The sequence below is a fragment of the Streptomyces sp. NPDC054866 genome (assembly GCF_053610745.1).
The window spans coordinates 111,858-167,438 of record NZ_JBSGZA010000010.1 but is presented as its reverse complement, the minus strand read 5'-3'; the positions used below and the strand labels follow the sequence as shown (position 1 = coordinate 167,438).

The 55,581-nt window shown below is 70.8% G+C and carries 51 protein-coding genes, 7 tRNA genes and 2 pseudogenes (1 of these 60 cut by a window edge); 17 read left to right on the top strand and 43 right to left on the bottom strand.

Features of this window, described 5'->3' with window-relative positions:
* Window positions 1–395, top strand: the 3' portion of a protein-coding gene (locus ACWGI2_RS37130; RefSeq protein WP_160503789.1) for a DUF349 domain-containing protein. It extends 838 nt beyond the left edge of the window; 395 of the gene's 1,233 nt are visible here — the last part of the coding sequence; its start codon lies beyond the left edge, outside the window; its stop codon occupies window positions 393–395.
* 73 nt (window positions 396–468) lie between these two features.
* Here ACWGI2_RS37130 and ACWGI2_RS37125 read toward each other — a convergent pair whose 3' ends face one another.
* From ACWGI2_RS37125 to pgsA, 15 genes and pseudogenes are all read right to left on the bottom strand, one after another.
* Entirely contained in the window at window positions 469–3,042 is a 2,574-nt protein-coding gene (locus ACWGI2_RS37125) for a RelA/SpoT family protein (RefSeq protein WP_453399513.1), read from the bottom strand.
* A 182-nt stretch (window positions 3,043–3,224) separates the two neighbouring features.
* Complete coding sequence (locus tag ACWGI2_RS37120) at window positions 3,225–3,773, bottom strand: adenine phosphoribosyltransferase (protein WP_160503791.1); 549 nt, start codon at window positions 3,771–3,773, stop codon at window positions 3,225–3,227.
* On the bottom strand, window positions 3,770–4,906 hold the full coding sequence (gene secF, locus ACWGI2_RS37115) for a protein translocase subunit SecF (RefSeq protein WP_453399512.1): 1,137 nt from the start codon (window positions 4,904–4,906) through the stop codon (window positions 3,770–3,772). Before secF ends, ACWGI2_RS37120 begins: the two co-directional genes overlap by 4 nt.
* A 1-nt stretch (window position 4,907) precedes the next feature.
* The gene (gene secD / locus ACWGI2_RS37110) at window positions 4,908–6,683 is read right to left on the bottom strand and encodes a protein translocase subunit SecD (RefSeq protein WP_453700242.1); all 1,776 of its coding nucleotides are present in this window, start codon (window positions 6,681–6,683) and stop codon (window positions 4,908–4,910) included.
* A gap of 170 nt (window positions 6,684–6,853) precedes the next feature.
* Window positions 6,854–7,321: a preprotein translocase subunit YajC gene (gene yajC / locus ACWGI2_RS37105; protein WP_453399510.1), complete on the bottom strand. Its 468-nt coding sequence runs from the start codon at window positions 7,319–7,321 to the stop codon at window positions 6,854–6,856.
* Window positions 7,322–7,485: 164 nt separating this feature from the next.
* The gene (gene ruvB, locus ACWGI2_RS37100) at window positions 7,486–8,568 is read right to left on the bottom strand and encodes a Holliday junction branch migration DNA helicase RuvB (RefSeq protein ID WP_453700241.1); all 1,083 of its coding nucleotides are present in this window, start codon (window positions 8,566–8,568) and stop codon (window positions 7,486–7,488) included.
* 47 nt (window positions 8,569–8,615) lie between these two features.
* A complete protein-coding gene (gene ruvA, locus ACWGI2_RS37095) occupies window positions 8,616–9,224 on the bottom strand; it encodes a Holliday junction branch migration protein RuvA (protein WP_453700239.1) in 609 nt (202 codons plus the stop codon).
* Window positions 9,221–9,814: a crossover junction endodeoxyribonuclease RuvC gene (ruvC, locus tag ACWGI2_RS37090; protein ID WP_453700238.1), complete on the bottom strand. Its 594-nt coding sequence runs from the start codon at window positions 9,812–9,814 to the stop codon at window positions 9,221–9,223. The genes ruvA and ruvC overlap by 4 nt, the downstream gene beginning before the upstream one ends.
* A 133-nt stretch (window positions 9,815–9,947) precedes the next feature.
* On the bottom strand, window positions 9,948–10,700 hold the full coding sequence (locus ACWGI2_RS37085) for a YebC/PmpR family DNA-binding transcriptional regulator (RefSeq protein WP_160503798.1): 753 nt from the start codon (window positions 10,698–10,700) through the stop codon (window positions 9,948–9,950).
* A gap of 48 nt (window positions 10,701–10,748) precedes the next feature.
* A complete protein-coding gene (gene pdxT, locus ACWGI2_RS37080; RefSeq protein ID WP_160503799.1) occupies window positions 10,749–11,354 on the bottom strand; it encodes a pyridoxal 5'-phosphate synthase glutaminase subunit PdxT in 606 nt (201 codons plus the stop codon).
* Between the two features lie 12 nt (window positions 11,355–11,366).
* Window positions 11,367–12,281: a pyridoxal 5'-phosphate synthase lyase subunit PdxS gene (gene pdxS, locus ACWGI2_RS37075; protein ID WP_160503800.1), complete on the bottom strand. Its 915-nt coding sequence runs from the start codon at window positions 12,279–12,281 to the stop codon at window positions 11,367–11,369.
* A gap of 139 nt (window positions 12,282–12,420) precedes the next feature.
* The gene (locus ACWGI2_RS37070) at window positions 12,421–12,966 is read right to left on the bottom strand and encodes a LemA family protein (RefSeq protein ID WP_371530264.1); all 546 of its coding nucleotides are present in this window, start codon (window positions 12,964–12,966) and stop codon (window positions 12,421–12,423) included.
* Window positions 12,967–13,045: 79 nt separating this feature from the next.
* Complete coding sequence (locus tag ACWGI2_RS37065) at window positions 13,046–14,206, bottom strand: glycosyltransferase family 4 protein (RefSeq protein ID WP_453700236.1); 1,161 nt, start codon at window positions 14,204–14,206, stop codon at window positions 13,046–13,048.
* Window positions 14,203–15,141, bottom strand: coding sequence for a phosphatidylinositol mannoside acyltransferase (locus tag ACWGI2_RS37060; protein WP_453700235.1), 939 nt, complete (start codon window positions 15,139–15,141; stop codon window positions 14,203–14,205). The genes ACWGI2_RS37065 and ACWGI2_RS37060 overlap by 4 nt, the downstream gene beginning before the upstream one ends.
* A pseudogene (pgsA, locus tag ACWGI2_RS37055) lies at window positions 15,138–15,883 on the bottom strand (phosphatidylinositol phosphate synthase). The gene ACWGI2_RS37060 and the pseudogene pgsA overlap by 4 nt, the downstream one beginning before the upstream one ends.
* Before the next feature lie 203 nt (window positions 15,884–16,086).
* On the opposite strand from pgsA, the gene ACWGI2_RS37050 reads away from it, so the two are divergent.
* Together ACWGI2_RS37050 and ACWGI2_RS37045 are read left to right on the top strand one after the other, a co-directional pair.
* Complete coding sequence (locus ACWGI2_RS37050) at window positions 16,087–18,294, top strand: elongation factor G-like protein EF-G2 (protein ID WP_453700233.1); 2,208 nt, start codon at window positions 16,087–16,089, stop codon at window positions 18,292–18,294.
* A 133-nt stretch (window positions 18,295–18,427) separates the two neighbouring features.
* Window positions 18,428–20,095 (top strand): hypothetical protein, encoded by a 1,668-nt coding sequence (locus ACWGI2_RS37045; RefSeq protein ID WP_453700231.1) that lies wholly within the window; start codon window positions 18,428–18,430, stop codon window positions 20,093–20,095.
* A gap of 12 nt (window positions 20,096–20,107) precedes the next feature.
* On the opposite strand, the gene ACWGI2_RS37040 is transcribed toward ACWGI2_RS37045, so the two are convergent.
* The gene (locus tag ACWGI2_RS37040) at window positions 20,108–20,671 is read right to left on the bottom strand and encodes an HIT family protein (RefSeq protein WP_453399501.1); all 564 of its coding nucleotides are present in this window, start codon (window positions 20,669–20,671) and stop codon (window positions 20,108–20,110) included.
* 67 nt (window positions 20,672–20,738) lie between these two features.
* On the opposite strand from ACWGI2_RS37040, the gene ACWGI2_RS37035 reads away from it, so the two are divergent.
* Window positions 20,739–21,395: a potassium channel family protein gene (locus ACWGI2_RS37035; protein ID WP_453399500.1), complete on the top strand. Its 657-nt coding sequence runs from the start codon at window positions 20,739–20,741 to the stop codon at window positions 21,393–21,395.
* Window positions 21,396–21,421: 26 nt separating this feature from the next.
* On the opposite strand, the gene thrS is transcribed toward ACWGI2_RS37035, so the two are convergent.
* The 3 genes from thrS to ACWGI2_RS37020 form a co-directional block, all read right to left on the bottom strand.
* Window positions 21,422–23,398 (bottom strand): threonine--tRNA ligase, encoded by a 1,977-nt coding sequence (gene thrS, locus ACWGI2_RS37030; protein WP_453700229.1) that lies wholly within the window; start codon window positions 23,396–23,398, stop codon window positions 21,422–21,424.
* Window positions 23,399–23,528: 130 nt separating this feature from the next.
* Window positions 23,529–24,770, bottom strand: coding sequence for a hypothetical protein (locus tag ACWGI2_RS37025; RefSeq protein WP_453399649.1), 1,242 nt, complete (start codon window positions 24,768–24,770; stop codon window positions 23,529–23,531).
* A complete protein-coding gene (locus ACWGI2_RS37020; protein WP_453399498.1) occupies window positions 24,767–25,333 on the bottom strand; it encodes a DUF4365 domain-containing protein in 567 nt (188 codons plus the stop codon). The genes ACWGI2_RS37025 and ACWGI2_RS37020 overlap by 4 nt, the downstream gene beginning before the upstream one ends.
* Window positions 25,334–25,501: 168 nt before the next feature.
* Here ACWGI2_RS37020 and ACWGI2_RS37015 point away from each other — a divergent pair, with 168 nt between their 5' ends.
* Entirely contained in the window at window positions 25,502–26,227 is a 726-nt protein-coding gene (locus ACWGI2_RS37015; RefSeq protein ID WP_344527811.1) for a 3'-5' exonuclease, read from the top strand.
* 72 nt (window positions 26,228–26,299) lie between these two features.
* On the opposite strand, the gene ACWGI2_RS37010 is transcribed toward ACWGI2_RS37015, so the two are convergent.
* A tRNA-Val gene (locus ACWGI2_RS37010) sits at window positions 26,300–26,371 on the bottom strand.
* Between the two features lie 62 nt (window positions 26,372–26,433).
* Window positions 26,434–26,892: an SRPBCC family protein gene (locus ACWGI2_RS37005; protein WP_453700228.1), complete on the bottom strand. Its 459-nt coding sequence runs from the start codon at window positions 26,890–26,892 to the stop codon at window positions 26,434–26,436.
* A 125-nt stretch (window positions 26,893–27,017) separates the two neighbouring features.
* On the opposite strand from ACWGI2_RS37005, the gene ACWGI2_RS37000 reads away from it, so the two are divergent.
* Window positions 27,018–29,447, top strand: a complete 2,430-nt coding sequence (locus ACWGI2_RS37000; protein ID WP_453700227.1) for an SCO7613 C-terminal domain-containing membrane protein — start codon at window positions 27,018–27,020, stop codon at window positions 29,445–29,447.
* A 115-nt stretch (window positions 29,448–29,562) separates the two neighbouring features.
* On the opposite strand, the gene ACWGI2_RS36995 is transcribed toward ACWGI2_RS37000, so the two are convergent.
* Together ACWGI2_RS36995 and ACWGI2_RS36990 are read right to left on the bottom strand one after the other, a co-directional pair.
* Window positions 29,563–29,634: transfer RNA gene (locus tag ACWGI2_RS36995), tRNA-Val, on the bottom strand.
* A gap of 66 nt (window positions 29,635–29,700) precedes the next feature.
* Complete coding sequence (locus ACWGI2_RS36990; protein WP_160503814.1) at window positions 29,701–30,132, bottom strand: TIGR02611 family protein; 432 nt, start codon at window positions 30,130–30,132, stop codon at window positions 29,701–29,703.
* 191 nt (window positions 30,133–30,323) lie between these two features.
* On the opposite strand from ACWGI2_RS36990, the gene ACWGI2_RS36985 reads away from it, so the two are divergent.
* Window positions 30,324–30,737 carry an SsgA family sporulation/cell division regulator gene (locus ACWGI2_RS36985; protein WP_003959770.1) on the top strand — a complete coding sequence of 138 codons (414 nt, stop codon included), beginning with the start codon at window positions 30,324–30,326 and terminating at the stop codon, window positions 30,735–30,737.
* A gap of 227 nt (window positions 30,738–30,964) precedes the next feature.
* Entirely contained in the window at window positions 30,965–31,546 is a 582-nt protein-coding gene (locus ACWGI2_RS36980) for a CGNR zinc finger domain-containing protein (RefSeq protein WP_453399495.1), read from the top strand.
* Window positions 31,547–31,578: 32 nt separating this feature from the next.
* Here the strand turns inward: ACWGI2_RS36980 and ACWGI2_RS36975 are convergent, their stop codons facing one another.
* Together ACWGI2_RS36975 and ACWGI2_RS36970 are read right to left on the bottom strand one after the other, a co-directional pair.
* Window positions 31,579–31,749 (bottom strand): hypothetical protein, encoded by a 171-nt coding sequence (locus tag ACWGI2_RS36975; RefSeq protein WP_453399494.1) that lies wholly within the window; start codon window positions 31,747–31,749, stop codon window positions 31,579–31,581.
* A gap of 229 nt (window positions 31,750–31,978) precedes the next feature.
* A complete protein-coding gene (locus ACWGI2_RS36970) occupies window positions 31,979–32,422 on the bottom strand; it encodes a hypothetical protein (protein WP_453700226.1) in 444 nt (147 codons plus the stop codon).
* Between the two features lie 202 nt (window positions 32,423–32,624).
* On the opposite strand from ACWGI2_RS36970, the gene ACWGI2_RS36965 reads away from it, so the two are divergent.
* Window positions 32,625–33,161 (top strand): DsbA family protein, encoded by a 537-nt coding sequence (locus tag ACWGI2_RS36965; RefSeq protein WP_453399493.1) that lies wholly within the window; start codon window positions 32,625–32,627, stop codon window positions 33,159–33,161.
* On the opposite strand, the gene ACWGI2_RS36960 is transcribed toward ACWGI2_RS36965, so the two are convergent.
* The 3 genes from ACWGI2_RS36960 to ACWGI2_RS36950 all read right to left on the bottom strand — a co-directional run bounded on the left by ACWGI2_RS36960 (window position 33,158) and on the right by ACWGI2_RS36950 (window position 35,936).
* Window positions 33,158–33,982, bottom strand: a complete 825-nt coding sequence (locus ACWGI2_RS36960) for a GNAT family N-acetyltransferase (RefSeq protein WP_453700224.1) — start codon at window positions 33,980–33,982, stop codon at window positions 33,158–33,160. The genes ACWGI2_RS36965 and ACWGI2_RS36960 overlap by 4 nt on opposite strands.
* Window positions 33,983–34,056: 74 nt before the next feature.
* Window positions 34,057–34,878, bottom strand: a complete 822-nt coding sequence (locus ACWGI2_RS36955; protein WP_453700222.1) for an aminotransferase class IV — start codon at window positions 34,876–34,878, stop codon at window positions 34,057–34,059.
* Entirely contained in the window at window positions 34,875–35,936 is a 1,062-nt protein-coding gene (locus tag ACWGI2_RS36950; RefSeq protein WP_453700389.1) for a chorismate-binding protein, read from the bottom strand. The genes ACWGI2_RS36955 and ACWGI2_RS36950 overlap by 4 nt, the downstream gene beginning before the upstream one ends.
* Window positions 35,937–36,099: 163 nt before the next feature.
* On the opposite strand from ACWGI2_RS36950, the gene ACWGI2_RS36945 reads away from it, so the two are divergent.
* From ACWGI2_RS36945 to ACWGI2_RS36925, 5 genes are all read left to right on the top strand, one after another.
* Window positions 36,100–36,172: transfer RNA gene (locus ACWGI2_RS36945), tRNA-Gly, on the top strand.
* Window positions 36,173–36,211: 39 nt separating this feature from the next.
* Window positions 36,212–36,285: transfer RNA gene (locus tag ACWGI2_RS36940), tRNA-Cys, on the top strand.
* 1 nt (window position 36,286) lies between these two features.
* Window positions 36,287–36,358, top strand: a tRNA-Val gene (locus tag ACWGI2_RS36935).
* Between the two features lie 41 nt (window positions 36,359–36,399).
* Window positions 36,400–36,471: transfer RNA gene (locus ACWGI2_RS36930), tRNA-Val, on the top strand.
* Between the two features lie 29 nt (window positions 36,472–36,500).
* Window positions 36,501–36,575: transfer RNA gene (locus ACWGI2_RS36925), tRNA-Val, on the top strand.
* Window positions 36,576–36,629: 54 nt separating this feature from the next.
* Here ACWGI2_RS36925 and ACWGI2_RS36920 read toward each other — a convergent pair.
* The 4 genes and pseudogenes from ACWGI2_RS36920 to ACWGI2_RS36905 form a co-directional block, all read right to left on the bottom strand.
* A pseudogene (locus tag ACWGI2_RS36920) lies at window positions 36,630–36,948 on the bottom strand (TFIIB-type zinc ribbon-containing protein).
* 69 nt (window positions 36,949–37,017) lie between these two features.
* Complete coding sequence (locus tag ACWGI2_RS36915) at window positions 37,018–37,962, bottom strand: phosphotransferase (RefSeq protein WP_453700221.1); 945 nt, start codon at window positions 37,960–37,962, stop codon at window positions 37,018–37,020.
* Between the two features lie 786 nt (window positions 37,963–38,748).
* The gene (locus tag ACWGI2_RS36910; RefSeq protein WP_399391815.1) at window positions 38,749–38,955 is read right to left on the bottom strand and encodes a hypothetical protein; all 207 of its coding nucleotides are present in this window, start codon (window positions 38,953–38,955) and stop codon (window positions 38,749–38,751) included.
* 199 nt (window positions 38,956–39,154) lie between these two features.
* Window positions 39,155–39,421 carry a hypothetical protein gene (locus ACWGI2_RS36905; RefSeq protein WP_160503828.1) on the bottom strand — a complete coding sequence of 89 codons (267 nt, stop codon included), beginning with the start codon at window positions 39,419–39,421 and terminating at the stop codon, window positions 39,155–39,157.
* A gap of 195 nt (window positions 39,422–39,616) precedes the next feature.
* Between ACWGI2_RS36905 and ACWGI2_RS36900 the strand changes: the two genes are divergently transcribed.
* Window positions 39,617–40,915 (top strand): serine/threonine-protein kinase, encoded by a 1,299-nt coding sequence (locus tag ACWGI2_RS36900; RefSeq protein ID WP_453399488.1) that lies wholly within the window; start codon window positions 39,617–39,619, stop codon window positions 40,913–40,915.
* Here ACWGI2_RS36900 and ACWGI2_RS36895 read toward each other — a convergent pair.
* The 10 genes from ACWGI2_RS36895 to ACWGI2_RS36850 form a co-directional block, all read right to left on the bottom strand.
* On the bottom strand, window positions 40,906–41,724 hold the full coding sequence (locus tag ACWGI2_RS36895) for a TrmH family RNA methyltransferase (RefSeq protein WP_453399487.1): 819 nt from the start codon (window positions 41,722–41,724) through the stop codon (window positions 40,906–40,908). The genes ACWGI2_RS36900 and ACWGI2_RS36895 overlap by 10 nt on opposite strands.
* 85 nt (window positions 41,725–41,809) lie before the next feature.
* On the bottom strand, window positions 41,810–43,042 hold the full coding sequence (cobA, locus tag ACWGI2_RS36890; RefSeq protein WP_453700220.1) for a uroporphyrinogen-III C-methyltransferase: 1,233 nt from the start codon (window positions 43,040–43,042) through the stop codon (window positions 41,810–41,812).
* Window positions 43,043–43,274: 232 nt separating this feature from the next.
* Window positions 43,275–47,132 carry a nicotinate-nucleotide--dimethylbenzimidazole phosphoribosyltransferase gene (cobT, locus tag ACWGI2_RS36885; protein ID WP_453700219.1) on the bottom strand — a complete coding sequence of 1,286 codons (3,858 nt, stop codon included), beginning with the start codon at window positions 47,130–47,132 and terminating at the stop codon, window positions 43,275–43,277.
* 354 nt (window positions 47,133–47,486) lie between these two features.
* Window positions 47,487–48,698, bottom strand: a complete 1,212-nt coding sequence (gene cbiE / locus ACWGI2_RS36880) for a precorrin-6y C5,15-methyltransferase (decarboxylating) subunit CbiE (protein ID WP_453700217.1) — start codon at window positions 48,696–48,698, stop codon at window positions 47,487–47,489.
* 117 nt (window positions 48,699–48,815) lie between these two features.
* Window positions 48,816–49,460, bottom strand: coding sequence for a GNAT family N-acetyltransferase (locus ACWGI2_RS36875; RefSeq protein ID WP_453399483.1), 645 nt, complete (start codon window positions 49,458–49,460; stop codon window positions 48,816–48,818).
* A 135-nt stretch (window positions 49,461–49,595) separates the two neighbouring features.
* Window positions 49,596–50,423, bottom strand: coding sequence for a MetQ/NlpA family ABC transporter substrate-binding protein (locus tag ACWGI2_RS36870; protein ID WP_453700216.1), 828 nt, complete (start codon window positions 50,421–50,423; stop codon window positions 49,596–49,598).
* Between the two features lie 2 nt (window positions 50,424–50,425).
* Window positions 50,426–51,262 (bottom strand): MetQ/NlpA family ABC transporter substrate-binding protein, encoded by an 837-nt coding sequence (locus ACWGI2_RS36865; RefSeq protein WP_453399481.1) that lies wholly within the window; start codon window positions 51,260–51,262, stop codon window positions 50,426–50,428.
* Window positions 51,263–51,337: 75 nt separating this feature from the next.
* Window positions 51,338–52,057, bottom strand: a complete 720-nt coding sequence (locus tag ACWGI2_RS36860; protein ID WP_160503845.1) for an ABC transporter permease subunit — start codon at window positions 52,055–52,057, stop codon at window positions 51,338–51,340.
* Window positions 52,054–53,115 (bottom strand): methionine ABC transporter ATP-binding protein, encoded by a 1,062-nt coding sequence (locus ACWGI2_RS36855; RefSeq protein ID WP_453700214.1) that lies wholly within the window; start codon window positions 53,113–53,115, stop codon window positions 52,054–52,056. The genes ACWGI2_RS36860 and ACWGI2_RS36855 overlap by 4 nt, the downstream gene beginning before the upstream one ends.
* 407 nt (window positions 53,116–53,522) lie before the next feature.
* Window positions 53,523–54,170: an HAD family hydrolase gene (locus ACWGI2_RS36850; protein ID WP_453399479.1), complete on the bottom strand. Its 648-nt coding sequence runs from the start codon at window positions 54,168–54,170 to the stop codon at window positions 53,523–53,525.
* A 114-nt stretch (window positions 54,171–54,284) separates the two neighbouring features.
* On the opposite strand from ACWGI2_RS36850, the gene ACWGI2_RS36845 reads away from it, so the two are divergent.
* Together ACWGI2_RS36845 and ACWGI2_RS36840 are read left to right on the top strand one after the other, a co-directional pair.
* Entirely contained in the window at window positions 54,285–54,644 is a 360-nt protein-coding gene (locus tag ACWGI2_RS36845) for a hypothetical protein (RefSeq protein WP_160503851.1), read from the top strand.
* Between the two features lies 1 nt (window position 54,645).
* Window positions 54,646–55,080 (top strand): hypothetical protein, encoded by a 435-nt coding sequence (locus tag ACWGI2_RS36840; RefSeq protein ID WP_453399478.1) that lies wholly within the window; start codon window positions 54,646–54,648, stop codon window positions 55,078–55,080.
* On the opposite strand, the gene ACWGI2_RS36835 is transcribed toward ACWGI2_RS36840, so the two are convergent.
* On the bottom strand, window positions 55,077–55,580 hold the full coding sequence (locus tag ACWGI2_RS36835; protein ID WP_453399477.1) for a GNAT family N-acetyltransferase: 504 nt from the start codon (window positions 55,578–55,580) through the stop codon (window positions 55,077–55,079). The two genes, ACWGI2_RS36840 and ACWGI2_RS36835, sit on opposite strands and share 4 nt — an antisense overlap.
* Between the last annotated feature and the right edge of the window lies 1 nt (window position 55,581).

The window sequence follows — 55,581 nt, the reverse complement described above, 5'->3', positions numbered from 1 at the left end:
AGGAGGAGCTGGCCGAGGAGGCCGAGAAGCTCGTCCCGGTGAAGGACCTCAAGTCGGCGCGCGCCGCCTTCCGTACGCTCAACGAACGCTGGGAGGCCATCGGCCACGTCCCGCGTGACGCGCGGCCGAAGGTCGAGGGCCGGATGCACGCGGTGGAGCGTGCCCTCCAGGAGACCGAGGAGGCCGAGTGGCGCCGGACGAACCCTGAGGCGCGGGCTCGGGCCGAGGGCCTGACGGGGCAGCTGCAGGCGGCCGTCGACAAGCTGGTCGACCAGATCGAGAAGGCGCGCGCCGCGGGCAACAACGCCAAGGCCGACAAGCTCCAGAAGGAGCTCGACGGCCGTCAGGCGCTGCTCGACCAGGCCCTGAAGGGTCTGCACGAGTTCGGCGGCTGACGCAGGCTTAGCCACCTCATGGGTCCGCCCCCGGCGCACAAGCGGCGGGGGCGGACCCATGAGGTGATGCGGGTCAGGGCCTGCGCGCCGACGTCACCCTGTAGACGTCGTACACACCCTCGACTCCCCTGACCGCCTTGAGCACATGGCCCAGGTGCTTGGGGTCGCCCATCTCGAAGGTGAAGCGCGAGGTGGCGACCCGGTCGCGGGAGGTTTGGACGGCCGCGGACAGGATGTTCACGTGCTGGTCCGACAGGATGCGCGTGACGTCCGACAGGAGGCGCGAGCGGTCCAGGGCCTCGACCTGGATGGCGACCAGGAAGACCGAGGACTGGGTGGGTGCCCACTCGACTTCCAGGATCCGCTCGGGCTCGCGCGAGAGCGAGTCCACGTTCACGCAGTCGGAGCGGTGCACGGAGACGCCGCTGCCGCGCGTGACGAAGCCGATGATCGGGTCCCCCGGCACGGGCGTACAGCAGCGGGCCAGCTTGACCCACACGTCCTCGACGCCCTTGACGACGACACCGGGGTCGGCGTTGGCGCGGCGCTTGCTGCGGCCGCGCGAGGGCGGCGCGCTCTCGGCGATGTCCTCGTTGGCGGCCTCTTCGCCGCCGAGCGCCTGGACGAGCTTCTGTACGACGGACTGCGCGGTGACGTGGCCTTCGCCGATCGCCGCGTAGAGGGACGAGATGTCGGGGTAGCGCATCTCGTGCGCGAGCGTGACGAGGGAGTCGCCCGTCAGGATCCGCTGGATCGGCAGGTTCTGCTTGCGCATGGCGCGCGCGATGGCGTCCTTGCCCTGCTCGATGGCCTCGTCGCGGCGCTCCTTGGAGAACCACGCGCGGATCTTGTTGCGCGCCCGCGGTGACTTGACGAAGCCGAGCCAGTCGCGGGAAGGGCCCGCACCTGCCGCCTTGGAGGTGAAGACCTCCACCAAGTCGCCGTTGTCCAGGGTCGATTCGAGCGGCACGAGCCGTCCGTTGACCCGGGCCCCTATGGTGCGGTGGCCGACCTCGGTGTGGACCGCGTACGAGAAGTCGACAGGGGTGGCGCCCGCCGGGAGCGCTATGACGTCGCCCTTCGGCGTGAAGACGAAGACTTCGTTGCGCGACAGGTCGAAGCGCAGCGATTCGAGGAACTCGCTGGGGTCCTCGGTCTCCTTCTGCCAGTCGAGGAGCTGGCGCAGCCACGCCATGTCGTTGAGGTGGTCGTCCTTGCCACCGGCCTTCTTCGGTACGTCCGTGCGCACCTTGGAGGCGCCGGCGACGGCCTCCTGCTTGTACTTCCAGTGCGCGGCGATGCCGTACTCGGCGCGGCGGTGCATGTCGAACGTACGGATCTGGAGCTCGACGGGCTTGCCGTTGGGGCCGATGACCGTCGTGTGCAGCGACTGGTACATGTTGAACTTCGGCATCGCGATGTAGTCCTTGAACCGGCCGGGGACCGGATTCCATCGCGCGTGGACGGTGCCGAGGGCGGCATAGCAGTCGCGGACCGTGTCGACCAGGACGCGGATGCCCACCAGGTCGTAGATCTCCGCGAAGTCACGGCCGCGGACGATCATCTTCTGGTAGACGCTGTAGTAGTGCTTCGGGCGGCCGGTGACGGTGGCCTTGATGCGGGCGGCGCGCAGGTCGGCCTGGACCTCGTCGGTCACTATGGCGAGGTACTCGTCGCGCTTGGGGGCGCGCTCGGCGACCAGGCGCACGATCTCGTCGTACATCTTGGGGTAGAGGATCGCGAAGGCGAGGTCCTCCAGCTCCCACTTGATGGTGTTCATGCCCAGGCGGTGCGCCAGCGGAGCGTAGATCTCCAGGGTCTCGCGGGCCTTCTTCTCCTGCTTCTCGCGCTTGAGGTAGCGCATCGTGCGCATGTTGTGCAGGCGGTCGGCGAGCTTGATGACCAGGACGCGGGGGTCCTTGGCCATGGCGACGACCATCTTGCGCACGGTCTCGGCCTGCGCGGCCTCGCCGAACTTGACCTTGTCCAGCTTGGTGACGCCGTCGACGAGGAGGGCGACCTGGTCGCCGAAGTCGCGCTTGAGGGTGTCGAGGCCGTACTCGGTGTCCTCGACGGTGTCGTGAAGGAGGCCCGCCATCAGCGTGGCCGGGTCCATGCCCAGCTCGGCGAGGATCGTCGTCACGGCGAGGGGGTGCGTGATGTACGGGTCGCCGCTCTTGCGCTTCTGGCCGCGGTGCCAGCGCTCGGCGACCTGGTAGGCCTTCTCGATCTGGCGCAGCGTCGCCGTCTCGATCTTGGGGTCGTTGCTGCGCACTATCCGCAGCAGGGGCTCCAGGACCGGGTTGTACGGGTTCGAGCGCTGGACGCCGAGGCGGGCCAGGCGGGCGCGTACGCGGTTGGAGGAGCCGGAGCGCTCGTTCTTGGCCGCGGTGGGCCGTGGCGTGGGCGTCGTGCTGCCGGCGCGGGCCTCGGTGGGGGGCTTGGGGCGCGCTTCGGCGGCCGGCTTGTCCCGCTGGGCGCTGTCGCCCGTCGTGCGCGGTGCGGAGGTGCCGCCGGGGGCGCTGGGGGGCGCGCTGTCCTGCTGCCTCGCGGGCGTCGCGTTCTTCGCGGGCGCGGCGGCGTGTGCCGCGGCGCGCTTGGCCTCTGCGGCCTTGGCGGCGGTGAGTGCCTTGGAATCGTCTGGCAAGAGGCGCTCCCTGTGCGCGATCCGGGTCCCCCGGTCAGGCCCCGAAGAGCCCATGGTATCGATCCTCGACCTTCGGCTCTCCCTCAGCTCATGAGACGCCCTTCTACGAGAGGAACGCCTGAGACGGGCGCCGGATTCCTCCGGGCCCGCCTCAGGGTGTGCGTGGTGGCTGCTCAGACGCCTCAGACGGTGAGGAGGGCCTCCAGCGGGGCGCCCTCCAGGGCCGTCTCCAGCTTGGCGCGGCCCCCGAGGAAGCCGAGCTCCATCAGGACGGCCACACCGGCGACCTGCGCGCCCGCACGGCGGATGAGCCGCAGGGACGCCTCGGCGGTGCCGCCGGTCGCCAGGACGTCGTCGATGACCATGACGCGGTCGTCGGCGGCGAGGTCCTCGGCGTGCACCTCGATCTCGGCGCTGCCGTACTCCAGGTCGTACGACTGGCTGAGCGTCGCTCCGGGGAGCTTGCCCGCCTTCCGTACGGGGATGAAGCCGAGCCCGGCGCGGAGCGCGACCGGGGCGCCCAGGATGAAGCCGCGGGCCTCCAGGCCGACGATCTTCGTGGCGCCGTGCCGCACGGCGAGGTCCGCGAGGGCCTCGGTCAGTGCGGCGAAGGCCTCCGGGTCCGCGAGGAGCGGCGTGATGTCCTTGAACATCACCCCGGGCTCGGGGTAATCGGCGACGTCCCGGATGCGGCTGAGCAGCAGCTCCGACGGTACGGCGAGCTCGGTCATCGGCGCTTCCCCGAGGGACGGCCGCGGCCTCGGTTCCGCGAGGCCGGCTGCGTGCGCGGGCCGACGACGCCCGCGGGGGCGGCGTCCTCCGGCACGTCGTCGTCCTGGCGGTCGTCGTCCTCGTCCTGTGCGGCTGCCGCGCTCTCCACGGACTCGCCCTTGGCCGCCGCGGCGGCACGCTTGGCGAGGACGCGCTTCTTGAGCGCCTTCATCTGCGGCTCGGTCTCCTTGAGGTCGGCGACGAGCGGCGTGGCGATGAAGATCGAGGAGTACGCACCGGCCGCGAGGCCGACGAACAGCGACAGCGAGATGTCGTTGAGCATGCCCGCGCCGAGGAAGCCGCCGCCGATGAAGAGCAGTCCGGCGACCGGCAGGAGCGCGACGACCGTGGTGTTGATCGAACGCACCAGGGTGCTGTTGATGCTTCGGTTGGCGACCTCGCTGTAGGTCCACCTCGTCTGCTTGGTGAGGTCCTTCGACTGCTCCTTCAAGCTGTCGAAGACCACCACCGTGTCGTACAGCGAGTAACCGAGGATCGTCAGGAGACCGATGATCGTGCCCTGGGTGACCTCGAAGCCCACCAGGGCGTAGACACCGACGGTGATCGTGATGTCGTGGATCAGGGCGATCAGCGCGGCGAGGGCCATGCGCCACTCGAAGGCGATCGCCAGATAGATCACCACGAGGACCATGAAGATGATCAGGCCCGTCCAGGCCTTCTGGCTGATCTGCTCACCCCAACTGGGGCCCACGAGGTCGGCGTTGATGGCCTCGGACTTGAGGTCCATGTCCTTGGCCAGGTCCGCCTTGATCTGGTCGGACTTGGCAGTGTCCACACCGGCGACCTGGATGCGCAGACCGCCGGAGCCGAGCTCCTGGACGACCGCGTCGTGGCCGGAGGCCTCTTCCGCGTACTTCTCGGCCTGCGCGACCGAGACGCTGGTCTTCGGGGTGGTGAAGACCGCGCCGCCCTCGAACTCGATGCCCATGTTCAGGCCGCGCACCGCGAGGCCGACGATGGCCGTGATGGTGATCAGGATCGAGAGGCCGTACCAGAGCTTGCGCTTGCCGACGAAGTCGTAGCCGACCTCACCGCGGTAGAGCCTGGCGCCGAGATTGCCGAGCTTCGACATCTCACGCCTCCTTCGGGTCGACAGGGCCAACGGAAGAACCAGTGGCGCGGCGGGTGCGGCGCAGCGGCGGCTTGGCGCCGAGCCGCTTCGGGTCGAGGCCGGACCACTTGTGGCCGTTCGCGAAGAACTTCTTGCGTGCCATGAGGGTCATCAGCGGCTTGGTGAAGAAGAACACCACCACGACGTCGAGCAGTGTGGTCAGGCCGAGCGTGAACGCGAAGCCCTGGACCTTGCCGACCGTGACGATGAAGAGCACCGCGGCCGCGAGGAACGACACGAAGTCGGAGACCAGGATGGTGCGCCGGGCACGCGGCCAGGCACGCTCCACGGCGGGCCGCAGCGTGCGTCCCTCTCTGACCTCGTCCCTGACGCGTTCGAAGAACACGATGAACGAGTCGGCGGTGATACCGATCGCAACGATCGCACCACACACCGCGGGCAGGTTCAGGGTGAAGGAGATGGCCGGGCCGAGCAGCGTCATCAGGGTGTACGTCAGGGCCGCCGAGACCAGGAGGCTCGCGATGGCGATCAGCGAGAGGCCGCGGTAGTAGACCACCAGGTAGATGATGACGAGCGCGAGGCCGATGGCGCCGGCGATCAGACCGGCGTGCAGCTGCTCGCCGCCGAGCGCGGGGCTGACGGTGGTGACGCTCTGCTCGTGGAAGGTCAGCGGCAGCGCGCCGTACGACAGGATGTTCGCGAGGTCCTGGGCGGACTCCTGGGTGAAGCTGCCGGAGATCTCGGCGTTCGCGCTCAGCGTCGTGTTGACGCTGGGGGCCGATGCCACCTCACCGTCGAGGACGATGGCGAACTGGTTCATCGGAGGCTGCTGCTGCGAGAGCTTGCTCGTGGTCTTCGAGAACTTCTTCGAGCCGCCGCCCGTGAACTCCATGTTGACGACCCAGGCACCGCTCTGCTGGTTGATCGTCGCCTTGGCGTCGTCGACGTCCTTGCCGTTCAGCTCGGCGGGGCCGAGTACGTACTTCTCCCACTGCCCCGCGTTGTTCTTGCCACAGGCGATGGTCTGCTCGGACGGCTTGATGCCGTCACCGACCTTGCCGCGAGCCGCCTTGTCGGTGCAGTCGAGCTCGGTGAACTTCTTCTGCAGCGCCGCGGTGGCCGGATCGGCGGACGGGGTGGGGGTCGGCTTCCCCTTGTCGTTGCCCTTGTCCGAGGCCTTCGGCGTCGGGGTCGCGTCGGCCTTCAGGCCGTCCGTGACCGCGCGGCCCTGCGAGGACGGGGAGGCGGTCGGGGTCGATGACGCCTTGTCGTCGCCCTTCTCGGTCGCCTTGTCCGGGTCCGCGGTGTCCTTGCCCTTGTCCTTGTCCTTGCCGGACGAGCTGGCGGACGGCTCGGGGGTGGGCTCGCCGCTGGCCACCGTCAGGACGGGACGGAAGTAGAGCTGAGCGGTCGTGCCGACCTGCTCGCGCGCCTGCTTCTCGTTCGTGCCCTTGGGGATGTTGACGATGATGTTGTCTTCGCCCTGGGTCTGCACCTCGGCCTCGGACACACCCAGACCATTGACGCGGTTGTTGATGATGCTGACCGCGGTGTTCATGTTGGTCGGGTTGATCGCGCTCTTCTTCTGGCCCGGCTCGTCCTTCGCCTGGAGCGTGATGCTCGTGCCGCCGGCGAGGTCGATGCCGAGGCGGGGCGTGGTGTTCCCGGAGAGGAACATTCCGCCGGTGAGCGCCACGAGGGCGATCAGGATGAAGACCAAAGAGCGTCCCGGCTTGCCCGGGGCGCTCTGCCTTCGGCCCTTCTTAGGTGCTGCCACCTTCTCGTTCTCCCTGTCCAACCGCCCCGGCGTCCGGTGCACTGCCCCTCACTGAGCGGGGAGTTCCCAGGTCGGGCGGCCATGAAATGGTGTCGAGACCCGTCACGAAACCCACGCACTGCGGGGACCGTGGCAGCGCGAGCGGCGCGCCCCACGGACCCCGGTGGTGGCTACTTCGCGTCGGACTCGCCGTCGGTCTTCTTCGGCTCGGCGTCGTCGGCCTCGGGGGCGCTGTCCGCGTCCTTCTTGCCGAGGTCGATGCGCGAGTCGTCGGAAGCGTCGGCGGCGGGCTCGTCGGTCTCGGTGAGGGAGGAGGCGTCGTCCGGGACGACGGGGTCATCCGACTTCACGGCGCTGGTGCCGTGGACGATGCGGTTGTACTCGTCGTCCTCGAGGACGGCGCCCACGGAGTTCTTCGCGTAGAACGCGTGCACACCAGGAGCCACCTCAAGGAGGACGGCGTCGTCGTGAACCTCCTTGACGGTGGCGTACATGCCACCGATCGTGCGGATGCCGGTGCCGGGCTGCATCTCATTGCGCATCTGCGCTGCCGCCTGCTGCTTCTTCTTGGCGGAGCGCGTCATCAGGAACATGGCCCCGATGAGCACGATGAAGGGGAGGAGGGTCACGATATTCACGGGACGGAGTTTCCTTCGCATGACCGCGCAGGTAAGCGGCCTGATGGACGGGGGTGGGCACGCCGCCCACAAGGGCGGCATCGGCGGAGTCTAAGCGAGTCCGCACCTAACGAACAACGCTCAGCATGGCACCGCAGTTCCTGACCGTGCGAGTACGCGCGCCGTCACGCCCCGAACAGGTCCCCTTGTCCGATTCCGCCCGCCTGCCGCGGCGGAACAAGGCCGAGATGCGCCCATGCGGCGGGCGTCCCGACCCGGCCTCGGGGGGTGCGTGCGAGCAGTCCCTCCCGTACCAGGAAGGGCTCGGCGACCTCCTCGACCGTCTCGCGCTCCTCCCCCACGGCGACGGCGAGCGTCGAGAGGCCGACGGGTCCGCCGCCGAAAAGCTTGAGCAGGGCTTCGAGGACCGCGCGGTCGAGGCGGTCGAGGCCGCGCTCGTCCACCTCGTAGACCTTGAGGGCGGCGCCCGCGATGTCCTTGTCGATCGCGCCGTCGGCCTTGACCTGGGCGTAGTCCCGCACGCGGCGCAGCAGACGGTTGGCGATACGGGGTGTGCCGCGGGAGCGGCCCGCGATCTCGGCGGCGCCCTGCGGGTCGATCTCCACGTCGAGCAGTTGGGCGGAGCGATGGACGACCCGCTCCAGCTCGGCCGGTTCGTAGAACTCCATGTGCGCGGTGAAGCCGAAGCGGTCGCGCAGTGGCGGTGGCAGCAGGCCCGCCCTTGTGGTGGCGCCGACCAGGGTGAAGGGCGGCAGCTCCAGCGGGATGGCGGTGGCACCGGGGCCCTTGCCGACGATGACGTCGACGCGGAAGTCCTCCATGGCCATGTAGAGCATCTCTTCGGCGGGCCGGGACATGCGGTGGATCTCGTCGAGGAAGAGCACCTCTCCCTCCTGGAGGGAGGAGAGGATCGCCGCGAGGTCGCCCGCGTGCTGGATGGCGGGGCCGCTGGTGATGCGGATCGGGGCGCCCATCTCGGCCGCGATGATCATCGAGAGGGTGGTCTTGCCGAGGCCGGGGGCGCCGGAGAGCAGCACGTGGTCGGCGGTGGCGCCTCGCGCCCGGGCCGCGCGCAGCACGAGGTCGAGTTGCTCGCGGACCTTCTCCTGGCCGATGAACTCACCCAGATCCTTGGGGCGGAGGGCGGCCTCGACCGCCTGGTCCTCGCCGTCGGCGGACGCACCGACGAGCCGCTCGGCCGCGTCGGCCGGGGCGGTCGTGTCGTCGGTGGTCTCGTCCCAGTTCATGAGCTCGCCTCGCGATGTGGTTCTGGTGGTGAAGGGGCCGGCACGTACTAGCGGGTGCGGTTCAGCGTCTGAAGGGCGGCCTTGAGGAGCTGGCCCACCTGCGGCTTCTCGGACGCCTCTGCCTGCGGGGTGACGGCGGCGACGGCTTCGTCGGCCTCGCGCGTCGCGTACCCGAGGCCGATGAGCGCCGCGTGCAGCTGGTCGCTCCAGCCGGAGGTGACAGGGGTGCCGATCGCGGGGCCGCCCGTGCCGAGGGGCTCGCCGAGGCGGTCCTTGTACTCCAGGAGGAGCTTCTGGGCGCCCTTCTTGCCGATGCCCGGGACCGCGGTGAGCGCCTTCTCGTCGCCGGTGGCGACCGCGCGGCGCAGGGCGTCCGGGCTGTGCACGGCGAGCATGGCCTGCGCGAGGCGCGGTCCGACGCCGCTCGCGGTCTGCAGGAGCTCGAAGGTTTGGCGCTCGTCGTCGTCCGCGAAGCCGTAGAGGGTCAGGGAGTCCTCGCGGACGACCAGGGAGGTGGCGAGCTTGGTCTGCTGGCCGATCCGCAGGGTGGAGAGCGTGTTCGGCGTGCATTGGATGGCCATGCCGACACCGCCGACCTCGACCACCGCGGCGTCGGGGGCGAGGGCGGCGACGGGGCCGCTGACGAAGGCGATCATGCGGTACGGCCTTTCTGTGCTGCCCGGGCTGTACGGCCCGGCGGGGTCTTCGATGCGTGCAGGGCCACGGCCTGCTGGAGACGGTTCTGGGCCACGGCCTGCTGGAGGCGGTACTGCGCGGGGGCGCGCCAGATGTGACAGATGGCGAGGGCGAGGGCGTCCGCGGCGTCGGCGGGCTTGGGCGGTGCGTCGAGCCGCAGGAGGCGGGTGACCATCGCCCCGACCTGTGCCTTGTCCGCGCGGCCGTTGCCGGTGACGGCGGCCTTGACCTCGCTGGGCGTGTGCAGGGCGACGGGGATGCCGCGGCGGGACGCGCAGAGCATGGCCACGGCGCTGGCCTGGGCGGTGCCCATCACCGTACGTACGTTGTGCTGGCTGAACACCCGCTCCACGGCGAGGACTTCGGGGTCGTGCTCGTCGAGCCACTGCTCGATGCCCTGCTCGATGGCGACCAGGCGGTGGCCGAGGTCCGCGTCGGCGGGGGTGCGGACGACACCGACTCCGCGCATGGTGAGCGGCCGTCCGGCGACTCCGTCGACGACCCCCACACCGCACCGGGTCAGTCCGGGGTCCACCCCCAGTACGCGCATGCGCGGCCCCTCCCCTCGTCGCGGCGGCGATCTTTGACTTCGAGCCAGGCTATCCGCTGCCACCGACAACAGCGGCGGGCCGGTGGACGTGTGTCCCACCCGGCCCGCCGAAACCGCTCAGCTCGCGGCAGCGCTACGCGTCGACCTTCTCCATGACCTCGTCGCTCACGTCGAAGTTGGCGAAGACGTTCTGCACGTCGTCGCTGTCCTCCAGCGCGTCGATCAGCTTGAAGATCTTCCGCGCGCCGTCCTCGTCCAGCTCGACCTGCATGGTCGGGACGAAGTTGGCGTCGGCCGAGTCGTACTCGATGCCGGCGTCCTGGAGCGCGGTGCGGACCGCGACCATGTCGGTGGCCTCGGAGAGGACCTCGAAGGACTCGCCGAGGTCGTTGACCTCTTCGGCGCCCGCGTCCAGGACCGCGCCGAGGACGTCGTCCTCGGACAGCTCGCCCTTGGGGACGATGACGACGCCCTTGCGGTTGAAGAGGTACGAGACGGAGCCCGGGTCGGCCATGGAGCCGCCGTTGCGGGTCATCGCGACGCGTACGTCAGAAGCCGCGCGGTTGCGGTTGTCGGTGAGGCACTCGATGAGCACCGCGACGCCGTTCGGGCCGTAGCCCTCGTACATGATCGTCTCGTAGTCGGCGCCACCGGCTTCGAGACCGGCGCCGCGCTTGACCGCGGAGTCGATGTTCTTGTTCGGGACCGAGCTCTTCTTGGCCTTCTGGATGGCGTCGAAGAGGGTCGGGTTACCGGACACGTCGGCGCCGCCCGTGCGGGCCGCGACCTCGATGTTCTTGATCATCTTCGCGAAGAGCTTGCCGCGCTTGGCGTCAATCACGGCCTTCTTGTGCTTCGTCGTAGCCCATTTAGAGTGGCCGGACATCTGCCTGTCTCCTTCGCGTTACCCAACTGTACGAACGCAGAGATCCTACTAGGATCCCGCCGCCGCGTGCCCCCGCACCATCCCGACGAACAGCTCGTGCACGCGATGGTCGCCCGTCAGCTCGGGGTGGAACGACGTGGCGAGCGCGTTGCCCTGACGCACGGCGACGATGTGCCCCTCGTGCTCGGCGAGCACCTCGACGCGCGCGCCGACCGACTCGACCCAGGGGGCGCGGATGAAGACACCCTCCACGGGGTCGCCGTCGATGCCGGCGATGTCGACGGCCGCCTCGAAGGACTCGTTCTGCCGCCCGAAGGCGTTGCGGCGCACGATCATGTCGATGCCGCCGAAGGTCTCCTGCTCCGAGCGCGGATCCAGGATCTTGTCGGCCAGCATGATCATGCCCGCGCAGGTGCCGTAGACCGGCATACCGGCGCGCACGCGCGCGCGAAGTGGCTCCAACAGGCCGAACAGGGCGGCCAGTTTGGAGATGGTCGTGGACTCACCGCCGGGGATGACCAGGCCGTCGACGTCGGCCAGCTCTTCGGGGCGCCTGACCGGCCTGGCCACGGCGTCCGCCGAGGCCAGGGCGATCAAGTGCTCCCGTACGTCGCCCTGGAGAGCCAGGACGCCGACTACAGGGGTGTCAGTCATCTACGTAGTGCCTTACCAGCCACGGTTCGCGTAGCGCTCGGCCTCGGGGAGGGTGTCGCAGTTGATGCCGACCATGGCCTCGCCGAGGTTGCGGGACGCGTCCGCGATGATCTTGGGGTCGTCGTAGAAGGTGGTGGCCTTCACGATGGCGGCGGCGCGCGCGGCCGGGTCACCCGACTTGAAGATGCCGGAGCCGACGAAGACGCCCTCGGCGCCGAGTTGACGCATCAGAGCGGCGTCGGCGGGGGTGGCGACGCCACCGGCCGAGAAGAGGACCACCGGCAGCTTGCCCAGCTCGGAGACCTCCTTGACCAGCTCGTACGGGGCGCGGAGGTCCTTGGCGGCGGCGTACAGCTCGTTGTTGTCGAAGCCGCGCAGCTTGGCGATCTCGTTCTTGATCTGGCGTAGGTGGCGCACGGCCTCGACGACGTTGCCGGTGCCGGCCTCGCCCTTGGAGCGGATCATGGCCGCGCCCTCGGCGATGCGGCGCAGGGCCTCGCCCAGGTTGGTGGCGCCACACACGAACGGGGTCGTGAAGGCGAACTTGTCGCTGTGGTTGACCTCGTCGGCCGGGGTCAGGACCTCGGACTCGTCGATGTAGTCGACGCCGAGGGACTGGAGCACCTGGGCCTCGACGAAGTGGCCGATGCGGGACTTGGCCATGACCGGGATGGAGACGGCCTCGATGATCTCTTCGATCATGTTCGGGTCGGACATCCGGGCGACGCCGCCGTCCTTGCGGATGTCGGCGGGGACCCGCTCCAGCGCCATGACGGCGACCGCGCCCGCGTCCTCGGCTATCTTCGCCTGCTCGGCGTTGACGACGTCCATGATGACGCCGCCCTTGAGCTGCTCGGCCATGCCGCGCTTGACGCGCGCGGTGCCGGTCTCGGGCGACTGGTTGCTGCTGGGGAGGGTGCTGGACACGGAGTTGACCTCGCTCGCTGAAGACGGGTTCCTGCGACTACGAGGAAACTCCCGGCCACCAGTCCACAGCAAGGGCCAATGGACGACCGGTGGCTCATTTTTCCCGTACGCCCCTGGTCAGGGACGTACCCGTGCGGGGCTACGTGGTCGCGCGGTCGGCCAGCGCGACCGGCGGTTCGTCGTCCATCTCGAAGGCCATGGGGAACGGCGCGTGCCCCGCGAGGCGGAACCAGCGGACCTTGCGGTGCCTGCGCAGGGCGCGAGCAGCGCGTACGGCGTCGTTGTGGAAGCGCCGGGCCATCGGCACCCGGCGCACGGACGCCGCGAGCTCGGTCGCCGCCTCGTCGCCGCCGGGAGCCTCGCGCACCGCCTCCACCTGCTGCACCTCCCCGAAGATCGCGCGCAGCGCCTGGCTGAGCTCGCTCTCGGCGACCTCGCGGTGCTCCTCCTCGGCCTGCCGGGCCGCGTGCGCCGCTTCGTAGAGCACGATGGAGGCCGCGGGGTCGAGCACCCCCGAGGTGGCCAGCTCCTGTGCGACCGACGCGCGGCGCAGCAGCTGGGCGTCGAGGGCGGCGCGGGCCGCGTCGATGCGGGCGTGCAGCCGGTCGAGGCGGCCCGCGGTCCAGCTCAGGTAGAGGCCGATCGCGAAGAGGGCTACCGCGATCCAGATCAGTGTCGAGGTCACCGGGGGAAGGCTAGTCGCATCGGCGGTGCCGGTTCACCGCCGGGCTCCCCGCCCCCGTGACGGGGAGCCCGGCGAGCGGTCAGTCCCGTGCGAGACCGAACCGTGCCCGCAGGCCCGTGCGTTCGTCGGCGGCCACCGCGGCCGCCCCGTCCGCCACCGTCTCGTACACGGAGAGGATGTCGGCGCCCACCGTCGACCAGTCGAAGCGGCGTACGTGCTTGCTGCCGCGCTCGCGCAGTTCCTCGCGGCGCTCGGGGTCGCCGAGGAGCCGCAGGGCCGCCGCGGCCAGCGAGTCAGCGTCCTCGTTGGTGAACAGGTCGCCCGCGGCGCCCTGGTCGAGGACCTGCGCGAAGGCGTCCAGATCGCTGGCGAGTACGGGTGCGCCCGCCGACAGCGCCTCGACCAGGATGATCCCGAAGCTCTCGCCCCCGGTGTTGGGAGCCACGTACACGTCGACGCTGCGCAGCAGCCGCGCCTTGTCCTCGTCGCTGACCATGCCGAGGAACTCCACGCGCTCCCGCATCTCGACGGGCAGCGAGGAGACGGCCTCGTGCTCGTCGCCGCGGCCCGCGACGAGCAGCCGGGTGCCGGGGCGCTCGGCGAGGATCTTCGGCAGCGCCTTCATCAGCACCGGAAGGCCCTTGCGCGGCTCGTCGATGCGGCCGATGAAGCCGATCGTCCCTCCCTGCCACTCCGCCTTGGGCTCGACCTTGGCGAAGAAGTCGACGTCCACGCCGTTCGGGATGACGACCGCGTCGCCGCCCAGGTGCTCGACGAGCGTGCGGCGCGCGTACTCGCTCACCGCGATGCGTGCGCTGATCTTCTCCAGGGCGGGCTGCAGGATCGGGTACGCCGCGATCATCGCCCGCGAGCGCGGGTTGGACGTGTGGAACGTCGCGACGATCGGGCCCTGCGCCGCCCAGCACGTGAGCAGGCCGAGGGACGGCGAGGTCGGCTCGTGGATGTGGATGACGTCGAACGTCCCGTCGTGCAGCCAGCGCCGCACCCGCGCGGCCGACAGGAACCCGAAGTTGAGCCGGGCCACCGAGCCGTTGTACGGCACGGGGACGGCGCGGCCCGCCGATACGACGTACGGCGGAAGGGGGGTCTCGTCGTCCGCGGGGGCCAGGACGGACACTTCGTGCCCGAGGCGGATCAGGTGCTCCGCGAGGTCACGGATGTGGAACTGGACGCCGCCCGGCACGTCCCACGAGTAGGGGCAGACGATGCCGATCCTCACGGCGCGGTCCCCTCGGCGAGTCGCCCGGAACCGTCGGCGGGCCCCTTCGCGGGGTCGAGATCAGCGAGCCACAAGCGCTGCAGCATGTGCCAGTCCTCCGGATGGTCGGCGATACCCGTGGCGAAGGCGTCAGCCAGCGCCTGCGTCATGACAGACGTCTTCTCCGTACGGGTACCTGTCTCGGGGACATCGATGGGGGCGTGAACGCGCCCCTTCATGATGGGCGTCTCGTCATACCAGAGGGTGACGGGCAGCAGGAGCGCCCCCGTCTGCTGCGCGAGGATCGCGGGCCCCGCGGGCATCCGCGCGGTGTCCCCGAAGAACTTGACCTCGACGCCGGATGCCGAGAGATCCCGGTCCGCGACCAGGCAGACCAGGCCGCCCGCGCGCAGCCGGCGCGCCAGGGTGCCGAAGGCGGAGCCGCCCTCGTGCGGCAGGACCTCCATGCCCAGTCCCTCGCGGTAGGCGACGAAACGGTCGTACAGGGTCTCGGGCTTGAGCCGCTCCGCGACCGTCGTGAACGGCGTGTCCAGTTTCGTGGTGACCCACGCGCCCGCCAGGTCCCAGTTGCCCAGGTGCGGAAGGGCCAGAATGACGCCCTTGCCGGAGGCCAGGCCGTCCGTCAGGTGGTGCAGGTCCTGGCCGACGAAGCCTTCCTTGATGCGCTCCCGGCTCCACGACGGCAGCCGGAACGACTCCATCCAGTAGCGCAGGTACGAGCGCAGGCCCGCCCTGGAAAGCTCGGCGAGGCGCTCCGGGCTCGCGTCGGGCACCACGCGCGCGTAGTTGGCCTCAAGACGCAGGACGCCCTTGCCGCGCCGCTTCCACACGGCGTCGGCGATGGTCCGGCCGAGGCGCACCGCCACCGGCTCGGGAAGCTTCTTGACCGAGCTCCAGGCGGCTCCGTAGAGCGCGTCGGTCAGTCGTTCCTTCACGACGTGGCCTCACTGCCCTGCGCACGGCTCTCCGTGGCCGCGTCCGCCTCCGTGGCCGCGTCCGCCTCGGCGGACTCCCTGCGCACGGTCACGACGCGCTGGATGAGCGTGACGAGGCTGCCGACGGCGACGATCCACAGGGCGATGGGCAGCAGTACGTCGATGCCGGGGACCCCGAACTTGTGCAGCCCCGCGAGGCCCGCGGCGACCAGCGAGATCACCAGGCGCTCGGCGCGCTCCACCAGGCCGTTGACCGCGACGGGCAGGCCGATGGCCTCGCCGCGCGCCTTCGTGTACGAAACCACCTGGCCGCTGGCCAGGCAGAAGATGGAGACGGCGCACAGGATGTTGTCGTCGCCCGAGCCCGCGTACCAGAGCGCGAGGCCACCGAAGATCGCGCTGTCGGCGACCCGGTCGAGCGTGGAGTCCAGGAAGGCCCCCCAGCGGCTGGAGCGTCCCAGCTGCCGCGCCATGTTCCCGTCGACGAGATCGGAGAACACGAAGAGCGTGATGACGATCGTGCCCCAGAAGAACTCTCCGCGGGGGAAGAAGACCAGCGCGCCCGCCACCACACCGGCCGTGCCGATGAACGTGACCGCGTCGGGGCTCACGCCGCGACGGATGAGAAACGCGGCGAACGGTGTGAGAACACGCGTGAAGAATGCACGCGCGTACTTGTTCAGCATGGCCTTCCCGAGGGGTCGGTGAGCCGCGCGGCCCTGTTGGCCACCGGCTGGCCCATCGTAGTCACGCCCCTGACGGACCGGCTCGCCCCCTCACGATCGCGTACGACGTATGGACGCACAGTGACCCGAGTGGAAAGCTCGGAAGCACCGCGGGCGTCGCCGGAGCCGACCCGCACGCGGCCCCCGCGTGTCCGCGAGCAGCCAGCATCCCCGAGGGGGCTGTGCCTCCTCACCGTGCACGTGACCGGGAGGCCAAGGCATGGGCGACAAGGCGAACGCACACCCCGGAGCCGCCGGCAGGGCTACAGCGGCCGACCACCCCGCCTCCGTACGGAATGTGGTGCTGGTCGGCCACAGCGGATCGGGCAAGACGACTCTGGTGGAGGCCCTCGCGCTGACCGCGGGGGCGGTGAACAGGGCGGGCCGTGTGGAGGACGGCACCGCCGTCTCCGACTACGACGACATCGAGCATCGGCAACAGCGCTCGGTACAGCTGTCCCTGGTCCCCGTCGAATGGGGCGGCTTCAAGATCAATCTTCTGGACACCCCCGGGTACGCCGATTTCGTCGGGGAGCTGAGGGCCGGTCTGCGCGCGGCTGACGCGGCCCTTTTCGTCGTTTCGGCGGCCGAGGGCATCGAAGGCATCACCGGCTCGACCCGCATGGTGTGGGAGGAGTGCGCGGCGGTCGGCATGCCGCGAGCCATCGTGGTCACGCACCTGGAATCGGCCCGCGCGGACTTCACCGCGATGACCCGCACCTGCGCCGATGCGTTCGGCGCCGACGACCCCGACGCGGTGCTTCCGCTGTACCTGCCCCTGCACGGCGCCGAGGGGCCGGACGGGCACGCACCGGTGACCGGCCTGATCGGGCTGCTCTCGCAGCGGATCTTCGACTACGCGTCCGGCGAACGGAAGGAGTCCGAACCGGGCGAGGACCAGCTCCCGCTCATCGAGGACGCGCGCAACAAACTGATCGAGGGGATCATCGCCGAGAGCGAGGACGAGTCCCTCATGGACCGCTATCTCAGCGGCGAGGACCTCGACTTCAAGACCCTGGTGGAGGATCTGGAACGGGCCGTGGCACGCGGCATCTTCCACCCCGTGCTCGCGGCGGCCCCCGCCGCCGAGGGCGCCCGCCAGGGCATCGGCACGGTGGAGCTCCTTGAGCTGATCACCGGCGGTTTCCCCACCCCCCTGGAGCACCCGGCGCCCGCCGTCACCACACCCGGCGGCAAGGCGCGGCCCCCGCTCACCTGCGACCCCGAGGGACCGCTGGTCGCCGAGGTCGTGAAGACCGCGTCCGATCCCTACGTGGGCCGCGTCTCGCTCGTACGCGTCTTCTCCGGCACCCTGCGGCCCGACGAGACCGTGCACGTCTCCGGACACGGCCTGGCCGACCGCGGCCACGAGGACCACGACGTCGACGAGCGCGTCGGCGCGCTCTCCTCCCCCTTCGGCAAGCACCAGCGCACGCTCACCAGCTGCATCGCGGGCGACCTGGCCTGCGTCGCCAAACTGAACCGCGCCGAGACGGGCGACACCCTCTCGGCCAAGGACGACCCGCTCCTGATGGAGCCCTGGGACATGCCCGACCCGCTCCTGCCGCTCGCCATCCAGGCGCACAGCAAGGCGGACGAGGACAAGCTCTCCCAGGGTCTTTCCCGTCTGGTCGCCGAGGACCCGACGATGCGCCTGGAGCAGAACCAGGACACCCACCAGGTGGTGCTGTGGTGCCTGGGCGAGGCCCATGCCGATGTCGCCCTGGAGCGGCTGCGCAGCCGGTACGGCGTGCAGGTCGACGTCGTGGCCCACAAGGTCTCCCTCCGGGAGACGTTCGCGGGCAAGTCGGCGGGACGGGGCCGCCATGTGAAGCAGTCCGGCGGCCACGGCCAGTACGCGATCTGCGAGATCGAGGTCGAGCCGCTGCCGGGCGGCAGCGGCATCGAGTTCGTCGACAAGGTCGTGGGCGGCGCCGTGCCCCGGCAGTTCATCCCGTCCGTCGAGAAGGGCGTGCGCGCGCAGGCCGCGAAGGGTGTGGCCGCCGGCTACCCCCTGATCGACGTACGCATCACGCTGCTCGACGGCAAGGCGCACTCGGTGGACTCCTCCGACGCCGCGTTCCAGACGGCGGGCGCGCTCGCGCTGCGCGAGGCGGCGGCCGACGCCAGGATCCATCTCCTGGAGCCGGTGGCCGAGGTGCGGGTCCTGGTCGGCGACGACCATGTGGGCTCGGTGATGAGCGACTTCTCGGGGCGCCGCGGCCGGGTGGTCGGCACCGAGCAGGCGCCCGGCGGGCGCACGCTCGTGAGGGCCGAGGTGCCCGAGATCGAGATCGGGCGCTACGCCGTGGACCTGCGGTCCCTCTCGCAGGGCACCGCGCGCTTCAGCCGCACCTACGCACGCCACGAACCCATGCCGCCCCAGCTCTCCGAGAGGATCCGTGAACAGGCCCAGGACGTCACCTAGTTGAGGATCTCCGGCAGGGCGCACCCGATGCGCCCTGCCGGATGTCAGTGCACACCGATACGCTGATGACCTGATCAACAGGTGTGCCAGGCACGGAAGTCGGGAAGGCCGCAGCAGCGAAGGTATTGCGGCGATGGGGGCGGCAGTGGCGGACGACGTATTCGACTTCAGGCCCGGGGCCCAGGTCCCGCTGTCCGGGGCCGCAGGACAGACGGCGGCGACCCACGCCCTCGCGTCGGCCGCGTACCGCGACGACAAAGCGACGAAGATCCTCGACGCCAACAACGAATGGCACAAGTCCGAGGTCAAGGAAGGCCTTTGGTCGCTCTTCGCCCCGAATCTGGGCGAGGCGTTCGCACGGGCCGTGCAGGTGCGGATGCTCGGCGGCGCCCGTAAACCGCTCATCCAGTCCTTCGGCATGGAGCCGCAGTCGATCGTCGAGCACTGCCTCGCGGCGAACAACATCCGCAAGGAGCGCGACCGCTGGCTCACCGTCGTGATGGTGCTGTGCGGACTGCTCTTCCTGCCCGGACTGCTCGTCTGGCTGCTGCTCTTCACGGCCAAGCAGGCGGTCGTCAAGCGGGACAACAAGCGGGCGAGCGCGATCGCGACGGCCGTCCTGGTCGCCGTAGGCGTCCTCGCCGTGATCTTCCTCATCAAGCTGCCGATCGGCGGCCTCCTCGGGTGGTACATCCGCGCGGCGATCGTCGTCCCCGTGGCGGGCTGGTTCTGGGCCAAGCTGATCGCCGAGCGCACCGCGAGAGACCTGCGCGACCGCTGGGCGAGCCTGCTCTCGGGCGGCGGCATCGGCGCCAAGATCCCCGAAGCGGTGCCAGGCAGCCCGGGCGAGACGGCCGCCGAGCAGCTCCGCCAGGGCCTGGCCCGCCTGTCGGCCGAGCAGCAGAGCAACTCGGTCTTCTACGCGGGCCCCAAGGGAATACTGGGCATGGGCACCCGCTGGGGCAGCTGGCAGCTCGCCGAGGAGCTGGTCTCCAGCAAGGAAGGCACGGAGATCCACCCGTTCCGCAGCTGGGACGTCATACGGTCCGTGCACGACCAGCTGCGCCTGCTCGAGCGCGGGCCACTGCACACCGGCGGCTTCCCGACCCCGTCGATAAAGCACTGGATCGTCTCCCCCATCGGCGAGAACGCGAAGGCGGTCTCCCGCCCCGGCGGCACCGAGGTCGAGGCCTTCCAGGTCCGGGGCCACGAGATACAGCGAATCTGCAACGAGCAGCAGTTCGGCGGCGGCGACCGGCACTACCTCGGCTGCCAGTTCACGCTCTGGGACGGCCAGTTGGTCATCACGATGCTGATCACGGTGACCGTCCTGCACGAGACCCTGCGCATCGAGGTCACAGGACACGCCCTCGGCCCGGTCCACTCGCTGTTCACCAGCAAGCCCGACCCCAAGGTCAAGAAGGTCGCCAAGCCCATCAAGTTCTGGGAGACCACGGAGCGCAAGCTGCCCCTGGTCGACGCCGACGAGGTCGTACGCCTCGCGCTGCGCGCCCCCTTCACCTGGTATCCGCCGATCCTGGACTACCTCGGCGGCAAGCTGGTCCTGCCCGAGCCCTTCGGACTGCGGCACGCCTGGGCGGACAAGCCGTGGCGGCACCGCTTCATGGCCGACGACGCGCTGCGCGCGGCCACCCCGGTGCTCCGCGTGGTGCACTCGGCGGCCATCAAGGTCCTCCAGGAGAACGGCGTCGACACGGAGAAGTTCGGTACGCGCTCCGGCTTCCTCAGCGGCGCGGTCCAGGACCCGATGCCGAGGAAGGCGGACGTGTACGACGCGTGAGCGTGAGGCGCGTCAGAGCGCGGCGGGCCAGGCGTCGGCCAGCATCTTGCGGGTGTCCGCGAGCAGCTGCGGAAGGATCTTCGTGTGGCCGACGACCGGCATGAAGTTCGTGTCCCCGCCCCAGCGCGGCACGATGTGCTGGTGCAGATGCGCGGCGATACCGGCGCCCGCCACGGTGCCCTGGTTCATGCCGATGTTGAAGCCGTGCGCGCCTGACGCGGTGCGCAGCGCCGTCATGGCCTGCTTGGTGAGCTCACCGAGCTCGGCCGTCTCCGGGGCGGTCAGCTCCGTGTAGTCCGCGACGTGACGGTAGGGCACGACCATGAGGTGGCCGCCGTTGTACGGGTAGAGGTTGAGCACCGCGTACACCTGCTCGCCGCGCGCGACGACCAGCCCGTCCTCGTCCGATTTGGCCGGGATGGAGCAGAAGGGACAGCCGTCGTCGGCGCCCGGACCGCTCGGCTTGTTCTCGCCCTGGATGTACGCCATCCGGTGGGGCGTCCACAGGCGCTGGAACGCGTCCTGCGTCCCCACTCCGATCTGCTGCTCCGGCTCACTCGTCATGCTGTGCAGCATATGACTTAGCCCGATCGAAGCGTGTCGCCGGGGCGCCCGCCGCATGCGGCACCGCGAAGCTGGCCCGATGACCGATGACAGCCGCCAGGCACGCTGGGAGAACCGCACGGAGGCCCCCCTCGCCGTGGCCTCGCTGCTCTACCTGACCGCGTACGCGGTACTGGTCCTTGCCTCACGACTGCCCGGAGTATGGCGCGGCCTCTGCCTCGCGGTCCTCATCGCCGCCTGGGCCGCGTTCGCCGTGGACTACGCGGTGCGGTGGCGGCTGAGCCGGCAGGGCCCGCGCTTCGTACGCGCCCACTGGCTGGACACCCTGGTACTCGTCCTGCCCCTGCTGCGGCCGCTGCGCGTCGTGCACGTCTACGAAGCCGTCCAGCGCAGGCACGGCAGGCCGCGTCTCGCGCTGCACGCGCGCGTGGTCACGTACGCCGGTCTCTCGGCGCTGCTCATCGGCTTCACCGGCGCGCTGGCCGTCTACCAGCGCGAGCACACGGCTCCGGGAGCGACGATCCGTACCTTCGGGGACGCGGTGTGGTGGACGTCGGCCACGCTCGCGACCGTGGGCTACGGCGACGTGACGCCCGTGACGCCGCTCGGGCGCGTGATCGCGGTGGGCCTGATGCTCTGCGGCCTCGCGCTGCTGGGCGCGGTGACGGGGTCGTTCTCGTCGTGGCTGGTTCAGGTGTTCGCGCGGGAGGACGACGAGAGGCCCCCGGGACGCTGAACGTCCCGGGGGCCTCCTCACTCACGTCACACCTGTACGCGGCTCTCCACCACGTCGAGGAGCTTGGCCAGCGCCTGGTCGCGCGGGATGCCGTTCTCCTGCGAGCCGTCGCGGTAGCGGAAGGAGATCGTGCCCGCGTTCATGTCGTCGTCACCGACGATGATCATGAAGGGGACCTTCAGCTTCTGCTGCGTCCTGATCTTCTTCTGCATGCGGTCCGACGAGGCGTCCACCTCGACCCGCAGGCCCTTCTTCTTGGCCTCGGCCGCGAACTCCTGGAGGTACGGGATGTGCGCGTCACCGACGGGGATGCCCACGGCCTGCACGGGGGCGAGCCACGGCGGCATCGCGCCCGCGTAGTGCTCGAGGAGCACCGCGAAGAACCGCTCGATGGAGCCGAACAGCGCGCGGTGGATCATCACCGGCCGCTGCTTGGTGCCGTCCGGCGAGGTGTACTCCAGGTTGAAGCGCTCCGGCAGATTGAAGTCGAGCTGCACGGTCGACATCTGCCAGGTGCGGCCGATGGCGTCCTTGCACTGCACGGAGATCTTCGGGCCGTAGAAGGCGGCGCCGCCCGGGTCCGGGACCAGCGGCAGGCCCTGCTTCTCGGCCACCTGCTGCAGCGTCGCGGTGGCCTCTTCCCAGATCTCGTCCGAGCCGACGAACTTCTCCGGGTCCTTGGTGGAGAGCTCCAGGTAGAAGTCGGTCAGGCCGTAGTCGCGCAGCAGGTTCAGGACGAAGGTGAGCGTCTTGTCGAGCTCGTCCGCCATCTGCTCCTTGGTGCAGTAGATGTGCGCGTCGTCCTGGGTGAAGCCGCGGGCACGGGTCAGACCGTGCACGACGCCCGACTTCTCGTAGCGGTACACCGTGCCGAACTCGAAGAGACGCAGCGGCAGTTCACGGTAGGAACGCCCGCGCGCATCGAAGATCAGGTTGTGCATCGGGCAGTTCATGGGCTTGAGGTAGTAGTCCACGCCCTCGTCGAGCTGCATGGGCGGGTACATGCCGTCGGCGTACCAGTCCAGGTGGCCCGAGGTCTCGAAGAGCTTCCCCTTCGTGGCGTGCGGGGTGTAGACGAACTCGTACCCCTCCTCCTCGTGGCGACGCCGCGAGTAGTCCTCCATGACCCGGCGGATGACGCCGCCCTTGGGGTGGAAGACCGCGAGGCCCGAGCCGATCTGCTCCGGGATGGAGAAGAGGTCGAGCTCGCTGCCGAGCTTGCGGTGGTCGCGCTTCTCGGCCTCGGCGAGGAACTCCAGGTGCGCCTTGAGCTCGTCCTTGGTGGGCCAGGCGGTGCCGTAGATGCGCTGGAGCATCGGGTTCTTCTCGCTGCCGCGCCAGTACGCCGCGGCGTTGCGCATCAGCTTGAACGCCGGGATGTTCCGGGTGGTGGGCAGGTGGGGACCGCGGCAGAGGTCCTTCCAGCACAGGTCGCCGGTCTTCGGGTCGAGGTTGTCGTAGATGGTCAGCTCGCCGCCGCCCACCTCGACGTCCGCGCCGTCGTCGCTGGACGCGGAGCCCTTGATGCCGATGAGCTCCAGCTTGTACGGCTCGTCGGCGAGCTCCTCGCGGGCGGCCTCGTCGGTGACGACGCGGCGCGAGAAGCGCTGGCCGCGCTTCTGGATCTCCTGCATCTTCTTCTCGATGGCCTTGAGGTCCTCGGGCGTGAAGGGCTTCTCGACATCGAAGTCGTAGTAGAAGCCGTTCTGGACCGGCGGGCCGATGCCCAGCTTGGCCTCGGGGAAGAGCTCCTGCACGGCCTGCGCCATGACGTGCGCGGTGGAGTGGCGCAGGATGTTCAGGCCGTCCTCGGAGGAGATCTCGACCGGCTCGACCTCCTCGCCGTCCTGTACCGCGTACGCGAGGTCCTTCAGCTCGCCGGCCACACGGGCGGCGACGATGGTGCGCTCTCCGGCGAAGAGTTCGGCGGCCGTAGTGCCCGTCGTCACCACGCGCTCTTCCCGCTCGGAATCGCGTTGGATGATCACACGGACGTCTGACACCGGTCTTCTCCTACCTGAAGGGGGTCGCGGCAGATCTGCTCCTGCACGCGATACGAATCGTACCGAGCCCGGGGCGCCCATCGCGAAACGGTTATCCCCGGGGCCTCAGCCGCGCCCGCCCCAGACACCCCTAGTCGCCGCTGCACGCCTCCTCGAAGAAGTCGAGATTCTCCTGGAGCGACTTCATCAGGCGGTCCTTCTCGCCCTCGTCCACCTGCACCGGCACCACCCCGGAGGCCCCGGTGAGCCGCCGGAACCCGCCCCGGCTCTCCAGCCGCCCGTGCACCCGGATCGGCAGCCCCACCAGATGGGCATGGCCCGCGATGCGGTACGACTCCTCGTCGAGCGTCATGCGTACGTGGGGGACGTCGGCGCCCGCGAGGACCCGGACCCGCACGGTGCCGTCACCCCGCGGCCCCGACCGCCGCATCCGCACCACGGCCCCCGTGATCCGCACCGGCATCGCAGGCTCGTCCCGCAGATAGCGGGCGCTCGCCTCCCTGAGCACCGTCAGGTCACCCGGCGAGAACTCGACGGGCTCGGCGTCGACGGCGCACCCCTCGGGCACCCCGGCGGCCGGCGCCCACTCCACGGCGACCCGTGCCCCTTCCGTGCCCCGCACCAGGGCCACGACGGCCTCCGTCAGCTCGTGGCTGACGCCCGCCTCGACGGCGCCGTCGAAGGCGTCCATGCCGCCGGTGGCCCGCTGGTAGTCGACGGCTTCGCGGACCGCGTACAGCGCCTGGTGCAGCCGTACCGCGAGGAGCCGCCCGGTCAGGACGGGCACGAACGCGGTGAGCTGCCGCCCGCCCGGAGCGGGCGCGACCAGGACGCTCTCCAGGGACGCGGCGGCGGGCCCGCGGTGCCGTGCCCCGTAGTACCCGGCACGGCCGCGCGCCGCGAGGGCACCCGCGAGCAGCATCTGCCGTGCCGCCGCCCGCAGTTGTTCCTCCGCCGTCCAGGTCGCGGCGCCCGCGGGGCCTGCCGGGACATCGCGCCACCAGCGGATCTCGTCGCTGGGCACGGTGAGCCCGACGAGCACGTCGCGCGCGGAAGGCGACGCGCTGCGCGCCAGGGCGGTGAGCGCCTCGCCGAGCAGGTCCTCGCAGTCGGGGAAGGCCCTGTTCTCCGGCACGAGCAGACTCGTGCCGGAGCCGCCGGGCCCGGGCGGGGTCCAGCGGGCGTAGCGCCCCGCCGCTCCCCCGCGCCGGCGCCAGCCGTGCCGGGCGAGCAGCGCGCCGAGCACGGCGGGATCGACCTGCGAGGGCTCGGGGGGACCCAGCGGGGCCAGCGGGTCGCCCCAACTGCCCGTGGGTTCCACGGGGTGCGGGCGAACGGGGCGTAGCGGCTCTTCGATCGGGCGGTGCATCAGGGTCTCCCTCCCGTCCCGACCCGCGTCATGATCTCGCAGAGGGCCCTGTCGTCGAAGATCCGCGAGGTCGGGACGCGCACGGTGGTCCTGCGCCGGCCGGTCACCTGGTGTCCGGCGAGGTTGGTCCAGTAGCAGCAGTGCCGCAGGTCGAGCCGGTCATGGCTCGCGCGCAGCCAGTCGTCCTGCGACCGGGGCACGAGCATCACGACCAGGATCTTGTGTACCGAGACCGGCGTGCGGGCGAGCTTCTCCAGGTGCGGGTTGTCGAGCGTGAAGGAGAAGGCGGAGCCCGGAGGGTTCGGCGGTATCTGGTATGTGCACTTGAGCTGCACCTTGATGGTGACTTCGTCGTCGACCGTGTGCCCGGGGGCGCTGTGGCTGACGTGCCAGTCGATGCCGTTGTCCGGAAAGGGCTGTGAGAGCGAGCACCCCGCCGCGGCGGCGACGGCGTGCAGATAGCCCACCTGAAGGGTCTCCATACAGGCGGTGGTGGCGAGTGTGCCGCGCGGCGGTGCGATCCGCTCGGGCAGCAGCCCACCCTGTTCGGGCTGCGCGAGCGCCATGTCCAACGTGCCTTCCGAACCAGTGAATCCCCGCTTCGGGCCGGTCAACTTCCAAGCCCTGTACCTCTGTTGTCTCCGGGCCGCGTACAGCGCAAACGGCCCGGGTATCACCGGGGTGGGCAGGGGAGGAAAGCCATCTGCCGGACATGATCGAGGAGTTGCGTCACTATGACGTGCTGGTACGAGGGGCCCTTGGCCGCTTTCGACACCGAGACCACGGGCGTCGACGTCGAGACCGACCGCATTGTGTCGGCCGCCGTCGTCGTCCAGCAAGGCGCGGGAACCCGCCCGCGCATCACTCGCTGGCTGGTGAACCCGGGCGTTCCGGTGCCCGAGAGCGCCACCGCGGTGCACGGCCTGACGGAGGAACATCTGCAGCACAACGGCCGGTGGCCCGCGCCGGTGATGGAGGAGATAGCCAGGGAACTGGCGGAACAGGGCGCGGCGGGCCGCCCCATCGTCGTCATGAACGCGCCCTTCGACCTGACGATCCTGGACCGGGAGTTGCGCAGGCACCGCGCGTCGTCGCTCAGCCACTACATGGCGGGCTCACCGCTGTGCGTCCTGGATCCGCGGGTCCTGGACAAGCAACTCGACCGGTACCGCAAGGGCCGCCGCACGCTGACGGATCTGTGCGCGCACTACGCGGTGGAGCTGGACGAGGCGCACGACGCGGCGGCCGACGCGCAGGCTGCGCTGGATGTCGTACGTGCCGTGGGGCAGCGGTTCGCGTCCCGGCTCGAACGGCTCTCACCGGCCGAGCTGCACGCGTTGCAGGCGGTGTGGCATGCGGCGCAGGCACGCGGGCTGCAAGCATGGTTCGCGCGCAGCGGTACGCCGGAAGCGGTGGATCCCGCGTGGCCACTGCGACCCGAAATGCCCGCGGCAGCCTGACATTTGCGGGCCGGAACTGGCCCGAGGGCATGAAAAAACCGGTCCGTCTGTGACGGACCGGCATTCTCCGGGTGGGCGATACTGGGTTCGAACCAGTGACCTCTTCGGTGTGAACGAAGCGCTCTCCCACTGAGCTAATCGCCCGGGAACGGACTGAACAATACAGGTCTTCGCGGGTTTCCTTCAAACCGCTTCCGCGAGACCCCTCACTCCTCTCTGAAGTCCCCTCTGAGGTGCGCCTTCAGACCTCGCTCGCCCGCGCGCATCATCAGCGCGTGATTGAGGAGGAAGACGGGTCTCCCGGGGACGGCGAAGCGCCGCATCAGCGGTTTGCGCACCACCACTTCCTGCTCGTAGAACGCCCGCGTTCCGCCCGGCGCCGCCGTGACGGTCCAGCGCGCCCAGCCTTCCAGATCCCCGGTCATCGCGATCTCCAGGACCCCGGCCGCCGGGTCGCGGCGCCGTTCCTCGCCGGTGACGAACAGGTCGTACGGCAGCAGGGAGCGGAAGCGCGCCGTGCCGCTGCGTTCGTCGACGGGCGTCACGTCCCGCACCTGGGGCCACCACGCCGGGTAGTCCTCGGCGCGTTCGAGGGCGGCGTACACGTCGGCGGGTGGCGCGGGCACGTTCCAGACGCTGCGGAAACGGAAGTGGCTCCAGTCCATGGTCCGAAGTCTGCCGGTAAGGAGCCGATCCGAGCACGTGCCGATCTGAGTACGTGCGGATCTGAGTACGTACTGAGTATCCGCACCGATGCCCGCCGCAGTGTCCTGGACCACACTCCACGGACATGACGAACATCCCGCCCCCGGCCGAGGAGCTCCGCGTCCTCGACCTGGAGCTGCGCCGACTCGACGCGCGCAGGACGCAGTTGCTGCAACGCCGCGCCTGGCTGATCGGCGTCCTCCAGGCGGCGGCCGCACCCGCGCCCGCTCCTCCGCGGCCGGTGCGTGCCCCCGAGGCCACACCGCCGAACGTGCAGAACGCGCTGCTCACGCTGGGCGGCATCCTCCTGACCATCGCGGCGATCGCCTTCACGCTGGTGAGCTGGGGGCACCTGGGCATCGGCGGGCGCAGCGCCGTCCTCGCGGCCATGACGCTGACGGCGCTCGGCGTGCCCGCGCTGCTGCTGCGCCGGAAGCTGCGTTCGACGGCGGAGACGGTGGCCGCGCTCGGCCTCGCCCTGACCGTCCTCGACGCGTACGCCCTCCATGCCGTCGCCCTGCCACAGACCGACGCCCTCGGCTACACGGCCGCCGCGTCCGCCGTGCTGGCCGCGCTGTGGACGGCGTACGGAGTTTCGTTCCGCGCGCTGCGGCTGCCCTTGCCGCTGGCCGTCGCGACCGCTCAGCTCCCCCTGTTCCTCTGGGCGCGTGCCGCGGACGCGGGTGACCACGCGACGGCGGCGGCGCTCCTGGTGACGGCGGCGCTCGACGTCGCCGTCGCGCTGCGGGTGAGCGACCCGGGCGTCCGCGTCGTCGCGACCGTCGTCGCCTGCACCACGGGCCTGTGGGGTGCGACGGCCGCCGGGTATCTGTCCTGGTCGGCCACGGACCTGCCGGACGCGGCGCGGGCGGGTGCGCTTCTGATCCTTGCCGCGTCGATCGCGCTGGTGGCGGCGTGGCTGATCACGGAGCCTCCGCAGGCGGCGGGCGCGGCGTTCGCGGGCGGCCTGCTCGTGGTGGCCGCCGCCGGTGGCGTGCTGCGCGAGGCGCTGCCCTCCGCCTGGACGGTTCCCGGCTATCTGGCGTGTGCCGTCGCCCTGTTGGCGCTCGTACGCACCGCCCTGCCGCGTCCGCTCCTGCGCGGAATCGCGGGCGCGGCACTCCTGGTGCACGCGCTCGCGGTGCTGTGGACGCTGCCGGCCTTCGTCACCGCTCTGCTGGGACCGTTGAGCTGGGCCGGGAAGGCATGGTCGGGTGTGCCGCAGGACACGGGTGACGCATACGCCGTGCCCGAACTGCCCGTGCAGCACCCGGTCATGGCCGCGCTCGTACTCGCGGCGGTCGCCACGGTCCTGTTCGCGGCGGCCCGGCTTCAGCTCCCGGCCCTGGGGCTCCCGGGGGAACCACCACTCACCCGCGCCACGACCACCCCCCTCTCCGCCGCCCTGGCCCTCGCCTGGGCCGCCCTTCTCATCCTTCCGTCCGCCCTCCAACTCCCGTACGCGGCAGAGGTGTCGGCATACGTCGCGCTGACCGGCGCCCTGCTCGTCGTCGCCGTCACCTCGCGCGTCGGCTCGAAGGCCGTGGCCGTCACCTCGCTGGGCCTGGGGGTGGCCTCATCGGTGAGCGTCGCGTTCCTGGCGCTGGCCGATACCGGGGCGACGCTCGGCACACTCGGCGTCCTGACGGCGCTGTTCCTCGCAACGACCGTGCTCGCCGTACGCCGCCGGGAAGCCGTTCTGGGCGTGGCGCCCGCCACTGTCTGCGCCTCCATCGCGTACGCCACGGCGCTCGCCTTCGCCGCGGGCGCCGCGCGGGACCTGCGGGTGGACCACATCGGGCTGCTCATGCTCGCCGTTCCGGCGATCGGGGCCCTCGCCGCGGCCCGGCTCGGCCGTCATCCGCTGACACCGCCGGTCGAGATCGCCGGAGCGGTCGCGGGCGGGCTCGCGATCATCCTCACCGCGGGGCACGCCACGACCCTCGCCCTGGCTCTCGCGCTCGGCGGCGTCATCGCCGCGGGCACGGCACTGCGCACGGACCGCCGCCGCGTCGGGTACGCGGCCGGGGTGCTGTTCCTCCTGGCGACCTGGGTACGCCTGGCCGCCTGGGACGTCGAGACCCCCGAGGCGTACACCCTGCCGGTCACCGTCCCCGCGCTCCTGATCGGCGCCCTGCGGCGCCGCCGTGCCCCCGAGACGTCCTCCTGGACGGCCTACGGCCCAGGCCTCGCGGCGACCCTCCTGCCCAGCCTCGTCGCCGCCTGGAGCGACGCGCACTGGCAGCGCCCGCTGCTCCTGGGCACCGCGGCCCTGCTGATCACGCTGGCGGGCGCCCGGCACCGGCTACAGGCGCCCCTGGTGCTCGGCGGCACGGCCCTCGCCCTGGACGCGCTGCACGAACTGGCGCCCTACATCGTCCAAGTGGTGGACGCCCTGCCGCGCTGGCTGCCGCCGGCGCTCGCCGGACTCCTGCTCCTCGCGATCGGCGCGACGTACGAACAGCGACTGCGCGACGCACGCCGGGTCCGTGACGTTCTCGGCAGAATGCACTGACTCCGCTTTTCCGAACGGCAGCCGACGGAGTACCAAATTCCTTCCGCCGCACGGAAAATGGAGCGAATACGACTGCGGCCCGGAGGCTTAAAGCCTCCGGGCCGCAGTTCCGGGGTGGGCGATACTGGGTTCGAACCAGTGACCTCTTCGGTGTGAACGAAGCGCTCTCCCACTGAGCTAATCGCCCCGGGCGCACGGAGAACATTACCGCATGTCAGCGGGTGCCTCCGACCGCCGCGGAGTCACCCGGAGGTCACTCCTTGATCTTCCATGGCATCTCGAGGCCGAACTTCCAGACGTAGACCGCGACGAGCACGGCGATGATCACCAGACCGACCGTCGTCAGGATGATGTTCCTGCGGCGCACCTTGGGGTCGAGCGCACGCTGCGCCGCCTCGGTGACCTTCCGCTTCGTCCAGCGAAGGACCAGCTGAGCCCAGACGAACTCGGTCGCCCAGATCGCCATGCCGCCGAAGATCACCAGCCACCCCGGTCCGGGCAGCGGCAGCATGACGATGCCCGCGGCAACCACCGCGAGGCCGACGATGAACACGCCCACCTGCCAGCTGAGGTGCAGCGCCTTGCGGGCCTGGATGAACTCCGGCGCGCGCGATCCGAGCGGCTGTTCGTCCTTCGTACCGGTGATTGTTTCAGCAACCCCCGGCTCGTTACTCCCCGTATTCATACGGCCAAACCCTACCCGACGGAAACCCGTCACTGGAATGGCTGTACCCATCGAACGAACAACCCGCCGTACGAGCTACCTAAAGACACCCAAAACCCTCAGAGGGGTTTACAACGGCACCGTAGGTGGCATGTCGATTTCGCCGACGTGCGAATCCCCGAGCGCACACTGAGCGAAAGGCCCTGGCGCTTATGAACACCACGGTCAGCTGCGAGCTGCACCTGCGCCTCGTTGTGTCGAGCGAGTCCTCACTGCCTGTACCCGCAGGACTGCGGTATGACACGGCCGATCCCTATGCCGTGCACGCCACCTTCCACACCGGAGCCGAGGAAACCGTCGAGTGGGTGTTCGCCCGCGACCTCCTCGCCGAGGGCCTGCACCGGCCCACCGGTACCGGCGACGTCCGAGTCTGGCCGTCCCGGAGCCACGGTCAGGGCGTCGTCTGCATCGCCCTGAGCTCCCCCGAGGGTGAGGCTCTGCTCGAGGCCCCGGCGCGGGCCCTGGAATCGTTCCTGAAGCGAACGGACGCGGCCGTGCCGCCCGGCACGGAACACCGCCACTTCGATCTGGATACGGAGCTCTCGCACATCCTGGCCGAAAGTTAGCTCCAGGCCGCGCGAGAGCGCCCGGCGCCGTCCGACTCGGGGCGACGGCTCGGGCATGAGAACCGCACAGCGCAGACGTACCGGCGCCGTCGCCGCGGATTCCCGCGGGGACGGCGCCGGTGCGTCGTGTCGGGAAGCCGCTAGCATCGGCCAGCATCGGCGGGCACTCTCCCCACGCTCTCCATGAGCCGGGGAGACCGCACTACCCCCAGGCCAGGGAGCAAATCGTGCTGATCACCCACGACACCCGGTGCGCACTCGACGCCGTGGTCGATCTGGTGAACACCGCGCCGGACGACGAGAACGCAGCGAGCGCGGCGGGCACCGAGACGGAAGGGCTCCCGGACGTGGCAGCCCTGGGCGAGTTCGTACGAAGCCACGACATAAGTGACGTCGGAGTGCTCTCGGAGCGTGACCTGGCCGGCGTCCGGCACATCCGCGGCCGCTTCCACGAAGTCTTCGCGGCACCCGAGCCGCAGGCCGCGGCGGCGGTGATCAACGAACTGATCGCGGCGGCGGGCACGACGCCCCGGCTCACCGACCACGACGGCTACGACTGGCACGTGCACTACTTCGCGCCCGGCGCCTCCATCGCCGACCACCTCGCCGCGGACTGCGGGATGGCGCTCGCGTTCTTCGTGGTCGCCGGCGAGCAGGAGCGGCTGCGGCGCTGCGAGGCCCCGGACTGCCGGCGCGCCTTCGTCGACCTCTCCCGCAACCGCTCGCGCCGCTACTGCGACAGCCGCACCTGCGGCAACCGGCTGCACGTCGCCGCCTACCGGGCCCGGCGCAAGGAAGCCGCGGGCTGAGCCCGGCCGCGACGCGCAGGCGGCGCTCCCCGCTAGAGCCTCAGCAGATCGTGCAGCGAACCCATCAGGATCAGAACGCCGATCACCGCCAGGAAGATCATCAGGGGTGGCTGGGAGAGCGCGAACAGACAGCCCTTGGGCTCTTCGGTCGCGGCTCGCTCATCGGTCGGCGGGGCGGCATCGCCCGGTGCGGTGTCCAGCATCTCGCGGCGATGATGACGCAGTTGCGGGGGTACCGCTGACCAACACGCCCGGAAAGCGCGGGAGTTCGCCGCATTCCGTGACCTGCGAAAGTCCGGCGTCCCGTGTGTTGCGTGCACGGCCCACCAGCGGCGCACCTCGTCAGACCGGGCGGCACCGCCGTCCACACGAACGAGGGAGTCTCATGGCCATCGGCTGACCACGCAGGGCCTTTCCAGAGGCCTGCCGCTCTCAGATGCCGTGCTTCTTCAGGATGGCCTCGATGTCGCTGAAGTCCTCCTTGGGCGCGGCAGCCTTCGGCTGGGCCGCGGGCTGGGCGGCCGGGCGGGTGCCCTGGCCCAGGGAGGGTGCGGACGCCGCGGGGGCCACCGCCTCGCGCTGGGCCACCTTCGCGGCCTTGCGCTCCTTGCGGGTGCCTCCGGAGCGGCGCTCCACGGCGCGAGTGATCATGAAGAGCAGCCAGGCGACGCCGAGGACCCCGAAGCCCGCCCATGCCTTCATGCTGAAGGCGGTGTCGGCCAGCCATCCGACGGCACCGGTCATCACCAGGCCGACCGGGACCAGGGAGTAGGCGGCAAGGCGCGTCGCCGCGAGGAAACGCTTGCGATAGGCCGTGATCGCGGCAATGCCGAGGCCGGCCGCGGATACGGCGGAACAGACGGTCTCGGCAATCATCCGGATCCTCCAGGCGTGCGGGCGTAGACGGTGGCACTGTCCGGCACTGTCTTCCCTTCCATCCTGCACCGGGTGGACCCCCACAAGCCACGTCCCGAGCGGACTTCAGGGACATATCAGGGTCACGTCTCCTCCGCAGGTTCCGGTCTGCCGCCCCCGGCCCCGGTTGGGAGGCGGACGCGGGGCTGGAAGACTGTGCCCCATGAGCGACTCTGCCCCCGCGGCCCCCGCCGGCCCCCTCGTCATCGACATCTGGTGCGAGCTGCAGTGCCCGGACTGCCGGACCGCCCTCGACGACGTACGCGCGCTCCGTGCCCGCTACGGCGACCGTGTCGACCTGCGGCTTCGGCACTTCCCCCTCGAGAAGCACAAGCACTCCTTCGCCGCCGCCCAGGCCGCCGAGGAGGCCTTCGAGCAGGGACAGGGCTGGCCGTACGTCGAGGCCGTGCTGGGCAAGGTCGAGGAGCTGACCCGCAAGGGCGAACCCTTCCTGGTCGAGGCCGCGCGGGAACTGGGCCTGGACGCGGAGGAGTTCGACACCGCGCTCGTCGACGGCCGGCACATCCTGATCGTCGACGCCGACCAGGCCGAGGGCAAGGCGATCGGCGTCACCGGGACACCGACGTACGTCATCGGGGGCGAGCGCCTCGACGGCGGCAAGAGCCAGGAGGGCCTGCGCGAGCGCGTCGAGGAGATCGCGGACCGCCTGCTCGCCGCCGCCCCCGGACAGGACGCCTAGAGCAGCTGCTTGTAGACGTAGTACATGACCGGTTCGTAGCCAAGGGACTCGTACAGGCGCAGGGCCGGGACGTTGCCCGCGAAGACGTTGAGGCCCAGGCGGCCCAGGCCCGCCTCGCGGGCCTGTGTCTCCGCGAGGAGCATCAGGGACCTGCCGTGGCCGCGTCCGCGGTACTCCTCGTCGACCTCCACGTCGAAGACGAAAGCACCGCCGCCGCGCCGCGCGAGCCAGAGGGTGCCGACCGCCGTGCCCTCGTGAGTGAGCACACTGAGCCGGGTGCCGGGGGTGGCGAGGCCCTGCGGCAGGTGGTCGGCGTGGTCGGCCTCGGACTTGGCGCGCGCCTCCGCCTCGGGGACGCCGCGCTCGATCCAGGTCTGCGCGTACTCCTCCTTCTCGCGGGCCAGCCAGACCTCGTACTCGCCCTCGGTCATCGGCCGCCCCTCGACGCCCGCCGGCAGCGCGGGCGGCTCGGCGGTCAGGGGCTTGGCCATCTGGCGGTTGCGCTCCACGTAGCCGAGGGACACGGCGAGGCGGTGGGCCGCCGCGGCCTCGGCGGGCACGGCCACCTCGATCCGCTGGCAGCCCCAGCCGCGCGCCACCTCCTCGGCGGCGAGCACGGCGACGGTGGCACGGCCGCGCCTGCGGTCGGGCTCCTTGATGCTCAGATCCCGCATCTCGGCGACACCGGGCCCGAACACGGGATGCGTGGCGAGTTCTATCCCGCCCACAGGACGGCTGTTCACGCGCACTTCGTACGTGCGTGACTTCGCGCCGTCAGCGCTCTGCTGAAGCGGCCCGGTCGGCCGCAGGGTCGTGGTCATCAGTGGAGTTCTACCCGCCCTGCGGCTCATGCGTCATCTGGATCGCGTGCACTTGCGGCGTCTCGCCCGACCGGTCACGGGTCGAGGTCGTCCGCCGCCCGCTCGTCGAAGATCCGCATCGCCTTGGCGGTCACCGCTCCCGGAGCGCCCGGCAGTTCGCGCCCGTCGACCCGGTGCACGGCCTGGATGTCGCGGAGCGTCGAGGTCAGGAACACCTCGTCGGCGCGGTCGAGGACGTCGAGCGGCAGATCGGTCTCACGCGCGCCCGTCCAGTCGACGGCCAACGCGCGCGTGATGCCCGCCAGGCACCCGGAGGCGACCGGCGGCGTGTGGATCTCGCCGTCGAGGACGACGAAGACGTTCGATCCTGTGCCTTCGCACAGCTGCCCCACCGTGTTGGCGAACAACGCCTCCGAAGCGCCCCGTTCGTGGGCGCGCGCGAGGGCGACGACGTTCTCCGCGTACGAGGTGGTCTTCAGGCCGGTCAGGGCGCCACGTTCGTTGCGGGTCCACGGGACCGTGATCACGGCGGTCGTGTCGGGGCGCCTGGTCGCCTCCCCGAGGGCGACGACCAGCGTCTGCCCCTGGTCGCCACGGTCCGAGCCGAGCGGCGAGAGGCCCCCGGTGTACGTGATGCGCAGGCGTCCCAGCGGCATCGGGTTGGCGTTGATGACGGCCGCGCAGGCCGCGCGCACCTCGTCCAGGTCCGGCTCGGGCAGACCGAGGCCGCGCGCCGAGCGGGCGAGCCGTTCCAGGTGCCGGGTCAGCGCGAAGGGCCGCCCCTCGGCCGTCTTCACCGTCTCGAAGATGCCGTCGCCGACGGTCAGCCCGTGGTCGAGCACGGAGACGCGGGCGGTATCGAGGTCTTGCAGGCCGCCATTGAGCCAGATCTTCACTGAGGGGTCCCTCCACTCACTTCGTACGCTCCCGACGCTACCGCCAGCAGCCGTTCCGCCTTCAGTTCGGTCTCCCGCCACTCCCCCTCGGGGTCCGAGCCCCAGGTGATCCCGGCGCCGGTGCCGAACCGCAGCACGCCCTCCGCGCGGTCGATCCAGAAGGTGCGGATACCAACGGCCAGTTCGCCGGTGCCCCGGTCGGCGTCGACCCAGCCGATGCCGCCGCAGTACGGGCCGCGGGGCGCGGTCTCCAGGGCGTCGATGATGCGCAGGGCGCTGGACTTGGGGGCGCCGGTGACGGAACCGGGCGGGAAAGCTGCGGCGAAGAGTTCGGGCCAGCCGGCGCCGGGGACGAGCTCGCCCCGGACGGTGGAGACGAGATGGACGAGACCCGGATGCTTCTCGACCACGCACAGGTCGGGGACGGTCACGGAGCCGGTCGCGCATATCCGCCCGATGTCGTTGCGGACGAGGTCCACGATCATGACGTTCTCGGCGTAGTCCTTGTCGAGGAGATCGGCCTCGGTCCGGCCCGTGCCCTTGATCGGCCCCGATTCCACGACGCGTCCCTCGCGGCGCAGGAACAGCTCGGGCGAGGCCGTCGCTATCTCGACGCCGTGTTCGGGCAGGCGGATCGTTCCGGCGTACGGAGCGGGGTTCCCGCGCGCGAGGAGCGCGGTCAGGGCGTCCACATCGGCGTCCTTCGCGACCGGCGCGGACAGCACGCGGCAGAGATTCGCCTGATATACGTCCCCGGCCGCAATGTGTTCCCGAACGCGCCGCACCCCGTCCACATACGCGGCGCGGTCGAGCGACGACGTCCAGTCACCGGCGGCAGGGCCCCGCCACGCCCCGGGCGCCGGCGCGGGCACCGGCTCGGCCCGTACGTCGTCGAAGCGGGCACAGACCAGCTCGCCCTCGAAGGTCGCGGAGACGGCCCAGAAACCGCGGGAGTCCAGCGCCGAGGGATCGCTGGTCACGTCCCTGAGGCCGGTCGCGAGGAGGCCGCCGAAGCGCGCCATGGGCAGGGACGCCCCGGAGGGCGGCCGGGAGGACATCTGAGGGGCGCTGTGCACGTCTGCGAGTCTATGACCGGTGTCCTGGTCGCGCCCCGGGCCGGTGACAGCGCAGCACGCTGCGCAAACGCGTTTTTGTACTGGCCCAGGAATCCGCTAGAGTTCAACACGTCGCCGGGACGCGCAAGCGGGCCGGGAAAGACAAGCGGACGTAGCTCAGTTGGTAGAGCGCAACCTTGCCAAGGTTGAGGTCGCCAGTTCGAACCTGGTCGTCCGCTCGCAGGAAACGGGGGATCTTCCCGAACCCCCGCACTCCTGGTGGAGTGGCCGAGAGGCGAGGCAACGGCCTGCAAAGCCGTCTACACGGGTTCAAATCCCGTCTCCACCTCCAAGGACGATTAGCTCAGCGGGAGAGCGCTTCCCTGACACGGAAGAGGTCACTGGTTCAATCCCAGTATCGTCCACTGGATCTTCTCGAAGGCTCGCCTTCCTGAGGTCTGAACCCGCGCGATTAGCTCAGCGGGAGAGCGCTTCCCTGACACGGAAGAGGTCACTGGTTCAATCCCAGTATCGCGCACGCAGTACGCATCACACGCAGGTTGACCTGCGCGATTAGCTCAGCGGGAGAGCGCTTCCCTGACACGGAAGAGGTCACTGGTTCAATCCCAGTATCGCGCACCATCCGTACGAAGCCCCCGGCCGTTCCCACGGCCGGGGGCTTCGTCGTTCCTCCGGTCAGGAGGAGAAGAGCATGTGCCCGAAGCTCTTGTGCCGCTTGTTGTGGCCGTAGTGTCCGCCGTGCCCACCGTGACCGCCGTGGTGGCCGCCGTGCTGGGGAGCGCCCCACTGGGGGGGCGGGAGCCGCCGGGTACGCCTGCGGGGCGGGCGGCGGCGGGGGCGGGGCCTGGTGGCCGCCCCACTGGTTCTCCAGCCGGCTCAGGGACTCGAGCTCGCCGTAGTCGAGGAATATCCCGCGGCAACCGCTGCACTGCTCGATCTGGACGCCATTGCGGTTGTACGTGTGCATCGGTGCATGGCACTTGGGACACTGCATGGTCGGCTCAACTCCTCGCCGGTCGTGACTGCTTCGCCGGATCTCTGCCCGGCTTCGGTGCGTTGCACCCTACTTCGTGCTGGTGGGCGCCAACTCCGTCGGGACGGCGGCCATTCGATCACAGGCGTCGACCACTGCCTGCTCGATCTCGTCCAGGGGGCGGTTCTCCCTGACGGACTTGGCCACGGCAAGGGCGGCCGTCTGCGCGGTGAGGGCGCGGGCCGGTGCGTCGAGGGCGGGCCAGGGGTCCGCGCCATCGGCCGGGACCGCCGGTCCGCGTGCCGTGCGGTAGGCGTTGAGGAAGCGGGTCCACTCGTCGGGGGCGAGGAGGCCGCAGGCGTACCAGGCGGCGGGGCGGGCCAGGTCCCAGGCCGGGTCACCGAGGCCGAGGTCATCGACGTCGATGAGCAGCCAGCGCCCTTCTCGGGTGCGGACCAGCTGGCCCAGGTGGAGGTCGCCGTGGCACAGGAGCTTGGGGAGCGGCGCCGGGGCCTCGGCGCGGGCCCAGGCGGGGAGCGTGGCCCAGGCTCGCTCGACGGGGGCGGCCGCCGGGTGCGGTCCCGCGGCCCGCATCCGGGTCATCGCACGGGCGGCCTTCACGGGGCCGCGCATGTCCGGGAGCGGGTGCGGGAGTTCGGCCGGGGGCGTGGCGTGCAGCCGGGCGAGGAGGGCGGCGGCGGCTTCCCAGGGGGCGGCGTCGGGGTCGTCGCGGTCCACGGGGGTGCCGGCGTCCCAGAAGGTGACGAGGCGGCCATGGAGCGGGACGGCCGTCTCGCCGAGCGGAGGGAGAAGGCTTCCGTGGAGGGCGGCGGCGACCTTCAGGCGGGCCGCCAGCTCGGCGGGGTCCGTGCCCGGGGCGTGCGCCTTGGCGACGGTATCGCCGTGCCGGACGACGGTGGCGTCGTCCCGGTCCGCGAGGACGGCTTCGGAGGCGCAGGCGCAGGTACGGGGGGTGAGGTGCGCTGTATGACGGACCTTGGCGGTCAACGCCGACATCAAGGCGGTGGCGGTCACGGGTCCCCCGGGGTGCGTCGATCGGTGCTCCCGTGAGCGTACGCGGGCTGGTTGTTCAGCCCGCCCGGCGATCGGGGACGAGCGCGGCACAGTCGGTGATTTACGGCGCCCAGGGGCGTCTTCCGTGCAGGGGGCGAAGAACCCAACCCACCCGGCGCTCGAGGACCAACGCGGCGCAGCCGGTGGCAGACGGCGCCCAGACGCGTCTTCCGCGCGGAGACGAAGAACCCAACCCGCCCGGCGCTCGAAGACCAGCGCGGCCCAGCAGGGGCTCTGCGACGCCCAGGCGCCTCTCCCGTCCGGAGACGAAGAACCCAACTCACCCGGCGCTTGAAGACCAGCGCGACGCAGCAGGGGCTCTGCGACACCCAGACGCGACTTCCGCGCGGAGACGAACAACCCAACCCACCCGGCGCTCGAAGACCAGCGCCACGCAGCAGGGGCTCTGCGACACCCAGACGCGTCTTCCGCGCGGAGACGAACAACCCAACCCTCCCGACGCTCGAAGACCAGCGCGGCGCAGCCGGTGGCAGACGGCGCCGAGGCGCGTCTTTCGTGCGGGGGGGTGACGAATCCAGCCCGTCCGGCGTTTGAGGACGAGCTCGGCGCAGCCGGGGCTCTGCGGCGCCCAAGAGATCCCCGCAGAGCCCCGGCGCACAAAGAAGTGCCCGCGCAGCTCCCCAGCTGCGCGGGCATTTCTCGTGCCGTCCGCCGCACCCCCGTCCCCACGGGGTTTCCTGGCCGGATGTCCCCGCCCGGACCGCTCATCCGGGCCCGGGGCGCCGCTCAGCGCCCCAGCATCACGCCCACGGACGACGCCTGTGTGACCACTGCTTCCCAGCCGCCGAAGACGACCACCAGCAGGGCCGCCAGGGGAAGAACCATGGCCGTCGCCACCAAGGGGTGACGCGTGCCGGACGGGCGGACGCCGAACGAGGCGAAGGCCTTACGTCCTTGCGTGCGGATCATTGCCCGCGGTGCCGTGTCCGCCATGGTTCCTCTCCTGACCGAGTCTGTATGAATTTGGCAGCGGCGGGTGTCTGACCTCGGGGGACGAGTGCTGCCACCCGCCGCTTGACCTCAAATCTAGGTGCGCCGGCAGCCTGGGTCGTCATGCCCTCGTACCGATTGCCGGGCCTCCCGGAGGATGAGCGATCGTCGGTCATGTACTCCCGTGGGTGGAGACGGGGTCCTAGGTCTCAGGGTCTTCCCGGAGGGGGCGGGCGGCCCGCTCCGACGTGTCCTCCCGGGGGACGGGCTGTTCGACCAGAGCCAGGACTCGGGTCGACATGAACCGTGCCGTCCGCACGACGGACCCGCTACGGGTGACTTCGCTCACTTCGACCACCCCCCTGCGGACCGCCGTCTCCACCCGGCGGCCCGCCCGGCTCGCCACCACCTCGTACGTCCGTGTCGTGTCCCCGGCGTCCACGACTATCTCCACGCGATCACCTTTCACGGGATCAATCCCCCTTCAGCGATGGATGGTTGGGGTAGCCGACCCTGACAACGGCCGCTTTCCCCCGGCGCCCTGACCACTCTTCAAGTTTCCCACCCGGCACTGACAATCGGTCGGGCCGCGAGGGCGCGGCCTCTGCACCTGCCCGGCCACGGAAACGTAAGCTGTGGCACGACAACGGACCGGGCAGCGGGGATGGACATGGCGATGATGCGGCTCCGGCGCGAGGACCCGCGTGTCGTCGGCTCGTTCAGACTGCACAGGCGGCTGGGCGCCGGCGGCATGGGGGTCGTCTACCTGGGGTCGGACCGGCGGGGGCAGCGCGTCGCCCTGAAGGTGATCCGGCCCGATCTGGCGGAGGACGAGGAGTTCCGTTCGCGCTTCGCGCGCGAGGTCTCCGCGGCCCGGCGGATCCGCGGCGGCTGCACCGCGCGGCTCGTCGCCGCCGATCTCGACGCCGACCGGCCGTGGTTCGCCACGCAGTACGTGCCCGGGCCCTCCCTGCACGACAAGGTCGCCGCCGAGGGGCCGCTCTCCGCGGCCGACGTGGCGGTCGTCGGTTCGGCGCTCGCCGAAGGCCTCGTCGCCGTACATGAAGCCGGAGTCGTGCACCGCGACCTGAAGCCGTCGAACATCCTGCTGTCCCCGAAGGGACCGCGGATCATCGACTTCGGCATCGCCTGGGCCACCGGCGCCTCGACCCTGACCCACGTGGGTACGGCCGTCGGGTCGCCCGGATTCCTCGCGCCCGAGCAGGTGCGCGGCGCCGCCGTCACACCCGCCACGGACGTGTTCGCCCTCGGCGCCACCCTCGCGTACGCGGGAATGGCGGACTCACCCTTCGGGCACGGCAGTTCAGAGGTCATGCTCTACCGCGTCGTCCATGAGGAGGCGCAGCTCGGCGGGGTCCCTGACGCGCTCGCCCCGCTGATCCGGGCTTGCCTCGCCAAGGACCCGGAGGAGCGTCCCAGCACGCTCCAACTGTCGCTCAGGCTCAAGGAGATCGCGGCCCGCGAGGCACAGGGCCTGACGGATCCGCGGCCGCCCGCGCCCCGGCAGGACCAGGACCGCCCCACGGGACGGATGGCCGAGGAGTACGCGGACCAGCGCACCCAGCGGCGTCAGCCGCAGGGCACTCCCCCGCCGCGGACCGGTTCGTCACGGCCGGGTTCCTCGCGCACCGGCCCGTCCCGTACGGGTTCCTCACGGCCTAATTCCTCGCGGGCCGGGTCCAGTTCCTCGCGGTCCGGCTCACGGCCTTCGGCGTCCCGGAACACCACGCGCTCCGGCGGCGCGCGTCGGCCCGCCAATCCGCGGCTGCTGCGCCAGCGGCTCTTCGTGTTCGTGGTCGTGACGCTGCTCGTGGCCCTGGGGATCGCGGCGGCCCAGGGGTGCCAGGGCCCCGCGCGCGGGCTCGGCGGCAGCGGCGTACACGATGTGCGCGACGTACAGCAGAGCCAGCGGCTGGATCCGGGGCCGGGTCCTCAGAGCTGAGGGCGGCCCGTCGCCACGGCGTAGAAGGCGACCGCGGCCGCCGCTCCCACGTTCAGGGAGTCGACGCCGTGCGCCATCGGGATGCGGACCCATTCGTCGGCTGCCATCAGGGCCTTCGTGGTGAGGCCTTCGCCTTCCGCGCCGAGCATCAGCGCCACCCGGTCCATGCGGTGGGGCGCCGCCTCGTCCAGGGTCTTCGCCTTCTCGTCCGGGGTGAGCGCGAGGAGGTTGAAGCCCGCTTCCCGTACGCCGTCCAGGCCCTTCGGCCAGGATTCGAGCCGGGCGTAGGGGACGGAGAAGACCGCGCCCATGGAGACCTTCACCGAGCGGCGGTAGAGCGGGTCCGCGCAGTCCGGTGAGAGCAGGACCGCGTCCATGCCGAGGGCGGCGGCGCTGCGGAAGATCGCCCCGATGTTGGTGTGGTCGTTCACCGACTCCATGACGACGACGCGACGTGCCCTGGTGAGGAGTTCGTCCGACGTCGGCAGCGGCTTGCGCTGCATCGAGGCGAGGGCGCCGCGGTGCACGTGGTAGCCGGTGACCTGCTCGGCCAGGTCGGGGTTGACCGCGTACACGGGGGCCGGGACCTCGTCGATGACGTCCCGCATGACGTCGACCCACTTCGCGGAGAGCAGCATCGAGCGCATCTCGTAGCCCGCCTGCTTGGCGCGCCTGATCACCTTCTCGCCCTCGGCGATGAAGAGGCCCTCGGCGGGCTCGCGCTTGCGGCGCAGTTCGACGTCGGTCAGGCCCGTGTAGTCGCGCAGGCGCGGGTCGGTGGGGTCGTCGATGGAGATGAGATCAGCCACAGGGTGATACTGCCTTGTCCTGGGTGTGGTGCCAACGCCTTGGGACGGGTTGGGTTACCGGTGGTTACGCGGGGGCTCGGAGTGGTTACGCGGGGCGGCCGGGCCCCACGTTCACCACGTCGCCGATGACGATGACGGCCGGGGGCTTCACCTCGTGGGCGGCGACCTCGGCGGCTACGGTGGCGAGCGTGGCGTCCACGCGGCGCTGGGCCGCGGTGGTGCCCTCCTGGATCAGGGCGACGGGGGTCTGAGGCGACCGGCCGTGCGCGGTGAGCGTCTCGGCGATCCTGCCGATCTTGTCCACGCCCATCAGGACGACGAGGGTGCCGCGCAGCTTCGCCAGGGACGCCCAGTCGACCAGGGAGCGCTCGTCGTCCGGCGCCACGTGACCGCTGACCACCGTGAACTCGTGGGCGACACCGCGGTGCGTGACGGGGATGCCCGCGGCGCCGGGCACCGAGATCGAGCTGGAGATGCCGGGGACCACCGTGCAGGGGATGCCCGCCTCGGCGAGCGCCTGGGCCTCTTCCATGCCGCGCCCGAAGACGAAGGGGTCACCGCCCTTGAGACGTACGACCGACTTGCCCTGCTTGGCGTGCTCGATGAGCGCGTTGTTGATGGCCTCCTGGGCCATGAAACGGCCGTACGGGATCTTCGCGGCGTCGATCACCTCGACGTGCGGCGGGAGTTCGTCGAGCAGGTCCCGGGGGCCGAGCCGGTCGGCGATGACTACGTCCGCCTCGGCGAGGAGGCGACGGCCGCGGACCGTGATGAGGTCCGGGTCGCCGGGTCCGCCGCCGACGAGGGCGACGCCCGGGGTGCGGGTGCGGTGGTGGGGCGCCACGAGGGTGCCGTCGCGCAGGCCCTCGACGACCGCGTCGCGGATGGCCGCGGTGCGGCGGGGGTCGCGGCCGTGGATGTCCGTGGTGAGGACGGCGACCGTGACGCCTTCGGAGCGGCCGGTCGCGGGGGTCAGGGCGGTGGCGGCGTCGGCGTCGTCCGAGCGGACGCACCAGACGCGGTGGGCTTCGGCTTCCGCGGAGGCCGCCGTGTTGGCCTCGCTGTCGCTGGTGGCGATGAGGGCGTACCAGGCGTCCTTGAGGTCGCCGGTCTCGTAGCGGCGGCGCTCCCAGGTGATCTCGCCCGCGTCCGCCATCGCCTCCACGGAGGGCGTCGCCGTCGGCGATACGAGGAGGATGTCGGCGCCCGCCGCGATCAGGGCGGGCAGGCGGCGCTGGGCCACCTGGCCGCCGCCGAGCACTACCGTGCGGCGGGCGGTGAGGCGGAGGCCTACGGGGTAGGCGGGGCTTTCTGCCATGGCGTTGCGGCTCCTCGCGAGGCGGGGGGTTGTGCTGGCCGCTGCGGCGGTGGAGCGGCTGCTTTGACGTGCGGGTTCAGTATGGCTGGGGCGGGGTGGGGTTTCTTTCCCCAAGCCCGCCCCTTCCCGAAACTGGGGCTCCGCCCCAGACCCACGTTCGTCTGCGGATCGTGGTGCGTTTGTGCCCACCCGTTCCGCCGTGCGGAACGCATGCCCACAAACCAACCGGCTGCTACTTCTCTGTCACGCCCGCCGAGTCGAACGTCGCCACCTCGTGCATCGCGCGGGCCGCGCTCTGGACCACCGGGAGGGCAAGGAGGGCACCGGTGCCCTCGCCCAGGCGGAGGTCGAGGTCGACCAAGGGGCGCAGGCCCAGCTTGTTGAGGGCCGCCACGTGGCCCGGTTCCGCGCTGCGGTGGCCCGCGATGCAGGCCGCGAGGACCTCGGGGGCGATGGCGCGGGCGACCAGGGCCGCCGCGCCGGCGCTCACGCCGTCCAGGATCACCGGCGTACGGAGGGAGGCGCCGCCCAGGAGGAGGCCCACCATCGCGGCGTGCTCCAGGCCGCCGATCGCCGCGAGGACGCCGATCGGGTCGGCCGGGTCGGGCTGATGCAGTTCGAGGGCGCGGCGCACGACATCGACCTTGCGGCTGTGCATCTCGTCGTTGATGCCGGTGCCGCGGCCGGTCACCTCGCCCGGGTCCGTGTCCGTGTAGACGGAGATGAGGGCCGCGGACGCCGTGGTGTTCGCGATGCCCATCTCGCCGGTGAGCAGGGCCTTGTTGCCCGCCGCCACCAGGTCGCGGGCGGTCTCGATGCCGACCTCGATGGCCGCCTTGACCTCCTCGCGGCTCAGGGCAGGGCCCGTCGTCATGTCGGCCGTGCCCGCGCGGATCTTGCGGGGCAACAGGCCGGGCGTGGCCGGGAGTTCGCTCGCCACGCCGACGTCGATGACGCAGACCTCGGCGCCCACCTGGTTGGCGAAGGCGTTGCAGACCGCGCCGCCGCCGAGGAAGTTGGCGACCATCTGCGCGGTCACCTCCTGGGGCCAGGCGGTGACGCCCTGGGCGTGCACACCGTGGTCGCCCGCGAAGATCGCGACGGCCGCGGGCTCCGGGATCGGCGGCGGGCACTGCCGGGACAGGCCCGAAAGCTGCGCTGAGATGATCTCCAGCATGCCGAGCGCGCCCGGCGGCTTCGTCATCCGCTTCTGCCGCTCCCACGCCTCGCCGAGCGCCTTCGCGTCCAGCGGGCGGATGTTGGAGACGGTCTCCGCGAGGAGGTCGCTCGGGTCCTCGCCGGGCAGGGCTCGGCGGCCGTACGTCTCCTCGTGGACGACCCACGAGAGCGGGCGGCGCTTGGACCAGCCTGCCTGCATCAGCTCGGGCTCCTCCGGGAACTCGTCGACGTATCCGACACAGAGATAGGCCACCACTTCGAGGTGCTCGGGCAGGCCGAGGGTTCTGACCATCTCGCGTTCGTCGAAGAAGCTGACCCAGCCGACGCCGAGGCCCTCGGCGCGCGCCGCGAGCCAGAGGTTCTCGACGGCGAGGGCGGAGGAGTACGGGGCCATCTGCGGCTGCGTGTGACGGCCGAGGGTGTGGCGGCCGCCGCGGGTCGGGTCGGCGGTGACGACGATGTTCACCGGGGTGTCGAGGATCGCCTCGATCTTCAGTTCCTTGAACTGCTTCGCGCGGCCCTTGGGGAGCGACTTCGCGTACGCGTCCTTCTGGCGCATGGCCAGCTCGTGCATCGTGCGGCGGGTCTCCGCCGAGCGGATGACGACGAAGTCCCAGGGCTGCGAGTGGCCCACGGAGGGCGCCGTGTGGGCCGCCTCCAGGACGCGGAGCAGTACCTCGTGCGGGATGGCGTCGCTGCGGAAGCCGTTGCGGATGTCGCGGCGTTCGCGCATGACGCGCAGGACGGCTTCGCGCTCGGCGTCGTCGTAGGCGGGGGCGGCGGGCGCCTCCGACTGCTGGACGGGCTCGGGCTGCTGGACGGGCTCCAGCTGCTGGACGGGCTCCTGCTGTTGAGCGGGCTCAGCGGGGGCGGCCTCGTCGGCTGCTTCCATCGGGTCGGCGGCTTCGGCCACCTCGACGGGCGCGGCTTCGACGACGGCCAGGGGCTCGGGGTCCTCGGCCACGGCAACCGGCTCCGCTTCGACGGGTACGTCGGCCACTGCGAGGGGCGTGGCTTCGGCTGCTTCCTCCGCCGGTACGGGGGCCACGGCCACGGGCTCTTCTGGTGTCTCCGGGGCCGTCTCCTGGACGGGAGTTGCCGCCGCGGGCTCTCCGCCGTCACGGGGGGCGGGCACGGTGGCCGCGGGCTGGAGGGCCTCGGTGGGTTCCGCGACCTCGGGGGCTTCGGCGGGTTCTGCGGCTTCGAGAAGGCCCGAGGGCTCCTGGGCCACCGGGGGCTCGGGGGCCTCCGGAGCGGCCGGTGCCTCCGGAGCCGCCGGTGCCTCCGGGAGGTCAGCGACCGGCGGGGCTGCCTCGGCCACGGCGGGCTCCGGCTGCGCTTCGGCGGACTCGGGCTGCGGGGCCTCGAAGTGCTCGGGGGGTACGGACAGGGCCTGCGGAGGCGTCGGTGCCAGGTGAGGCGTGGTCGGCACCGAGCCCTCGACCGGCACGAACTGGCCGAGGGGCGCGGGTTCCTGGGGGTCCGCGAACGGCTGGTTCGGACCGCTGGGAAGCCCCTCGCCCTGCGGCGCCTGGGCCACGGGGGCCTCGACGTACTGCGGGGCCTGCTGGGCCTGCTGCGGCTGCGGGGCCTGCGCGATGTGCGGGCCCTGAGCCGCGTGTCCGGCGCCCGCGAGCGGCGCGTCCGACCAGGGCTGCGCCCCGGCCATGGCGAACTGCGGCTGACCGGAACCCTGCGCGTGCGCGGGCTCCTGGCTCGCTTCCGGGGCGGGCGCGGACGGGGCCACGGCAGGCGGCTGCTCGGCCGGCTGCTGCTGCTCGGCGTCCACGGCGAACGCGGGCTGCCCTGCTTCGGCGCCGGTCTGCGCGAACTGGTCGTCGGCCTCGGCGCCTTGCGCGATCGCGGGGTCTGCGGCATCCGCGGCCTGCGGGAAGGCGACAGCGGGCGTCTCGGCGACCGGGGCGGGCTGCGGAGCCTCGGGGGCGGGTGCGTCCGGAGTGCCCTCTGTGACGGGAGTGACGTCCGGGACGACCGTTTCTGCTGGTGCGGCGGCCTGTGCCGACTCGGCAGGCTGCGCGGACTGAGAAGACTGCGAGTTCTGCGACGGCTGCGAAGGCTGCGAGTGCTGCGGCTGAGACGTCCACGGCGTCGCGCCCTGCGGCGCGTTCTCGCCGAGCTGCTGGCCCGGCAGCATCCCTTCCTCGTCACGCGGGATGTCGAGGTACTCGGGCCCCACCGTGGGCGGGCCCGCGTGCCGCACGGGCGCCGCGTGCTGCGGCGCACCGGCCGGGCCGCGGTCCGCGAGGGAACGTACGGGGCTCCCCGAGGCGTCGGGCACGGCGGGACCCGAAGGCCCCCGGTGGAGCGGGCGGCGGGAGGGGCCGGGGTGCGACGCGGGTGCCGGGGTGGGCGCACCCGGCAGCTGGACGCCGTTCAGGTCGACCGAGCCACTGTCGCGGCCGCCCGTCTCGTGCGGGCCCGGCTGGTGCATGGCCTGCGGCTGGGGCTGGGGCTGCGGCTGCCCGGCCGACTGCTGGGCGAACGCCTGCGGGGCCGCCGCGTGCTGGCCACTGACGGCCTGGGCACCGGCGGACTGCGCACCGACGGACTGATCGGCCGGGGGCTGTTCCGCCACGGGCTGACCTGCGGCGTACTGGTCCGCCAGAGACGCGTCCCCCACAGCCTGGCCCACACCCTGCTCGCCCAAGCCCTGCTGGCCAGCACCCTGCGCGACAGCCGCCGCGTGCTGTGCCGACTGCGCCTCGCTCCAGGCGCCCTGGGCGCCCGGCATCAGCAACAGGTCGTCGTCTTCGGCGGGGGCGACGCTCTCGGCGGGATTCTCGGAGGGGTCGAGGTAGGTGTACGCACCCGGGGCGGGGACGCCCGGCTGCTCCACCATGCCTGCGTTCTCCGGCAGTCCCTCGCCCGGGACCTGGCCGGTGTCGGTCATGCGTAACCCCTCGCCCATCGGTTAGTGCTTCTTCGACCGCCCCTCAGCCTTCGGCCGGGGAAGCCCCATTGCCCGGAGCGGCGCACCAACCGCCCGTCAATCTCAACGAGCGTGCGCGCCGCGCGGCACGAGCCGCGTACGGACAACAGGCATTGTCCCGGTCGGCCTGCCACCGCGGCGGCTTGATCCGCAACGGCCCGCTGTGGGCTGCGCCACGTTGCGCGCCCTCCGGTCCTGCCGTACCACACACCCCCCAAAACGGGCGAGCTTTCCGGACATTGACCAACTATTTGCCGGACACTCGGGTGCGGTACAACGATCCGCCAGCCTACCCCGCACCGTGCGGCAGCAGGGTCACGGGGCGCGATCCGGCAACGTTCCCGAGAGCAGGAAGACGACGGTCCGCTCCCGCTCCGTCCACGCGCGCGTGTCGAGTTCGACGGACTGGAGCAGCGCGCATTCGACCGCGTATCCGTGCTCCGTCAGGCCCCTGCCGATGAGTTCGGCCGCGTCGCGGGTCGACGCGTGCGTCACGATGCGCGCCGGGCGGCGGTCGGCGACGGCGGAGACCACCTCGGCTCCCCCGCCCCCGATCCGTACGACATCGGGCTCGGGCAGGTCTTCGAGGATGTGCGGCGCGGTGCCGTGCAGGATCTGCGGCTGCACGCCGAAGTGGCGGGCGACGGCCGTGGTGCGGGCGCAGGCGTCGGGGTCGGCGTCGACGGCGATGACGGCGGCGCCGAAGCGTGCCGCCTCGGCGGTGAAGGCGCCGCTGCCGCAGCCGATGTCCCAGACCAGGTCGCCCACGCGCGGGCCGGTGCGGGCGAGTTGGGCGGCCCGCAGGCGGTCGCTCTCGCCCTCGCCGAGCTGGGCCTCTCCGCCGTAGGCGGGGGCGGGGAGGGCCCAGCCGCGCGGGGTGCCCGAGTCGCGTCCCGCGATCCAGCCGGTGTCGGACGCGGCGACGGGGCCGCCGATGACGATGACGACGTTCGGGTCGCGCCACGTGTGGTCGGCGGCCTTGTCCGAGGTGAGGACGGTGACCTGTTCGCGCTCGGTGCCGAGCTCCTCGCAGATCACGAAGGTGCGGTGCACGCCCTGGAGGAGCAGGCCGAGCTCGGCAGGGCCCGCGCCGGGCGAGGTGAGGACGGCGACTTTCGTGTGCGCGCGGCAGACGTTGACCGCGCGACGCAGCGTGCGGGGGTGGGCGACCACGACCTCGGCGTCGTCCCAGGGCATCCCGGCGCGGGCGAAGGCCTGGGCGACGGAGGAGACGGCGGGCACCACTTCGACCTCCAGGCCGAATTCGGGGGCACGCAGTGTGCGTACGACGCCGAAGAACCCGGGGTCGCCGTCGGCGAGGACCACGGCAGTGCCGCGATGGGCGGCGATGCGGCGGGCGGCCAGGCTCACGCTGCCCAGGCGGATCCGTTCCGCGGCGGGTGGGACCGCGGTGAGCGCGAGGTGGTGGGCGGCGCCCGCGACGAGGGTGGCGGCGCCGAGCGCCGAGCGCGCGGCGGCGGTCAGCGGCGAGCCGTCCCAGCCGATCACCGTGACGCGGTCGGCCATCGTCGTCTGTCTCCTGGGTTCTCGCGGGTCGTCGGATGGGCCGGGCGTCCTGTGCGGGGGCAACCGCGTGCGGCCAGGGGCGAGCGTACCTGGTGAACCTCTGTGACGCTCCGGCGGTCAGTTCCAGTCGGAGTAGGCGCTGAACCCGCTGTCCGCGAGCTGCTCGCCGACGCCTTCCAGATCCTCGGGGAGCAGGCTCCACACGATGAGGTCGGTCCGGACGTCGATCCAGCCGCCGAAGGGGTCTCCGCCGTTCCTCGTACGCGCTATCCAGGCGCCCCGCAGGACGCCCTCGCTGATGCAGCCGATCTTCTGCGCGACCTGCTGGGCGGCGGTGTTGTCGGCGGCGGTGCGCAGCTCGATGCGCTCGAAGCGCTGGTCGCTGAAGAGCCACTGGGCGGTGGCGAGCGCCGCCTCGGAGGCATAGCCCTCGCCGCGGGCCCAGGGGGCGACGACGTAACTGAGTTCGCTGGAGCGTACGCGCCAGTCGGTGTCGCGCAGTTGCACGATGCCGACCAGGCGCTGGGTGAGGAACTCCGTGACGGCGAGGGCGATGCCTCGGCCCTCGGTGCGCTCGGCGGGTGCGAGGCGGTTGATCCAGTCGCGGGCGTCGTCCTCGGTGAACGGCTGGGGCACGGAGGTCCAGGCGGTGACCATCTCGTCGTTCATCATCTCCGCGTACGCGGAGACGTCGGCGTCCTCGAACGGGCGCAGCACCAACCGCTCCGTGCTGATGGAGATGTCGGGGAAGGTGGTTGTCATGCGCTGCTCCGTAACCTGGAACCCTCGGGCCTGCTGAAGTGCCCAGCATGCAGCATGTCGACGCGCAAACGCACCACGGGGTCCGCTCCTTCATCAGGAGAGGACCCCGTGGTGAGGGCGGAAACGGACTGTGCGTCAGCTCGTTTCTACGGGCAGGACGGAGCCCTTGTACTTGTCCTTGATGAACTGCTTCACCTCGGGTGAAGTCAGCAGTTCCGCCAGCTTCTTGACCCGGGGGTCGTCCTCGTCGCCCTTCTTGACGGCGAGCACGTTGTTGTACGGATTGTCCTTGGGCGACTCGAGAAGGATGGCGTCCTTCTTGGGGCTGAGTCCGGCGTCGAGCGCGTAGTTGTTGTTGATGACCGCGGCTTCGACGTCTTCCAGGGAGCGGGGCAGCTGGGCGGGTTCCAGCGGCTTGATGGTGAGCTTCTTCGGGTTGGACGTGATGTCCTCGGGGGTCGCGTTCGCGCCGGCCCCCTTCTTGAGCCCGATGACGCCCTTGGAGGCGAGGAGTTCGAGCGCCCTGCCTTCGTTGGTGGTGTCGTTCGGTACGGCGACGGTGGCACCGGCGGGCAGCGCCGTGACGTCCTTCGCCTTCTTCGCGTACACCCCCATGGGCGGCAGATAGACCTCGGTCACCGGCGTGAGCTCCGTCTTCTTGGACTTGTTGAAGTCCTCCAAGTACGGGGCGTGCTGGTAGAGGTTGGCGTCGAGGGACCCTTCCTGGAGCGCGGTGTTCGGCGTGACGTAGTCCGTGAACTCCGTGATCTGGAGGTCGAGTCCCTTCTTCTTCGCGAGGTTCTGCTTGATGTACGTGAGGACTTCGCCGGCCGGGGTCGGGGTGGCGCCGACGGTGAGCGTGTCGCCGTCGCCGCCTCCCGAGCCGGATTCGCCGCCGCACGCGGTCAGGCCGAGCGTGAGGGCGAGTGCTCCGGCGGCGGCCGCTATGACGGGCGTACGCATGATCAGAACGCCGCGACGACAGCGCCGTCGTACTTGTCGTCGATGAACTTCTTGACCTCGGGCGAGGTGAGGAGCTTGGCGAGCTTCTTCACGCGCGGGTCGTTCTCGTCGCCCTTCTTCACGGCGAGGAAGTTGCCGTAGGGGTTGCCCTTGGCGGGCTCGGCGACGATGGCGTCCTTGGCCGGGCTGAGCTTGGCCTCGAGCGCGTAGTTGCCGTTGATCACCGCGGCGTCGACGTCACCGAGGGAGCGGGGCACCTGGGCGGCCTCGATCTCCTTGAACTTGAGGTTCTTCGGGTTCTTCGAGACGTCCTTGGGGGTCGCCTCGTAACCGACGCCCTTCTTGAGCTCGATCAGGCCGTTGTCGGCCAGGAGCTTGAGCGCGCGGGCCTCGTTCGTGGTGTCGTTCGGGAGCGCGACCGTGGCGCCCTTCTTCAGGCCGTCGAGCTTCTTGACGCTCTTGGAGTAGATGCCGAGCGGCTCCAGGTGCACCGTCGCGTTCGGGACCGGCACGATGTCCGTCCCGTTCTTCTTGTTGAAGTCGTCGAGGTACGGCTTGTGCTGGAAGTAGTTGGCGAAGACCTCACCCTGCTCGACGGCGGTGTTCGGCGTGACGTAGTCGGTGAACTCCCGCACGTCGATGTCGAGTCCGGCCTTCTTCGCCAGGTTCTTCTTGACGTAGTCGAGGATCTCGCCCTGCGGCGTCGGGGTCGCGGCGACGATGAGCGGGCCGTCCTTGTCGCCCGCGGCGGAGCCCTTGTCGGAGCCGCAGGCGGAGAGCCCGAGGGTGAGGGCTCCGGTGGCGAGGACAGCGGTGGTGATCTTGGCGGTGTTACGCACGAAAAGTGCCTTTCTCCATGGGTGGTACGCCCCGCTATGGGGTGCGCGGGGTGAGTTTCGGGAAGCCTTCGACGGTCAGGAAGCCTTCGACGGCGCGAGCTTGAGGAAGCGCAGGCGGGGAGCGGCACCCGAGTGGCCGCCGCGCCGGTGCAGCCTGCGGGCCGCGTAGTCGCCCGCGAACTGGATGATCGAGATGACGACGGCGAGGACACCGACGGTGATCCACATCAGTTCGGTCTCGAAGCGCTGGTAGCCGTAGCGGATGGCGATGTCACCGAGGCCGCCCGCGCCGACGGCGCCGGTGATGGCCGAGTAGCCGAGGATCGTGACGATCGTCGTGGTGGTGCTGGAGATCAGCGAGGGCAGCGACTCCGGCACGAGGACCTTGCGTACGACGGTCCAGGTGTTGCCGCCCATCGACTGCACGGCCTCGACGAGACCGCCGTCGACCTCGCGCACCGAGGTCTCCACGAGGCGCGCGAAGAAGGGGATGGCACCGATCGCGAGCGGCACGATGGCGGCCTCGCGGCCGATCGTCGTACCCGTGATCCAGCGCGTGAGGCCCATCAGCGCGACCATGAGGATGATGAAGGGCATCGAGCGCGCGATGTTCACGACCTGCCCGATGAGCTTGTTCACGACCGTGTTCTGCAGCAGCCCGCCGCGGTCGGTGAGGACCAGCAGGATGCCGAGCGGCAGACCGGCGACGACGGCTATCAGCGTCGACCAGCCCACCATGTAGAGGGTGTCCCAACAGGCCTGCTCCAGCAGGGGCTGCATCTCCGACCAGGTCACTTGGCACCTTCCTTGACCAGCAGCGTGGCGTCGTCCTTCGGCGTGGTCACGGGGGCTTCGCCCGCGATGTCGACCTGGAGGCCCTGCTCGCGCAGGAAGCCGATCGGGACGACGTTCTCCTCGAAGCGGCCCGGCAGCTCGATGCGCATGCGGCCGACCTGCTTGCCCGCGACGGTGTCCATCGCGGCGCCGAGGATCGAGATGTCGATGTTGTACGTGCGCGACAGCTGGGAGATGACCGGCTGGGTCGCGGCCTCGCCGTGGAAGGTCACGTCGACGACGGTGCGGTTGTCGCCCGTGGCGTCGCCGCTGACCGGGAAGAGCGCGGCGGCCAGCTCGGAGCCGGGCGTCGCGAGCAGCTCGGTGACGGTGCCGGACTCGACGATCTGCCCGTTCTCCATCAGGGCGGCGGAGTCGCAGACGCTCTTGACGACGTCCATCTCGTGCGTGATCAGCAGGACGGTCAGGCCGAGCTGCTGGTTGAGGTCGCGCAGGAGCTGAAGGATCGAGCGGGTGGTCTCCGGGTCGAGGGCGCTGGTCGCCTCGTCCGAGAGCAGCACCTTCGGGTCGCCGGCGAGCGCGCGGGCGATGCCGACGCGCTGCTTCTGGCCGCCGGAGAGCTGCGCCGGGTAGGACTTCGCCTTGTCGGCGAGGCCGACCAGGTCGAGCAGTTCGAGCGCCTTGCGGGAGCGCTCGGCGCCGCTGAGACCGAGGATCTCCAGGGGCAGCTCGATGTTGTCCTTGACGGTGCGCGACGACAGCAGGTTGAAGTGCTGGAAGACCATGCCGATGCGGCTGCGCGCCCGGCGCAGGTCCTTGCTCGCGCGGCTGCCGCGCCCCGCGAGGGCGGTGAGGTCCTGACCGGCGACGCTGACGGTGCCGGAGGTGGGGCGCTCCAGGAGGTTCACGCAGCGGATCAGCGAGGATTTGCCGGCGCCGGACTGGCCGATGACGCCGTACACCTCGCCTTCGCGGACATGCAGATCGACGCCGTCGAGGGCAGTTACTTCACGACCGCGTGAGCGGTAGACCTTGGTGAGGCCGGAAGTGGTGATCACAGGGGTTTCCGTCACTGTCGAGTGCGCGGCGCGGTTCTCGCCGGGCACGGGGCATTCGTGGGGAACGCGGCACGGTTTCTCGCGGTGGCGAAAGGAACCGGAGGAGGTGTGCGCGGGGCAGGCTCGCGTCCTACGTCAGGTCCGCCGGTAAGGCGTACGTCGCATAGGGGCGCGGCACAGCGGCTTCGCTTCGGGGCGCGATGCTCAGGAGTGGTGCGGGGGCCCTCAGAAGGCGCACATTCGACACATACAACGAGCACCGGGCGTCGTGATCGCCTCGGTCGCAGGGATGCGGCTGCTCGTCGTGGTCATGTGGACCAGTAAAACACGCGTGCGTCCGCACCCCGCCCCGGTTGTCCGCTATACGGACAGCCGGTGGACGGCTACGGACGCGGACCGGCGGCTCCTCAGTCCTCGGCGGTGATCTCCACGCCACCCTCGGTGACCTGCGCGGACACGGCCGAGAGGTCCTTCACGACGACGTCGGCGGAGAGCTCGCCCAAGGTGTGCGTTGTGGCCAACGCCACGGTGGTCATGCCCGCCGCGCGTCCCGCCGTGAGACCCGCGGGCGCGTCCTCGAAGACCACGCAGCGCGCCGGGTCGACGCCCAGTTTCGCGGCCGCGAGCAGGAAGGGCTCGGGATCGGGCTTGCCGCGCGTGATGTCGTCGGCGGCTATCAGCATCTTGGGGTCGATGCCGACCTCCGCGAGCCTGGCCTCGGCCAGGCGGCGCCCGGCGGAGGTGACGACGGCCCAGCGCTCGGGCGGCAGGGATTCGAGCAGCTCACGGGTGCCGGGAAGCAGCACGACGCCGCCCGCGACGTCCGAGACCTCAAGCTCCTCGATGCGGGCGACGGCCTCGGCCACGCGCTCGGCGGGCAGCATGTCGGCGATGATCTCGGCGGCGGGGCGGCCGTGCAGCTCGACCCGCGCGAACTCCTCGGCGGTGATCCCGTACTCCTGCGCCAAGCGCGTCCAGCAGCGGTACACCGACTCCATGGAGGAGATCAGGGTGCCGTCGTTGTCGAACAGGAGCGCTTCAGCGTGGATCTTCATGGTGTCCGAGCGTACGGGTCACCCCTGGGGTACGCGCATGGGGCCTTAGGGGTGCGCGCTTCGGGCCTCAGGGGTGCGCGCATCGGGTCATAGGGCCCGTAATAAAGTCACCGCATGCTTGTTGCCCTGACGATCGCGACCGCCGTGGCCGCGCTCGCCCTCGCCGCGTGGTGCGGTTTCGCCGCCTACCGGGACCAGCCGACCAAGGACTGGCACTTCATCGGCATGGGCGTGGTGACGCTCCTGGCCACCGTCCAGCTGATCGTCGGCATCGTCCAGCTGGCGCGGGGCGAGAAGCCCGAGCAGGGCACGACGATCTTCGTGGCGTATCTGATCGGCTCCTTCGCCTGCGTCCCGGCCGCGGGCTTCATGTCCCTCGCGGAGCGCACCCGTTGGGGCTCCATCACGGTCGCCGCGGGCGGCGTGGTCCTCGCCGTGCTCCAGGTGCGGCTCTACGACATCTGGGGAGGCTGAGGTGACGGTGACCGAGCCCGACGAGCAGAAGGCCCCCGCCCGGCAGAGGCTGATCGGCGGGCCCGGCATCCTTCTGGTGTGGCTGTACGGGGTGATGGTGGTCGGCGCCGTGTCGCGCTCCGCCGTGCAGATCTCGACGGACTTCCACAAGGCCCCGCTGGCGTACACGCTGTCCGCGCTCGCGGGTCTCGTCTACGGCTTCATCACGTACTCGCTCGTGCGCGGCGGCGAGAAGGCCCGCAGGGCGGCGCTGGTGTGCTGCGCCGCCGAGCTGGTGGGCGTCCTGGCGGTGGGGACGTGGACGCTCATCGAGCCGTCCGCCTTCCCCGACGCCACGGTGTGGTCCGACTTCGGGATGGGCTATCTGTTCATTCCGGTGATCCTGCCGCTCACCGCGATCTTCTGGCTGAACAAGGCGCGGCGGGCGGAGCGCTAGACCCGGGCCGCGTAGGCCCCCGCGACCGCCTCCTTGGAGAGCGTGACCAGCGTGAGCCGGTCGTTCACGTGCTGGGTCTTCACCGCCGTATAGCCGTGCTTGCGGTAGAGCTGGAGATTCTGTTCGCTGCGATGGCCGCTGAAGAGCTGGAAGCACTTGGCGGTGCCGCCCGCGCCGAGGCGCCCCTCTATCGCGTCCAGGAGCCTGCCTCCCAGACCGTGGCGCTGCATCCTGGGGTGGACGATCAGTTTGTTGATCCGCGCCGTGCCGTCGGGATCGACCGTGCCGCGCACCGACGCGACCACCTCGTCCCCGAGGCGGGCCACCAGCACGCTGCCGGCGGTCAGTTCGGCCTTGATGGAGTCGAGGGACTGTGTCAGCGGCTCGATGGAGTAGTCGCCGTACAGCTCGGCCTCGCTCTGGTAGCACAGGTACTGCAGTTTGAGGATCTTCTCGGCGTCCTGTCCGACCGCCTCCGAGATGGTCACGCTCATGCCCATG

Excerpts from the sequence above, each read along its gene's own strand:
- ACWGI2_RS37020 (WP_453399498.1), bottom strand. The coding sequence starts at position 25,333 with ATGGCGCTCGCGCAGCCCGAACAGGGTGGGCTGCTGCCCGAGCGGATC.
- ruvB (WP_453700241.1), bottom strand. The coding sequence starts at position 8,568 with ATGAACTGGGACGAGACCACCGACGACACGACCGCCCCGGCCGACGCG.
- pdxT (WP_160503799.1), bottom strand. The coding sequence starts at position 11,354 with ATGACTGACACCCCTGTAGTCGGCGTCCTGGCTCTCCAGGGCGACGTA.
- ACWGI2_RS36835 (WP_453399477.1), bottom strand. The coding sequence starts at position 55,580 with ATGGGCATGAGCGTGACCATCTCGGAGGCGGTCGGACAGGACGCCGAG.
- ACWGI2_RS36850 (WP_453399479.1), bottom strand. The coding sequence starts at position 54,170 with ATGAAGATCCACGCTGAAGCGCTCCTGTTCGACAACGACGGCACCCTG.
- ACWGI2_RS36900 (WP_453399488.1), top strand. The coding sequence starts at position 39,617 with ATGGACATGGCGATGATGCGGCTCCGGCGCGAGGACCCGCGTGTCGTC.
- cobT (WP_453700219.1), bottom strand. The coding sequence starts at position 47,132 with ATGACCGACACCGGCCAGGTCCCGGGCGAGGGACTGCCGGAGAACGCA.
- ACWGI2_RS37015 (WP_344527811.1), top strand. The coding sequence starts at position 25,502 with ATGACGTGCTGGTACGAGGGGCCCTTGGCCGCTTTCGACACCGAGACC.
- ACWGI2_RS36975 (WP_453399494.1), bottom strand. The coding sequence starts at position 31,749 with ATGCTGGACACCGCACCGGGCGATGCCGCCCCGCCGACCGATGAGCGA.
- ACWGI2_RS36970 (WP_453700226.1), bottom strand. The coding sequence starts at position 32,422 with ATGATTGCCGAGACCGTCTGTTCCGCCGTATCCGCGGCCGGCCTCGGC.
- ACWGI2_RS37120 (WP_160503791.1), bottom strand. The coding sequence starts at position 3,773 with ATGACCGAGCTCGCCGTACCGTCGGAGCTGCTGCTCAGCCGCATCCGG.
- ACWGI2_RS36990 (WP_160503814.1), bottom strand. The coding sequence starts at position 30,132 with ATGAATACGGGGAGTAACGAGCCGGGGGTTGCTGAAACAATCACCGGT.
- ACWGI2_RS37000 (WP_453700227.1), top strand. The coding sequence starts at position 27,018 with ATGACGAACATCCCGCCCCCGGCCGAGGAGCTCCGCGTCCTCGACCTG.
- ACWGI2_RS36845 (WP_160503851.1), top strand. The coding sequence starts at position 54,285 with ATGCTTGTTGCCCTGACGATCGCGACCGCCGTGGCCGCGCTCGCCCTC.
- ACWGI2_RS36965 (WP_453399493.1), top strand. The coding sequence starts at position 32,625 with ATGAGCGACTCTGCCCCCGCGGCCCCCGCCGGCCCCCTCGTCATCGAC.
- ACWGI2_RS36910 (WP_399391815.1), bottom strand. The coding sequence starts at position 38,955 with ATGGCGGACACGGCACCGCGGGCAATGATCCGCACGCAAGGACGTAAG.
- ACWGI2_RS36960 (WP_453700224.1), bottom strand. The coding sequence starts at position 33,982 with ATGACCACGACCCTGCGGCCGACCGGGCCGCTTCAGCAGAGCGCTGAC.
- ACWGI2_RS36985 (WP_003959770.1), top strand. The coding sequence starts at position 30,324 with ATGAACACCACGGTCAGCTGCGAGCTGCACCTGCGCCTCGTTGTGTCG.
- ACWGI2_RS37005 (WP_453700228.1), bottom strand. The coding sequence starts at position 26,892 with ATGGACTGGAGCCACTTCCGTTTCCGCAGCGTCTGGAACGTGCCCGCG.
- ACWGI2_RS36950 (WP_453700389.1), bottom strand. The coding sequence starts at position 35,936 with ATGTCCTCCCGGCCGCCCTCCGGGGCGTCCCTGCCCATGGCGCGCTTC.
- ACWGI2_RS36870 (WP_453700216.1), bottom strand. The coding sequence starts at position 50,423 with ATGCGTACGCCCGTCATAGCGGCCGCCGCCGGAGCACTCGCCCTCACG.
- cbiE (WP_453700217.1), bottom strand. The coding sequence starts at position 48,698 with ATGGCCGACCGCGTCACGGTGATCGGCTGGGACGGCTCGCCGCTGACC.
- ACWGI2_RS37035 (WP_453399500.1), top strand. The coding sequence starts at position 20,739 with ATGACCGATGACAGCCGCCAGGCACGCTGGGAGAACCGCACGGAGGCC.
- ruvA (WP_453700239.1), bottom strand. The coding sequence starts at position 9,224 with ATGATCGCCTTCGTCAGCGGCCCCGTCGCCGCCCTCGCCCCCGACGCC.
- ACWGI2_RS37040 (WP_453399501.1), bottom strand. The coding sequence starts at position 20,671 with ATGCTGCACAGCATGACGAGTGAGCCGGAGCAGCAGATCGGAGTGGGG.
- ACWGI2_RS37050 (WP_453700233.1), top strand. The coding sequence starts at position 16,087 with ATGGGCGACAAGGCGAACGCACACCCCGGAGCCGCCGGCAGGGCTACA.
- ACWGI2_RS37045 (WP_453700231.1), top strand. The coding sequence starts at position 18,428 with ATGGGGGCGGCAGTGGCGGACGACGTATTCGACTTCAGGCCCGGGGCC.
- secF (WP_453399512.1), bottom strand. The coding sequence starts at position 4,906 with ATGTCGAAGCTCGGCAATCTCGGCGCCAGGCTCTACCGCGGTGAGGTC.
- ACWGI2_RS36875 (WP_453399483.1), bottom strand. The coding sequence starts at position 49,460 with ATGACAACCACCTTCCCCGACATCTCCATCAGCACGGAGCGGTTGGTG.
- ACWGI2_RS37085 (WP_160503798.1), bottom strand. The coding sequence starts at position 10,700 with ATGTCCGGCCACTCTAAATGGGCTACGACGAAGCACAAGAAGGCCGTG.
- cobA (WP_453700220.1), bottom strand. The coding sequence starts at position 43,042 with ATGGCAGAAAGCCCCGCCTACCCCGTAGGCCTCCGCCTCACCGCCCGC.
- ruvC (WP_453700238.1), bottom strand. The coding sequence starts at position 9,814 with ATGCGCGTACTGGGGGTGGACCCCGGACTGACCCGGTGCGGTGTGGGG.